This is a genomic window from Pseudoalteromonas rubra (assembly GCF_000238295.3).
GTDB classification, from domain to species: domain Bacteria; phylum Pseudomonadota; class Gammaproteobacteria; order Enterobacterales; family Alteromonadaceae; genus Pseudoalteromonas; species Pseudoalteromonas rubra.
The window spans coordinates 1-57,671 of the sequence record NZ_AHCD03000036.1; the positions used below are offsets into that span (position 1 = coordinate 1).

The 57,671-nt window shown below is 49.6% G+C and carries 51 protein-coding genes and 3 pseudogenes (1 of these 54 running past the window's edge); 25 read left to right on the forward strand and 29 right to left on the reverse strand.

Features of this window, described 5'->3' with window-relative positions:
* The first annotated feature begins 203 nt into the window (after positions 1 to 203).
* Entirely contained in the window at positions 204 to 752 is a 549-nt protein-coding gene (locus PRUB_RS17000; RefSeq protein WP_010384815.1) for a gamma carbonic anhydrase family protein, read from the forward strand.
* Here the strand turns inward: PRUB_RS17000 and PRUB_RS17005 are convergent.
* Positions 738 to 977: a DUF1488 family protein gene (locus tag PRUB_RS17005; protein WP_010384816.1), complete on the reverse strand. Its 240-nt coding sequence runs from the start codon at positions 975 to 977 to the stop codon at positions 738 to 740. The genes PRUB_RS17000 and PRUB_RS17005 overlap by 15 nt on opposite strands.
* Positions 974 to 1,795 carry a shikimate dehydrogenase gene (aroE, locus tag PRUB_RS17010; RefSeq protein ID WP_010384817.1) on the reverse strand — a complete coding sequence of 274 codons (822 nt, stop codon included), beginning with the start codon at positions 1,793 to 1,795 and terminating at the stop codon, positions 974 to 976. The genes PRUB_RS17005 and aroE overlap by 4 nt, the downstream gene beginning before the upstream one ends.
* 29 nt (positions 1,796 to 1,824) lie before the next feature.
* On the opposite strand from aroE, the gene PRUB_RS17015 reads away from it, so the two are divergent.
* The gene (locus PRUB_RS17015) at positions 1,825 to 2,286 is read left to right on the forward strand and encodes a group II truncated hemoglobin (RefSeq protein ID WP_010384818.1); all 462 of its coding nucleotides are present in this window, start codon (positions 1,825 to 1,827) and stop codon (positions 2,284 to 2,286) included.
* Positions 2,287 to 2,389: 103 nt separating this feature from the next.
* Positions 2,390 to 3,997 carry a methyl-accepting chemotaxis protein gene (locus PRUB_RS17020; RefSeq protein WP_010384819.1) on the forward strand — a complete coding sequence of 536 codons (1,608 nt, stop codon included), beginning with the start codon at positions 2,390 to 2,392 and terminating at the stop codon, positions 3,995 to 3,997.
* Positions 3,998 to 4,052: 55 nt separating this feature from the next.
* Here the strand turns inward: PRUB_RS17020 and hemF are convergent, their stop codons facing one another.
* The 6 genes from hemF to PRUB_RS17050 form a co-directional block, all read right to left on the reverse strand.
* Complete coding sequence (gene hemF / locus PRUB_RS17025) at positions 4,053 to 4,988, reverse strand: oxygen-dependent coproporphyrinogen oxidase (protein ID WP_010384820.1); 936 nt, start codon at positions 4,986 to 4,988, stop codon at positions 4,053 to 4,055.
* Positions 4,988 to 5,563 carry an L-threonylcarbamoyladenylate synthase type 1 TsaC gene (gene tsaC / locus PRUB_RS17030; RefSeq protein WP_010384821.1) on the reverse strand — a complete coding sequence of 192 codons (576 nt, stop codon included), beginning with the start codon at positions 5,561 to 5,563 and terminating at the stop codon, positions 4,988 to 4,990. The genes hemF and tsaC overlap by 1 nt, the downstream gene beginning before the upstream one ends.
* Positions 5,560 to 6,129 carry a DNA topoisomerase family protein gene (locus PRUB_RS17035; protein WP_010384822.1) on the reverse strand — a complete coding sequence of 190 codons (570 nt, stop codon included), beginning with the start codon at positions 6,127 to 6,129 and terminating at the stop codon, positions 5,560 to 5,562. The genes tsaC and PRUB_RS17035 overlap by 4 nt, the downstream gene beginning before the upstream one ends.
* Positions 6,130 to 6,269: 140 nt before the next feature.
* Positions 6,270 to 6,743: a DUF494 family protein gene (locus PRUB_RS17040; RefSeq protein ID WP_010384823.1), complete on the reverse strand. Its 474-nt coding sequence runs from the start codon at positions 6,741 to 6,743 to the stop codon at positions 6,270 to 6,272.
* A gap of 2 nt (positions 6,744 to 6,745) precedes the next feature.
* Entirely contained in the window at positions 6,746 to 7,825 is a 1,080-nt protein-coding gene (gene dprA / locus PRUB_RS17045) for a DNA-processing protein DprA (RefSeq protein WP_010384824.1), read from the reverse strand.
* Positions 7,826 to 7,890: 65 nt separating this feature from the next.
* A complete protein-coding gene (locus PRUB_RS17050) occupies positions 7,891 to 9,012 on the reverse strand; it encodes a LysM peptidoglycan-binding domain-containing protein (protein ID WP_010384825.1) in 1,122 nt (373 codons plus the stop codon).
* A 116-nt stretch (positions 9,013 to 9,128) separates the two neighbouring features.
* Between PRUB_RS17050 and def the strand changes: the two genes are divergently transcribed.
* The 4 genes from def to trkA are packed head-to-tail and all read left to right on the forward strand — an operon-like array spanning position 9,129 to position 13,306.
* Positions 9,129 to 9,638: a peptide deformylase gene (gene def, locus PRUB_RS17055; protein ID WP_010384826.1), complete on the forward strand. Its 510-nt coding sequence runs from the start codon at positions 9,129 to 9,131 to the stop codon at positions 9,636 to 9,638.
* 46 nt (positions 9,639 to 9,684) lie between these two features.
* A complete protein-coding gene (gene fmt / locus PRUB_RS17060; protein WP_010384827.1) occupies positions 9,685 to 10,629 on the forward strand; it encodes a methionyl-tRNA formyltransferase in 945 nt (314 codons plus the stop codon).
* Positions 10,629 to 11,912 carry a 16S rRNA (cytosine(967)-C(5))-methyltransferase RsmB gene (rsmB, locus tag PRUB_RS17065; RefSeq protein ID WP_010384828.1) on the forward strand — a complete coding sequence of 428 codons (1,284 nt, stop codon included), beginning with the start codon at positions 10,629 to 10,631 and terminating at the stop codon, positions 11,910 to 11,912. Before fmt ends, rsmB begins: the two co-directional genes overlap by 1 nt.
* 17 nt (positions 11,913 to 11,929) lie before the next feature.
* Positions 11,930 to 13,306, forward strand: a complete 1,377-nt coding sequence (gene trkA / locus PRUB_RS17070; protein WP_010384830.1) for a Trk system potassium transporter TrkA — start codon at positions 11,930 to 11,932, stop codon at positions 13,304 to 13,306.
* Between the two features lie 35 nt (positions 13,307 to 13,341).
* On the opposite strand, the gene PRUB_RS17075 is transcribed toward trkA, so the two are convergent.
* The 9 genes and pseudogenes from PRUB_RS17075 to PRUB_RS17115 form a co-directional block, all read right to left on the reverse strand.
* Positions 13,342 to 14,028, reverse strand: coding sequence for a flagellar brake domain-containing protein (locus PRUB_RS17075; RefSeq protein WP_010384831.1), 687 nt, complete (start codon positions 14,026 to 14,028; stop codon positions 13,342 to 13,344).
* A gap of 95 nt (positions 14,029 to 14,123) precedes the next feature.
* Complete coding sequence (locus tag PRUB_RS17080) at positions 14,124 to 14,594, reverse strand: hypothetical protein (RefSeq protein ID WP_198452368.1); 471 nt, start codon at positions 14,592 to 14,594, stop codon at positions 14,124 to 14,126.
* Between the two features lie 861 nt (positions 14,595 to 15,455).
* Positions 15,456 to 16,430 (reverse strand): annotated as a pseudogene (locus PRUB_RS17085) (potassium transporter TrkG); the annotation flags it as partial.
* 163 nt (positions 16,431 to 16,593) lie between these two features.
* Positions 16,594 to 18,045 (reverse strand): TrkH family potassium uptake protein, encoded by a 1,452-nt coding sequence (locus PRUB_RS17090; RefSeq protein WP_010384834.1) that lies wholly within the window; start codon positions 18,043 to 18,045, stop codon positions 16,594 to 16,596.
* A gap of 76 nt (positions 18,046 to 18,121) precedes the next feature.
* Entirely contained in the window at positions 18,122 to 18,739 is a 618-nt protein-coding gene (locus PRUB_RS17095; protein WP_010384837.1) for a YigZ family protein, read from the reverse strand.
* A 68-nt stretch (positions 18,740 to 18,807) separates the two neighbouring features.
* A complete protein-coding gene (gene pepQ, locus PRUB_RS17100) occupies positions 18,808 to 20,133 on the reverse strand; it encodes a Xaa-Pro dipeptidase (RefSeq protein WP_010384838.1) in 1,326 nt (441 codons plus the stop codon).
* A 197-nt stretch (positions 20,134 to 20,330) separates the two neighbouring features.
* Positions 20,331 to 20,672, reverse strand: a pseudogene (locus tag PRUB_RS17105) (YigZ family protein); the annotation flags it as partial.
* A gap of 68 nt (positions 20,673 to 20,740) precedes the next feature.
* The gene (gene pepQ / locus PRUB_RS17110) at positions 20,741 to 22,066 is read right to left on the reverse strand and encodes a Xaa-Pro dipeptidase (protein WP_010384838.1); all 1,326 of its coding nucleotides are present in this window, start codon (positions 22,064 to 22,066) and stop codon (positions 20,741 to 20,743) included.
* Between the two features lie 130 nt (positions 22,067 to 22,196).
* Positions 22,197 to 24,098 carry a transglycosylase SLT domain-containing protein gene (locus tag PRUB_RS17115; RefSeq protein ID WP_010384839.1) on the reverse strand — a complete coding sequence of 634 codons (1,902 nt, stop codon included), beginning with the start codon at positions 24,096 to 24,098 and terminating at the stop codon, positions 22,197 to 22,199.
* A gap of 356 nt (positions 24,099 to 24,454) precedes the next feature.
* On the opposite strand from PRUB_RS17115, the gene fadB reads away from it, so the two are divergent.
* The 3 genes from fadB to tusA all read left to right on the forward strand — a co-directional run bounded on the left by fadB (position 24,455) and on the right by tusA (position 28,185).
* Positions 24,455 to 26,617, forward strand: coding sequence for a fatty acid oxidation complex subunit alpha FadB (gene fadB / locus PRUB_RS17120; RefSeq protein WP_010384840.1), 2,163 nt, complete (start codon positions 24,455 to 24,457; stop codon positions 26,615 to 26,617).
* A 1-nt stretch (position 26,618) separates the two neighbouring features.
* Entirely contained in the window at positions 26,619 to 27,788 is a 1,170-nt protein-coding gene (gene fadA, locus PRUB_RS17125; protein ID WP_010384841.1) for an acetyl-CoA C-acyltransferase FadA, read from the forward strand.
* A 157-nt stretch (positions 27,789 to 27,945) separates the two neighbouring features.
* Entirely contained in the window at positions 27,946 to 28,185 is a 240-nt protein-coding gene (tusA, locus tag PRUB_RS17130) for a sulfurtransferase TusA (RefSeq protein WP_010384842.1), read from the forward strand.
* 46 nt (positions 28,186 to 28,231) lie between these two features.
* Here the strand turns inward: tusA and PRUB_RS17135 are convergent, their stop codons facing one another.
* The 10 genes and pseudogenes from PRUB_RS17135 to dnaA all read right to left on the reverse strand — a co-directional run bounded on the left by PRUB_RS17135 (position 28,232) and on the right by dnaA (position 39,999).
* Positions 28,232 to 28,396, reverse strand: a complete 165-nt coding sequence (locus tag PRUB_RS17135) for a hypothetical protein (protein WP_155946288.1) — start codon at positions 28,394 to 28,396, stop codon at positions 28,232 to 28,234.
* Positions 28,397 to 28,670: 274 nt separating this feature from the next.
* Entirely contained in the window at positions 28,671 to 29,126 is a 456-nt protein-coding gene (locus PRUB_RS17140) for an early set domain-containing protein (protein WP_010384843.1), read from the reverse strand.
* Between the two features lie 64 nt (positions 29,127 to 29,190).
* Positions 29,191 to 30,162, reverse strand: a pseudogene (glyS, locus tag PRUB_RS17145) (glycine--tRNA ligase subunit beta); the annotation flags it as partial.
* Positions 30,134 to 30,613: an early set domain-containing protein gene (locus tag PRUB_RS17150; RefSeq protein ID WP_198452369.1), complete on the reverse strand. Its 480-nt coding sequence runs from the start codon at positions 30,611 to 30,613 to the stop codon at positions 30,134 to 30,136. The pseudogene glyS (PRUB_RS17145) and the gene PRUB_RS17150, both read right to left, overlap by 29 nt.
* Positions 30,614 to 30,677: 64 nt before the next feature.
* The gene (gene glyS, locus PRUB_RS17155) at positions 30,678 to 32,747 is read right to left on the reverse strand and encodes a glycine--tRNA ligase subunit beta (protein ID WP_010384844.1); all 2,070 of its coding nucleotides are present in this window, start codon (positions 32,745 to 32,747) and stop codon (positions 30,678 to 30,680) included.
* A gap of 2 nt (positions 32,748 to 32,749) precedes the next feature.
* On the reverse strand, positions 32,750 to 33,649 hold the full coding sequence (gene glyQ / locus PRUB_RS17160; RefSeq protein ID WP_010384845.1) for a glycine--tRNA ligase subunit alpha: 900 nt from the start codon (positions 33,647 to 33,649) through the stop codon (positions 32,750 to 32,752).
* A gap of 288 nt (positions 33,650 to 33,937) precedes the next feature.
* A complete protein-coding gene (gyrB, locus tag PRUB_RS17165) occupies positions 33,938 to 36,361 on the reverse strand; it encodes a DNA topoisomerase (ATP-hydrolyzing) subunit B (RefSeq protein ID WP_010384847.1) in 2,424 nt (807 codons plus the stop codon).
* Positions 36,362 to 36,373: 12 nt separating this feature from the next.
* Positions 36,374 to 37,462 carry a DNA replication/repair protein RecF gene (gene recF / locus PRUB_RS17170; protein ID WP_010384848.1) on the reverse strand — a complete coding sequence of 363 codons (1,089 nt, stop codon included), beginning with the start codon at positions 37,460 to 37,462 and terminating at the stop codon, positions 36,374 to 36,376.
* 20 nt (positions 37,463 to 37,482) lie between these two features.
* On the reverse strand, positions 37,483 to 38,586 hold the full coding sequence (gene dnaN, locus PRUB_RS17175) for a DNA polymerase III subunit beta (RefSeq protein WP_010384850.1): 1,104 nt from the start codon (positions 38,584 to 38,586) through the stop codon (positions 37,483 to 37,485).
* Between the two features lie 9 nt (positions 38,587 to 38,595).
* Positions 38,596 to 39,999, reverse strand: coding sequence for a chromosomal replication initiator protein DnaA (gene dnaA, locus PRUB_RS17180; RefSeq protein ID WP_010384851.1), 1,404 nt, complete (start codon positions 39,997 to 39,999; stop codon positions 38,596 to 38,598).
* A gap of 681 nt (positions 40,000 to 40,680) precedes the next feature.
* On the opposite strand from dnaA, the gene rpmH reads away from it, so the two are divergent.
* The 9 genes from rpmH (at position 40,681) to PRUB_RS17220 (ending at position 47,068) form a co-directional block, all read left to right on the forward strand.
* Positions 40,681 to 40,815 (forward strand): 50S ribosomal protein L34, encoded by a 135-nt coding sequence (rpmH, locus tag PRUB_RS17185; RefSeq protein ID WP_010384852.1) that lies wholly within the window; start codon positions 40,681 to 40,683, stop codon positions 40,813 to 40,815.
* Between the two features lie 7 nt (positions 40,816 to 40,822).
* A complete protein-coding gene (gene rnpA / locus PRUB_RS17190; protein ID WP_010384853.1) occupies positions 40,823 to 41,272 on the forward strand; it encodes a ribonuclease P protein component in 450 nt (149 codons plus the stop codon).
* Positions 41,273 to 41,542: 270 nt separating this feature from the next.
* Complete coding sequence (gene yidD / locus PRUB_RS17195; RefSeq protein WP_081694294.1) at positions 41,543 to 41,875, forward strand: membrane protein insertion efficiency factor YidD; 333 nt, start codon at positions 41,543 to 41,545, stop codon at positions 41,873 to 41,875.
* Between the two features lie 8 nt (positions 41,876 to 41,883).
* Positions 41,884 to 43,557, forward strand: a complete 1,674-nt coding sequence (gene yidC, locus PRUB_RS17200) for a membrane protein insertase YidC (protein ID WP_010384855.1) — start codon at positions 41,884 to 41,886, stop codon at positions 43,555 to 43,557.
* 65 nt (positions 43,558 to 43,622) lie between these two features.
* Positions 43,623 to 44,306: a bacteriophage T4 gp5 trimerisation domain-containing protein gene (locus PRUB_RS26810; protein WP_479687550.1), complete on the forward strand. Its 684-nt coding sequence runs from the start codon at positions 43,623 to 43,625 to the stop codon at positions 44,304 to 44,306.
* Positions 44,307 to 44,435: 129 nt separating this feature from the next.
* Positions 44,436 to 45,020: a cytochrome c biogenesis protein CcdA gene (locus PRUB_RS17205; RefSeq protein WP_198452370.1), complete on the forward strand. Its 585-nt coding sequence runs from the start codon at positions 44,436 to 44,438 to the stop codon at positions 45,018 to 45,020.
* Between the two features lie 129 nt (positions 45,021 to 45,149).
* On the forward strand, positions 45,150 to 45,821 hold the full coding sequence (locus tag PRUB_RS17210) for a cytochrome c biogenesis protein CcdA (protein ID WP_040644637.1): 672 nt from the start codon (positions 45,150 to 45,152) through the stop codon (positions 45,819 to 45,821).
* Between the two features lie 15 nt (positions 45,822 to 45,836).
* The gene (locus PRUB_RS17215) at positions 45,837 to 46,310 is read left to right on the forward strand and encodes a TlpA family protein disulfide reductase (RefSeq protein ID WP_010384858.1); all 474 of its coding nucleotides are present in this window, start codon (positions 45,837 to 45,839) and stop codon (positions 46,308 to 46,310) included.
* Complete coding sequence (locus tag PRUB_RS17220) at positions 46,307 to 47,068, forward strand: TlpA family protein disulfide reductase (RefSeq protein WP_010384859.1); 762 nt, start codon at positions 46,307 to 46,309, stop codon at positions 47,066 to 47,068. Before PRUB_RS17215 ends, PRUB_RS17220 begins: the two co-directional genes overlap by 4 nt.
* On the opposite strand, the gene PRUB_RS17225 is transcribed toward PRUB_RS17220, so the two are convergent.
* Positions 47,063 to 49,213: a winged helix-turn-helix domain-containing protein gene (locus PRUB_RS17225; protein WP_010384860.1), complete on the reverse strand. Its 2,151-nt coding sequence runs from the start codon at positions 49,211 to 49,213 to the stop codon at positions 47,063 to 47,065. The genes PRUB_RS17220 and PRUB_RS17225 overlap by 6 nt on opposite strands.
* A 97-nt stretch (positions 49,214 to 49,310) precedes the next feature.
* Here PRUB_RS17225 and mnmE point away from each other — a divergent pair, with 97 nt between their 5' ends.
* Positions 49,311 to 50,675 carry a tRNA uridine-5-carboxymethylaminomethyl(34) synthesis GTPase MnmE gene (mnmE, locus tag PRUB_RS17230; protein ID WP_010384861.1) on the forward strand — a complete coding sequence of 455 codons (1,365 nt, stop codon included), beginning with the start codon at positions 49,311 to 49,313 and terminating at the stop codon, positions 50,673 to 50,675.
* A 38-nt stretch (positions 50,676 to 50,713) separates the two neighbouring features.
* On the opposite strand, the gene PRUB_RS17235 is transcribed toward mnmE, so the two are convergent.
* Positions 50,714 to 52,276, reverse strand: a complete 1,563-nt coding sequence (locus tag PRUB_RS17235; protein WP_010384862.1) for a serine hydrolase domain-containing protein — start codon at positions 52,274 to 52,276, stop codon at positions 50,714 to 50,716.
* A gap of 630 nt (positions 52,277 to 52,906) precedes the next feature.
* Here PRUB_RS17235 and mioC point away from each other — a divergent pair.
* From mioC to PRUB_RS17260, 5 genes are all read left to right on the forward strand, one after another.
* Entirely contained in the window at positions 52,907 to 53,353 is a 447-nt protein-coding gene (mioC, locus tag PRUB_RS17240; RefSeq protein WP_010384863.1) for an FMN-binding protein MioC, read from the forward strand.
* 436 nt (positions 53,354 to 53,789) lie between these two features.
* Positions 53,790 to 55,679 (forward strand): tRNA uridine-5-carboxymethylaminomethyl(34) synthesis enzyme MnmG, encoded by a 1,890-nt coding sequence (gene mnmG / locus PRUB_RS17245; RefSeq protein ID WP_010384864.1) that lies wholly within the window; start codon positions 53,790 to 53,792, stop codon positions 55,677 to 55,679.
* Between the two features lie 16 nt (positions 55,680 to 55,695).
* Entirely contained in the window at positions 55,696 to 56,316 is a 621-nt protein-coding gene (gene rsmG / locus PRUB_RS17250) for a 16S rRNA (guanine(527)-N(7))-methyltransferase RsmG (protein ID WP_010384866.1), read from the forward strand.
* 14 nt (positions 56,317 to 56,330) lie between these two features.
* A complete protein-coding gene (locus PRUB_RS17255) occupies positions 56,331 to 57,116 on the forward strand; it encodes a ParA family protein (RefSeq protein WP_010384867.1) in 786 nt (261 codons plus the stop codon).
* 15 nt (positions 57,117 to 57,131) lie between these two features.
* Positions 57,132 to 57,671 carry the 5' portion of a ParB/RepB/Spo0J family partition protein gene (locus PRUB_RS17260; RefSeq protein WP_010384868.1) on the forward strand. 414 nt of this gene lie beyond the right edge of the window, so 540 of the gene's 954 nt are visible here — the first part of the coding sequence; its start codon is at positions 57,132 to 57,134; the stop codon falls past the right edge of the window.

Below are 57,671 nucleotides of genomic sequence, written 5' to 3' on the forward strand. Positions count from 1 at the left end.
ATCGAAACCCAGCGCAACCCCTTTTTTGAAGAAAAGTGCGAAAAACAGCGCGTTCGGACAAAAATCACACCAAACCTAGTAAAAGTGAATGTAAAACATGCAATATTGCACTTTTTTGAGGCTGGAGTTCTACAATGCAAAGCTCTACACTGGAACTAATCACTGAGACTATCGGTAATAGCAGGTAAAAAAGGGATACTAAAATGACAAACAAGTACAAAGGCAGAAGTTATAAAGGCAAAACCCCAAAACTAGCCACCGGCGTGTATGTAGATGAAAGCGCCGTCCTGGTTGGCGATATCGAAGTGGGTGAACACAGCAGTATCTGGCCTCTAGTCGCTGCACGAGGCGATGTCAATTATATCAGGATTGGTCAACGCACCAATATTCAGGATGGCAGTGTATTGCACCTTACGCGAGCAAGCGCTGGAAACCCGGATGGTTATCCTTTGATCATTGGAGATGATGTTACCGTTGGTCACAAAGTGATGTTACATGGCTGCCAGCTGGGTAATCGTATTCTGGTCGGTATGGGCGCGATAGTTATGGACAATGTTGTAGTAGAGGACGATGTGATCATCGGTGGTGGCGCTTTAGTCCCCCCTAATAAACGTCTTGAGTCGGGCTACCTGTATGTAGGCAGCCCGGTTAAGCAAGCTCGTCCACTCAACGAGCAGGAGATTGCCTTTCTAAAGACATCGGCGCAGAACTATGTCGAGCTAAAGGATGACTACCTCTCAGAGCTGGACTAACTCGATTTCTCCTTGTGCCGAGTACGCCTCATCTTCTATTCGCTGCTCGGCTTGCATTTCATAATCAAACTGATGTGCTTTAAAGTGCGTAAGGGCCTGTTCTTTGGTTAAGGAGGTCGCAATCACACAAGAAACCAGCATCCCCGACACCATGGCCGTAAAGATCAGACATTGGCGCGTCTCGTTGTAGTGAATATCATCATTGATTAAGATTTGCTGATTCACAGGCTACCCTCTTTCATTGCATTAAGCACCGGGGTTACTTCTGGCGTTTGCCCTCGCCACAAGGCAAACGCTTCGGCCGCCTGCCCCACCAGCATTCCCATGCCATCTACACACTGAGCTGCTGCATTATGAGTAGCAACCCAGGCCAAGAAGGCGGTTTGCTGATCGCTGTAGAACATGTCGTACGCCAACGTACAGGTACTCACATGCTGTGGGTCGATATCAGGCACCAGCCCTGTCACACTCGACGACGTTGAATTAATCACCAGATCATAGTTCTGCACAGGCACCTCATTCAGTGCCACCCCCTGCACATTGCCATAATCAGAAAACAACTGCGCAAGTTGCTGCGCTTTTTCTGCGGTGCGATTGGCAATCACAACACTCGCCGCCCCGGCCTGCAAAAGCGGATACACACAACCGCGAGCAGCACCTCCCGCACCAATCAACAGAATGCTTGCACCTGATAAAGTCGCGGTATGGCGCAATAAGTCAGCAACGAGTCCTGCACCATCTGTATTATCACCCAGTAATGACCCATCTGGTTGCGGCATCAAAGTATTGACCGCCCCGGCTAATCGAGCCCGCTCTGTCAACTGTCCGGCCAATTGATATGCTCGCTCTTTAAAAGGCAGCGTGACGTTAGCACCCAAACCACCTTCGGCAAAAAAAGTCGTAACGGTCGCTTCAAACTCAGGGAGCTCGGCCAGTATAGCCCGGTACTCAATAACCGAATTAAACTGACCAGCAAATTGCGTATGAATGGCAGGAGATTTAGAATGCTTAATCGGGTTTCCAAAAACCGCGTATTTATCCATTGAACAGCCTAACTATATAGTGATGTTATATGAAGCAGTTAATTAAACGCATCTTTAACCAAGATGCAAGTGACAATCAATCCTCAGGTACAACACACCAGGCGCCAACGCCCGAGAAAACGCCTTACGAGATCATCGGCGGTGAATCTGGAACCCGAGCACTGGCTAACCGTTTCTATGACATTATGGAAAGTGACCCTTACGCAAAACCTTTATACGATATGCATCCTTTACCCCTGGATCGCATTCGGCAGGTGTTCTTTGAGTTCCTGTCCGGCTGGCTGGGTGGCCCGGACTTGTTTGCGGAGCAATATGGCCACCCCAGACTTAGAATGCGTCATATGCCGTTTACGATAAATAAAGACCTGCGCGATCAGTGGATGTATTGCATGAACAAGGCCCTGGATCTTGAAGTGGACAACCCTTTGTTACGAGAAGGGTTGCGAAAATCGCTGGCTCAATTAGCCACCCACATGATAAATCACGACTAAAGTATTAATTTTATATTAAATTAGCGCAATAATTTTTTGCGCTAAGTCAAACTGGTCTGGTTACTAAACACGCATAATAGCAGCTCAGCTTTTTTAAGGTGCGATGCGTGTGAAATCCATTCAACATAAAATTTATGCGTTACTTGCCATTACAGGCGTTCTGGTGCTCATCGCCAGTATATTAAGTAACTCCAGCCAACAAAAACAACTGGCCGAAGAAACCGTCGAGACCAATATTCGCTTATTGGCAGACAATTATTTCGATTCGATCAACACCATGATGCTCACGGGCACCATGGCAAACCGTGAGATCCTCAGCGATAAGATGCGCAATCACGATAATATTGAAGATGCGCATATCATTCGGGGCGATAAAATCAACAAGCTATATGGCATGGGTAATCCTAACCAGCAACCCACCAGCGACGTGGAGCGGGCGGCATTACAAGGTGAGGAGACCCTGGTTATTGAACAGCGTGACGGCAAGCGTATCATGACCTACCTTAAGCCAATGGTGGCAAGAGAAAACTATAAAGGGACTAACTGCTTAGGGTGTCATCAGGCACAAGAAGGTGACGTGCTGGGTGCGGTGCGAATTAGTTACTCACTCGAAGACATTGACGATACCGTACATAATAACACCTGGATCAGCACAGGCTTGCTGACCGGCATCTTTGCCACCACCTTTGTCATTCTGGGTATCATCTTCCGTAAACTCTTTATTGTCCGACTGAAAACACTGGGTCGTACGATGCGCCTGGCCACCCAGAATAAGGACCTGTCATTGCGTATCGACGATACCATAGATGATGAACTGGGCCGGCTGGCTATTAACTTTAATAAGATGATGGCCTCATTTAAAGATAATATCGCCCAGGTATCAGCCTCATCCCATGTCCTGATCCAATCAGCTGAGCAAATCTACAACGCAGCTGACACCACAGAGCAGGCCATTCAGGAACAGAAACAGGGCACGGATTCAGTCGCTGCCGCAATCAATGAACTGGAAAGCTCGTCCAGCGAGGTAAAGAATACCACCCACTTTGCTTCTGAAAAGTCCGATAGCAGTAATCACCTGGCAGAGCAAAGCATGGCCGTTGCGGAACACACGGAGCAGAGCATCAATCAGCTAGCGCGTGATGTGCGCCAGGCAGCCGATCAGGTCAGTCAGCTGCAGACTCAGACCTTAGAGGTGGGTAAAGTCCTGGAAGTGATCAGCAGTATTGCCGAACAAACCAACTTGCTGGCACTGAATGCGGCAATCGAAGCGGCGCGTGCCGGGGAAGCAGGCCGAGGATTTGCAGTGGTTGCCGACGAAGTCCGTACCCTGGCGACCCGCACCCATGATTCTACAGACGAAATCAAACGCACCATCGACAAGCTGCAAAACGAAGCGGCGCAGACTGTGAGCGCCATGAGTGCGTCTTGTGAGGAAGCCGATGACCGCGCCATGCAAGTAAAACAGGTGGCACAGGCACTCAAGGATATTTCTAATCAGATGCATGAGATTAACGCACTGAATGTGCAAATTGCCGATGCGACGGAACAGCAGAACCTGGCCGCAGAGGAAATTAATCAAAGTGTGGTGGCTATCCGGGACAATGCTGAGCAGTCTTTAATTGATGCCCATGGTAGCAAGCAGATCAGTGAAAACCTGCTTGAGCTGGCTCGCTCTTTGGACGAGCAAGTACGTAGTTTCCGTCTTGAATAACCCTGCCCTGAAAGAAAAAAGGCGCCATCAGCGCCTTTTTTATTGACTCATTGAGCTAGTCCTCTAACGAGGTCATTGCCAACCAGTCTCGCGGACGCAGGAAATGCTTATACAGCATAGCCTCTGGCGCATCATCGGCTGGCGTAAAGTCATATTCCCAGCGTGCTAACGGTGGCATGGACATCAGGATTGACTCTGTTCGCCCACCCGTTTGCAGACCAAACAACGTACCCCGGTCCCAGACCAGGTTAAACTCCACATAGCGACCACGACGATATAACTGGAACTGACGTTGCGCTTCACTGAATGGCGTTGCTTTGCGTTTCTCCATGATTGGCACATACGCTTCCAGGAAGCCTTTGCCAACTGCCTGCATATATTCAAAGCTGGTATCAAAACCCCACTGGTTAAGATCATCAAAGAACAAGCCACCCACACCCCGGGTTTCTTTGCGGTGTTTAAGATAGAAATAATCATCACACCACTTTTTATGGTCAGCATAGACCTGCTCACCAAACGGCTCACACAGCGATTTAGCCACACTGTGCCAGTGCTTCACATCCTCCAGTACAGGATAGAAAGGCGTCAGGTCAAACCCACCACCAAACCACCAGATAGGCTCTTCACCTTCTTTTTCTGCAATGAAGAAACGCACATTCGCATGACTGGTTGGGATGTGGGGGTTTTTGGGGTGGATCACCAAAGACACACCACAGGCATGGAAGCTGCGTCCCGCCAGTTCAGGCCGATGTGCGGTTGCGGATGCAGGCATTGACGCACCATAAACGTGAGAGAAGTTTACTCCCCCCTGCTCGATTACCGCACCGTCACGCATCACACGAGTACGACCACCACCACCCTCTTCGCGCTGCCACGCATCTTCTATAAACTTACCACTACCATCTGCTTGCTCAAGGCCCTGGCATATTTCATCCTGCAGAGCGAGTAAGAACGCTTTAACGGACTCTAAGTTCACCTGACTCAAGGTCATTAACTCCTTATGATTTTGCCACTCAGGGCATCACGGATCTGGCTTGGGCTGGTTTGCTTACCCAATTCGCCCGCCTGATAAAATGCCACTCGACCACCAAAAGCCGCCTCAGCCTCAGCCAGCGTCTTGGCGGGCTCTTCGCCGCTAAAATTCGCACTGGTAGACACAATCGGTTTACCAAATGTCTGACACAGTTGTTTAACGACAGGGTGATCGGTCACTCTAATTGCAATGCTAGGGTTGCCACCGGTCACCCACTGTGGGGCAGTCGCCTTGACTGGCAACAACCAGGTCACTGGGCCAGGCCAGGAGGAAAATATTTCTGCACGTTTATCCTGCGGAATTTTACTGTCATCAACGTACGGCAGGCACTGTGCAAAATTATCGGCGATCAGGATCAGTCCTTTTTCTACCGGACGGTCTTTCAGTGCCAACAGCGCATGGACGGCTTGTTCGTTATCGGGATCACAGCCCAGACCAAAAATTGCTTCGGTCGGGTAACAGATCAGCCCCCCTTGCTGTAGTGCTTCGACGGCATTTTGGGGTAACTGGCGTTGCGTGTCTTGTTCGCTCACTGAGGCTCCTCAATTGTATGCTGACAAACTTTCTGCGGGCATTGTAGCACAGCTTTTCCACCCCGGTGTTTTTGCACCATGACCGGCCAACCACAGGCCTCACAAGCATGCGCTATTGGTGGGTGGTTAACGCTGTACTTGCATTGTGGATAGGTATCGCAGGCATAGAAAAACTTGCCGTACTTATTCTTACGTTTATGTAATGTGCCTTTATGACATTTAGGACAAGGCGGGCCTGGCGCTTCTTCCGGCTCTTCATCATGGGCAATATAATGACACTGAGGATAGCCGGTACAGCCAATAAACATCCCATAACGACCATTGCGCACCACTAAAGGTTCGCTACATAAAGGACAGGCACTGTCTTCGAGCACCTTAATGTCGTGGTTATCATGATGGGCGATGGCACGAATATAGTCGCATGCAGGATAGCTGGCACAACCAAGAAAAGGGCCTGACTTGCTGTGTTTGATCACCAATTCGGAGCCACATTTAGGACACACTTCATATTCCCGCTCCAGGGCATGCTGGTCCGCATTAAACAATGAATGATCTATTTTACTCATAACAAGTCCCCGTCCACTTCACCCCTATGGTTTGCGCCCATAATAGTATCAAGGGAACGTGATATAAGGAACACAGTTACGTCAGTCAGGCAATCTGCCTGACCTAACGAAGTCGCCTCCCGAAATAGAATAGGAGGAACTTAATGCAACGGACCGGTTGGCTCTTCAAAGATCAGGTCTTCCATCTGTGCATAGGCATGCTCTTTACCGGGAACATTAAATAGTACCATCAGGATCACCCACTTCAGATCGTCCAGACAGATGGCCTTCTTATCCAAAGCGCATAAACGGTCAATGACCATTTCACGCGTGGTGCTGTCTATCACCCCGATTTGCTCGACAAACATCAGAAAGCCCCGACATTCGATGTCCAGCATGGCACATTCTTGCTCAGTGTAGATCCGGATCGCGCTATCCGGGCGGGCGTTTAAATAGGGAATTTCATCAGATTGTTGTAAATCGGCCAGTTGTTCAAGCCAGTCCAGTGCTTTGTAAATCTCGTCTTGATTAAAACCGGCCCCGACCAGTTCATCTGTGAGTTCGTTTTGTTCGACGAAGATATCCGCTTCGCTGTGAATATAGTTTTCGAATAAATACATTAGGATATCAAACATAATTAACCCCTCGCTAATTTGATGTAGCCGTCTAATACGCGTTCTACTTTGTCTTCAAGCTCAAGGTCCAGCAGTCTGGCAAGCACCCTTTCTACTGGCCACTGGGTCCTCTGCGATAAGGTATCTACACTGGTTACCTCAAAGCCGAGATGTTGCAATACGGGGCAGTGCTCCTGTTTTTTGTTACTTTCTACTATATATAGACCGTTTTCGGAGAAAAATCTTACCTCTTCGAGAATATCCTCGACTCGCTCGGTGAGTTTTGCGCCCTCTTTCAACAGATAATGGCACCCCTGAGATAAGGGGTTTCTGATCGACCCGGGCACAGCAAATACCTCTTTGTTCTGCTCCAGGGCATAACGCGCGGTAATCAAAGAGCCACTTTTAATTTCAGCTTCAACAACAAGCACCCCCAACGACAGTCCGGAAATAATGCGATTGCGACGTGGAAAGTGCTCGGCTCTGGGCTGACTACCAGGCAAAAACTCGCTGATCAACAGGCCCTGTTCAGCCACCTGCTGATATAAGCTGTGATGTCGTCGCGGATAAATCACATCGACTCCGGTGCCAAGCACTGCCAGAGTCGCCCCACCCTGACTTAACGCTCCCTGATGGGCCGCGCCATCTATGCCTCTTGCCAGACCTGAGGTCACCGCCATACCCACATCACTGAGCGACCGACCAAACTCCCTGGCAATATCTAGTCCGGTGGCCGTGGCGTTTCGACTGCCGACGATGGCAATTTGCGGCTGAGACAGCAAAGACAATCGCCCTTTGCAAAATAACATCAAAGGGGCACTGCTGATCTGTTTTAATAACGGGGGATACGCAGTATCAAAATAACCAACTAGCTGAATATGCTGCGCAATACATTGTTGGATGAGAGTATCTATCGTATGCCAGTCTGGCGCTTGCAGGTAATGGATGGCAGCCTGAGATAATCCAAACTCGCGCAATGTGGTGGCGGTGGCTGTAAAGAGTTCGGCAGGTGAGATGTGTTGGGTCGCGCGCTCCAGTGTACGACTCCCCAATCCCGGGCATAGCCTCAGTGCCAGACTGTGCCGTAAATCCAGTGTTGTCATGCTCCCTCCCTGAGCCTGTCCAGCTACTGTGCTTAATTCAATCAGCTTTATCTAGGCGTGGAAGATTAACGACTGCTAACCGAATCTCCCACTCTTACGGGCTGTCGAGTCTTGGTGACCATGGCATAACTGATGTTGTCATATACTTTAAACAGCATCAGCTCACCCACCTTTTCCTTTGGCATGTGCCAGACGACACTGTCTTCGTCATTCTCTTCGCCAAACCATTCGCTGACTTCGGTGATCACCTTATCCAAGCTGCCGGCATCCTCGACATAACTCGGGCCCGCTTCACTTTCAATCACTGTAGGAGACTGACGATGAATTGCAAGCACATTCCCCTCTTGCAGGTCATCTTTACGACCTAAGTCGATAACCACCACCGCCATGGTGCTGAATTCGCGCAGTTTATTACTGCTGGCAATGATGTTGCCAGAAATGGCCTGAACAGGTTGAGTCATTTTAAAGTTAGCTGAATAGCTTTGCCCGCTGGAGATCGGCATCAACACATCACTGGGTTTCACTTCCCGGCGCACGGATTCTATTTTAACTGTACTTGGCTGACCTGCTTCAATGTTACCCGTCCTTACCACCCGGCCAGTCCCCACCAGCACCGACTCATAGGCTAGTATCGCGCCGTTATCCGGATCCCGGTAAGCATCTCCTTTGCGGTAGATGCCGTAGTTGCCACCCCGAGGCAGATCCCCTTTTACATACAAAAGGTGACCTTCAATGTTCATTCTATAATTAAAGTTTGAGCCCAGCACCATAGGCAATTGCGCAAAATCGCCCTCAGCCATTGCTTGCTCAAAACGCATAAACGGTTCCATAACCGCCAATGGTAAGGTGGGTATTGCCTGATTTTTATCGCTGACAACACGAACCTGGGGTGATAACCGACGTACCCCTTTGGCCAGGCTCAGACGCGGGTTGCCCTCGCTGTCGTAATGAAGCGATAACACATCCCCCGGATAAATCAGATGCGGGTTATTGATCTGGGGATTCCACTGCCATAGTGCAGGCCACTTCCAGGGACTGTTCAGATACAGACTAGAAATATCCCACAGGGTATCCCCTTTCTTAACAACATAACGCTCGGGCGCACTGGTTTTTACCGCCAGCGTTTGCGCTAGGGCAGGAAAAACAGCACTCGTTGCCAGCAAAAGGGCGGCAATATGAGATTTCATGCAGGCTTCCTTGAGTTATTTTTCGATATTATCCACCAAAACCTGTTAAAGGGGAACGTGAATGGCTAAAATAAGAGCATACATTACCCCATTTAATTCAAGTGTAAAAGGTATCTATGGCTAAGTTAGCAGTACTGAGTTTTCCAGATGAACGTTTGCGCACGGTTGCAAAACCAGTTGCCGAAGTAAATGACGAGATCCGTCAGATCGTCGCAGACATGTTGGAAACTATGTATGAAGAAAATGGTATTGGCCTTGCTGCTACGCAGGTAGACATTCATCAGCGTATTGTGGTGATCGATGTCTCAGAAGAACGCGACGAACCGCGCGTGTTGATCAACCCGGAAATCATCGCAAAAGATGGCTCTACCATCAGTGAAGAAGGCTGTTTATCAGTGCCTTACTCCTACGCCAAAGTGGATCGCGCAGAAACGGTGACGGTTAAAGCACTCAACGAGCATGGCGAAAGCTACGAGTTTGACGCCGATGGCTTACTGGCCGTGTGTGTGCAACACGAGCTGGACCACCTGCAGGGCAAGTTGTTCATCGATTACTTGTCGCCGCTGAAGCGTCAGCGGATCCGCAAAAAAATCGAAAAAGAAGCCAAACTAGCGGCACGCGCTTAAGCGTGTCGTTACCGACTATCAATATACTACCTAACTGGAACCTCAAGTGAGCAAATCTCTGCGTATTGTCTTTGCGGGCACCCCGGATTTTGCTGCCAAGCATTTGGCAGCGCTGATCGCATCACATCATGACGTTGTCGCTGTATACAGCCAACCAGACCGCCCAGCCGGCCGCGGTAAAAAACTTAAAGCCAGCGAAGTGAAAACCCTGGCACTGGAACACGATCTGCCCGTTTACCAACCCCACTCACTCAAGTCTGACGATGCACAAGCTGAACTTGCTGCACTAAATGCCGACGTGATGGTGGTGGTGGCGTATGGTCTGCTGTTGCCTAAAGCCATTCTGGACACACCCCGTCTGGGTTGTCTGAATGTCCATGGTTCAATTCTGCCGCGCTGGCGCGGTGCAGCCCCAATCCAACGTGCTATCTGGGCAGGCGATAAAGAAACCGGCGTGACCATTATGCAAATGGATGAAGGTCTGGATACCGGCGACATGCTGCATATTGCTACCTGCCCAATTGATGAAGACGAAACCAGTGCCAGCCTGTATAACAAACTGGCCGAGCTCGGACCGGATGCGCTGGTTGCCACATTAGATAAACTGGCAGCTGGCGCGCTTAACGCCGAGCCACAGGATGATGCCCAGGCCAACTACGCCAAAAAGCTCTCGAAAGAAGAAGCCAATATTGACTGGCAACAAGATGCGCAGCAAATTGAGCGTAACATTCGCGCCTTTAATCCCTGGCCAGTATGCTACACCCAGATGCAAGGCCAGACAGTTAAAATTTGGCAAGCCAAAGTTGTCTCTCAGCAAGGCACACCCGGACAAGTACTCAGCGCAGACAAAGGCGGGATCACCATCGCCTGTGGTGAACAAGCACTGACCATCACTCAGCTCCAGCCGCAAGGTAAAAAGCCCATGTCGGCGCAAGACTTCCTGAATGGTCGCAGCGACTGGGTCACGCCTGGTAGCCAGGTGGGTGCCTGATGGCCAATGTACGCGCGCTCGCCGCGCAAACTCTGTTTCAGGTCGTTGATAAAGGCCAGTCCCTCACAGCCCAACTGCCTTATGCCAGCCGTCAGCTACCAGTGAAAGATCGTGCCCTGTTACAACAGATCTGCTACGGCGTATTACGCCACCTGCCCAGTCTGGAGCACTATTGTCAGCAATTGCTGGAACAGCCACTCAAGGGCAAAAACCGGGTATTTCAGTTTTTGTTGTATGTCGGAATCTACCAACTGCAACATATGCGCGTGCCTGCTCACGCCGCAGTGGCCGAAACCGTCAATGCAGCTAACAAGCTGCAAGCGCCTGGCTTGAAAGGGCTGATCAACGCGGTATTACGTAACTTTCAGCGAGCTCAGGACACCTTAGAAGCCAGTGCCAATGCAATTCCTGTCTGTAAGTACAATCACCCAGGCTGGTTCATCAAAAAGCTGCAAGCCGCTTACCCAGAGCAGTGGGAAGCAATTTTAACGGCCAATCAGCAACAAGCACCTATGTGGCTACGCGTTAACCAACGTCAATCAACCACAGCGGACTATGCTGAGCGCCTTGATGCACAAGGCATTGCCCATACCCTGGATGCGGACTTTGCAGATGGCATTTTGCTGACCAAGCCTGTTGATGTTCAACAATTGCCCGCGTTTGCTCAGGGTGCCAGCTCAGTGCAAGATGCCGCAGCACAAATGGCCGCTCGCTTGCTCGCGCCACAAGACGGCGAGCATATCCTGGACGCCTGTGCCGCACCAGGTGGTAAAACCTGTCATATTCTCGAATTAGCCGATGCCAATGTGATTGCTCTGGATGCGGATGGTGAGCGCCTGAAACGCGTTGACGAGAACCTGCAGCGCCTGCATCTCAGTGCGCAGTGCCTTGAAGCCGATGCGGCCACACCAGATGCCTGGTGGCAAGGTGAACAGTTCGATCGCATTTTATTAGATGTGCCCTGCTCGGCAACCGGCGTGATCCGTCGACACCCGGACATCAAATGGTTGCGTCGCGCCACCGACATTGATGAGCTAGCCACTTTACAAGCCCGTATTCTGGATGCAATCTGGCCATTACTTAAGCCCGGCGGTACCTTAGTGTATGCCACGTGCTCCGTTTTGCCTCAGGAAAATGCTGAACAAGTAGCCGCGTTTTTATCACGCACTGCGGATGCTCAACTCACGCCATTGCATGAACGGGACACGCCAGATGCTCCTGGCTTGCAACTGCTGCCAGGTCATACTGATGGCTTTTATTACGCACGGCTGGAAAAACAATAATAGCGCTTAACTAACGTATGAAAATCATAATCTTAGGTGCCGGACAAGTCGGCGGTACACTGGCCGAAAACCTGGTCGGCGAACAGAATGAAATTACCGTTGTCGACATTGACGGAGAACGATTAAGGGAATTGCAGGACAAGTATGATCTGCAAGGCGTAACTGGGCACAGTGCCCACCCAGATGTGCTCAGACAAGCCGGTGCCGAAGATGCCGATATGGTCATTGCGGTGACCAGTTCGGATGAGGTGAATATGATCGCCTGTCAGGTGGCTTATAGTATTTTTAATACGCCTACTAAAATTGCCCGGATCCGCTCTGAGCAATATCTAAAATATCGGGAAAAGTTATTTCATAACGATGACTTGCCGGTTGATCACTATATAGCGCCGGAGCAACTGGTTACCCGTTATATTCGCCGCCTGATCGATTACCCTGGCGCATTGCAGGTGCTGCAATTTGCCGAAGGGATGTTATCTCTGGTGGCCGTTAAAGCTTACTATGGTGGTCTGCTGGTTGGCTATGCGCTGTCTGCACTGAAGGAGCATATCCCCAATGTAGATACCCGAGTCGCAGCCATCTACCGCCAGGGCAAAGCCATTAAGCCACTGGGCACCACTGTCATAGAAGCTGACGACGAAGTGTTCTTCATTGCGGCGACTAAACATATCCGTGCGGTCATGAACGAGCTGCAAAAGCTCGAACGGTCTTATCGTAAAATAATGATCGCCGGTGGCGGTAATATCGGTGCTGGCCTGGCCAGATCACTCGAAAAAAATCACAGTGTTAAACTCATCGAGCGTAATCATGACCGGGCATCGTCCTTGTCTGAAATGCTCGACAACACCGTGGTCTTTTGTGGCGATGCATCTGATCAGGAACTGCTGTCCGAAGAACATATTGAACAGGTTGATGTGTTCATTGCGGTCACCAACGACGATGAAGCCAACATCATGGCTGCCATGCTCGCCAAACGCATGGGCGCGCAGAAAACCATGGTGCTTATCCAGCGAGGCGCGTACGTTGACCTGGTACAGGGGGGAGAAATCGACATTGCGATTTCACCTCAACAAGCGACCATTTCAGCTCTGCTTACCCACGTTAGACGTGGTGATATAGTAAACGTTTACTCACTTCGTAAGGGCGCTGCAGAAGCCATTGAAGCCGTTGCACACGGCGACGAGAACACCTCAAAAGTGGTTGGCCGCGCCATTCGGGACATCAAGTTACCAGCAGGCACCACCATTGGTGCCATAGTTCGTGACGACGAAGTACTGATAGCCCACGATGACACCATCATCCTCTCAGGAGACCATGTCATCATGTTCCTGATCGACAAAAAACAAATTGGTGTGGTTGAAAAGCTCTTCCAGGTCAGTGCACTGTTTGTGTAATGCTCAGGCCCTGGCTGACCAACTGGTTTGGTCAGCTAGTGCTCGTCTTCTTCAGAGAGAATAGACAAATCTATCAGGTAGTCTTTTAATACCGCTTTGATGGTCGTATCCGGGCCCACGACCTGGATCCCCAAAGACACATTGCCCTCTGCACTTTCGATAATACGGCACACTTTGCCTTTAATAGCAGACGCATTGTCGTCTTTACCTTCAATCAATACTTCACAGTTTTCTGATTCCAGATCATCAGGCAGGTGTTCTTTTTGAATATCAAACATCATACCCGACAACGAAATGTCTTTGATCACGCCCACTTCATTGTAATCGGGCAACTGCAAAATGGCAGGGATTAACGCTGGTACGCGGGTTTGAGCGCGTAGCTGATAGGTTTGTACTTCATGGGGATAGTAAAGAAAAATAAGCCGCGCGGGGTGATTACTAATGGCTTTAATGGTCTCTTTGAAAGCAATGATCTGCCCATTGCTATCTTCAGGCAGGGCCCGGACAATGATCTCCGTCCCCGTCTTCACATAATCAGCCGCCGCGCCGAGTCGCTTAGGGTTGGGATAATTTAAAATAATATACTGATCTTCAAGCACCCCGATAAACTCAGTACGGACGCGTTTCCGGCTGGCTGGCATGACAATTTCGATATCAATCAAGCTGCCTGCGGGGATCTGCGTTAAGTGCTTCCTGCTCCGTTGCGTTTTACGCTTTAACATCTTGTAACCCTGCTAACTACTCTGCTGATAGTGTAGCAGCAAAATACAATTATTATAATGGTGAAAAACCCATTACAGGAACAGGGTTACCCTTGTTATAAATATCCTTTCAGCAAAATTGCTGCATCTCTGAGCGTCATCATACGGCTTTGTACTTCGAGCGTACTCAGAGCCAGGTGTTGTTCATAATGCTCGGTAAAGAACAGCATAGGTTCACCATTACGTTTTGTAATAAAGGTAATACCCAGCATGTGCTCATGATCCGTGTGTGTTAGCCGTCCAGTGTGTTCTTTAAGCACCAGAGGAGGCAAAGTACGTGTTTGCCACAATGCATTTTCTGAAATAATACCGATCACGCACTCACCGGCTTCGACGCCATCGTCACGCTGTAGTGGGACACTTCCGTGAGAAGATGGCAGGCAACTATCATACTGTAAGCACCCGGTTCCACTCATATACTGGTTAAGCTGAGCCACACATTCAGTTAAGTCACTGGCGCCGTCAGACAGGTTTACCTGGCTGATCATCCCTGCTTGAATTGCTTTATGTTTATTTTGATGTGACATGGCAAACATCTCGGCCATTCCTCATAGTTTTGTTTTCTGGCAACACCCACTGTCCGGTGTGGGTAACTTAAAAAAAGTAGGGAGTTAACCCTGACGATACAAATATGACACCGCCGCTAATGAAAAAATGCATTTTTTGCGTTTTTTGATATATTTTTTTAACCAGCGTTAATTTGACTAACACACAACTTTTCAAAAACCACACTATCCACATGATTTAAATAGAATTGTAATTATTTCGAAATGTAAAGGTCAGAAAAATAAATATTAAAAAATTTACAAACATACCTTTATTAGGTCATTTAGATTTGCTTTGGGAGCATGCTGAGCAACAGACTGGTCTTACTCTGTGACAGCAACGAAAGAGTCAGACCGGTCTTTTTGGATAGGTGATGAAACAAGCTGACTCGTCGACACTTTGGGCCCTTCGCCTCGCGTTCGGCCAGCCAACTGAGATTAGTACAGAAAGCCTTCCATGGCGGTGTATTCAAGCTCGACTATCCAAGGCTCGGCGCCCCCGGCCTCGCGTTCTGCCAGCCAGTTTAGATTGGTGCAGAAAGCCATCCATGGCGGTATATTCCGGCTCGGCCATCCAACTGAGATTCGTGCAGAAAGCCCTCCATGGCGGTGTATTCCGGCTCGACCATCCAAGGCTCGGTGCCCCCGGACTCGCGTTCGGCCAGCCAGTTTAGATTGGTGCAGAAAGCCATCCATGGCGGTATATTCCGGCTCGGCCATCCAACTGAGATTCGTGCAGAAAGCCCTCCATGGCGGTGTATTCCGGCTCGACCATCCAAGGCTCGGCGCCCCCGGACTCGCGTTCGGCCAGCTGCGATATGCCACTGGCATATCGGTCTGGCCTCACCCACGCCAGAACGTGGGGGTGAACAGTACTAACAGGGTGAAAATTTCGAGACGGCCGAATACCATGGCCAAGGTTAAAATCCATTTCGCTGAGTCGGGGATATCCCCATAATGAGCCGCAACATCACCCAATCCCGGGCCAAGGTTATTTAAACATGCCGCGGTTGCTGAGAACGCCGTGATGTTGTCCAGTCCGGTACCCAGCAAGGCAATCATGATGATCACAAAGACCAGGGCATAGGCCGAGAAAAATCCCCATACGGCTTCGACTACTTTATCAGGTAGTGCCTTACGCCCCAGCTTAATGGAATATATGGCACGAGGGTGCACCAGACGATTTAGCTCCCGGATCCCCTGTAAATAAAGCAGGAAAACTCGCACCACTTTCATGCCGCCACCGGTTGACCCTGCACATCCCCCAATGAAACTGGAAAAGATCAGCAAAATAGGCAGGAATAAAGGCCAGGCCGCAAAGCTGTCTGTGGCAAAGCCCGCGGTGGTACTGATAGAGACCGCCTGAAACAGTGCATGATCCAGCGTTTCGTCACCATTACTGTATACCTGCTTAGACGACAGCACCGCAAAACATAACACCACCAGCGCAAGCTGAATAAACAGAAAGACCTTGAGCTCAGGGTCTCTGAAGTAAACTTTAATGTTACGGCCCGCCACGGCGGCATAATGCAGTGAAAAGTTGGCGGCGGCAATGAGCAGGAAGAACACACAAATGGCATTGATCATCGGGCTGTCAAAGTGACCGATTGAGGCGTCATAGGTCGAGAACCCGCCAATGGCAATCGTCGCAAACGCATGACAGATAGCATCGAACCAGCTCATCCCGGCCCAGGCATAAGCCAGCGTACAGGCCAGTGTCAAAGTCACATAGATATACCATAAATGCTTGGCGGTATCGGCTATCCGGGGGGTCATTTTCGAGTCCTTAACCGGGCCAGGTGTCTCGGCCCGGTATAGCCATCCACAGCTCGGCGCCCCCGACCTCGCGTTCGGCCAACCAGTTTAGATTGGTGCAGAAAGCCATCCATGGCGGTGTATTCCGGCTCGACCATCCAAGGCTCGGCGCCCCCGGACTCGCGTTCGGCCAGCTGCGATATGCCACTGGCATATCGGTCTGGCCTCACCCACGCCAGAACGTGGGGGTGAACAGTACTAACAGGGTGAAAATTTCGAGACGGCCGAATACCATGGCCAAGGTTAAAATCCATTTCGCTGAGTCGGGGATATCCCCATAATGAGCCGCAACATCACCCAATCCCGGGCCAAGGTTATTTAAACATGCCGCGGTTGCTGAGAACGCCGTGATGTTGTCCAGTCCGGTACCCAGCAAGGCAATCATGATGATCACAAAGACCAGGGCATAGGCCGAGAAAAATCCCCATACGGCTTCGACTACTTTATCAGGTAGTGCCTTACGCCCCAGCTTAATGGAATATATGGCACGAGGGTGCACCAGACGATTTAGCTCCCGGATCCCCTGTAAATAAAGCAGGAAAACTCGCACCACTTTCATGCCGCCACCGGTTGACCCTGCACATCCCCCAATGAAACTGGAAAAGATCAGCAAAATAGGCAGGAATAAAGGCCAGGCCGCAAAGCTGTCTGTGGCAAAGCCCGCGGTGGTACTGATAGAGACCGCCTGAAACAGTGCATGATCCAGCGTTTCGTCACCATTACTGTATACCTGCTTAGACGACAGCACCGCAAAACATAACACCACCAGCGCAAGCTGAATAAACAGAAAGACCTTGAGCTCAGGGTCTCTGAAGTAAACTTTAATGTTACGGCCCGCCACGGCGGCATAATGCAGTGAAAAGTTGGCGGCGGCAATGAGCAGGAAGAACACACAAATGGCATTGATCATCGGGCTGTCAAAGTGACCGATTGAGGCGTCATAGGTCGAGAACCCGCCAATGGCAATCGTCGCAAACGCATGACAGATAGCATCGAACCAGCTCATCCCGGCCCAGGCATAAGCCAGCGTACAGGCCAGTGTCAAAGTCACATAGATATACCATAAATGCTTGGCGGTATCGGCTATCCGGGGGGTCATTTTCGAGTCCTTAACCGGGCCAGGTGTCTCGGCCCGGTATAGCTGCATGCCACCAACGCCTAGCATTGGCAATACCGCAACGGCCAAAACAATGATCCCCATACCACCAAGCCATTGCAATTGCTGACGATAAAAAAGGACAGATTTGGGCAAGTATTCAATGCCCGTCAATACCGTTGCCCCTGTGGTTGTCAGGCCAGAAAAGGCCTCAAAAACCGCATCGGCAAACGACAGATTGGGTTCACTTAAGAAGATCAGCGGCACAGCCGCAAAAGCCCCCAGTACCAGCCAGAACAAGACCACGATCAGGAAGCCCTCTCTGGCTTTCAGATCGCCCTGCTCTTTGCGGTTTGGGTAGTAGGCCATCAGGCCAATCAGCACGCTAAAGATAAATGCCAGGACAAACGGCACACCACCGCCGTCCTTATAGATTAAAGACACCAGAGCCGGTGGCACCATAGTCAGACTAAAGAGCGCTACAAGCTGTCCGAGTATCTTTATAATGGTACGAAATTGCATGGCGCGATTCGCGAGTTATTGTAATTACACCTGATTGTCTAATACATCACTCAGTTAGTAAACCGCGAAACCCGTCTCAGGACGCTTTGAGTCTCAGTGACACGGCACCATGCGTCAGATCATGCACCGACGCAATCGCTGTTTTTGCTTCACGACTATCCAGTTCAATCTCCCAGGAGATAGATGCGCCATACTGCTTATCTATGTTGAGTACGGTGTACTGGCTATTAAGGTGCTGCTCTATACTTCCCTGCAGGCCATAGTCAGAGTCACCCACTAAGGTCGTGGCGGGGATCTTAATTTGAGTCGGCAGTGTGTCCAGCGCATTGTTAAGTGTCCCGCCATAAGCGCGTACCAGTCCACCCGTACCAAGCTTGATACCCCCGAAATAACGCGTAGTCACGGCGGTGATCTCTCCGAGTCCGGAGCCCAGCAACACATTTAACATTGGTTTACCGGCCGTGCCATTGGGCTCCCCATCATCTGAAAAGCCCAGCACATGGCTGCCACCCGGTGCACCGGCAATATGAGCCCAGCAATTATGCCGGGCATCCGGATATTGCTCGTTAATCGCGCGGATAAATGCCTTGGCATCCTCTAGAGTGGGCGTATGGGCAATGTGCACGATAAACGTGCTTTTCTTAATTTCTTCGTGATGTGAAATGGTACTGCTTGGAATGGCGTATTCAGACATGGGAATTCAACAAAACAACACGGGGAGCACAAGGCTCCCAGTTTAACACAGTTAACCCGGACGCTGGGTTAATCCAGCGCCAGATCCCGGGTCATATTCTCCAGGCGGTCATCATGGACAATGATATTATCTTCAATGCGGATCCCGCCGTATGGCTTGAATGCGTCCACTTTATCCCAGTTAATGTACTGTTTGTTGTCCGTTTGCGCCAGATCACCCAAAAGAGAATCAATAAAATACAAACCAGGTTCAATGGTAAATACCTGACCAGCTTCAATCTTACGCGTACAGCGCAAGAACGGATGGCCTTCAGGTGGTGCCTGATGCGTCCCCAGCTCATCCGCCATAAAACCGCCCATGTCATGGACCTGCAAGCCCAGGTGGTGGCCCAGACCATGCGGGAAGAACGTCGATGTAATGCCCTGCGCCAGGATCCCATCAACGCTCAGACCACGCACCAGATCAAAATCCACCAGCACCTGAGCAATGCGCTTGTGGCAGTCCAGGTGCAACTCGCCGTATAGCTTACCCGGTTGTAATCCCTGACCTAATTCAATCTGATGAGTATTCATCACCTGGATAAGATCAGAAAATTCTCCCTGACGCGCAAAATCATAAGTACGCGTAATATCGGATGCGTAACCATTGAAGTTAGCCCCAGCATCAATCAGGAAGGATAAGTGCTGCTGCGGCGCACGACGCTCAAAATGCGTGTAATGCAGGATCGCACAATTTTCGTTTAACGCCACAATATTGCCATACGGCGTGTCATTTTCCATGTGCTCAGTGGCTTGCAAATAGGCCTGCTGAATACCGTACTCCGACTCTTTGGCATAAAAGGCATCGCGCGCGGCTTTGTGGCCCAGCACTGCCAGGCGATTTGCTTCGCGTAAACAAGTAAGTTCATAGTGGGTCTTGTAAGCGCGGTGGAAGTGCAAATAGTTCATCACCGGCTCCGGGTTCACCTGCGTAAATCCAAGTGCCTGTGCCACCTCAAGATACTCACCAATATAAGCCAGGTTTGCTTTGTCGTACGGTAAGTATTGTTCAACCTGATCGGGCTGAATCAGCAGTTGAATGTCAAAATAGTCAGCCCAATAGTCATTGGGCTCATCCGGTACTTTGTGCCAGAAATCCACTGGGCGATAGAAAATCAATTTAGGCTTATCAGTGCCATTCACGACCAGCCAACAGTGCGGATTATCGATGACCGGTAACCACGCCTTGAATTGCGGGTTCACCTTGAACGGATAATACATGTCATCCAGAAACTGACGCTTGGCCTGTCCGGAGTGGATAACGAGCCCATCCAGATTCTCACGTTCAATTATGGTCTTCGTACGCTGTTGCAGCGTTGCGATATGCTCGGCATACAAATTTGCTAATTGTTCCATTGGTGTACCCATTTTATTTAATTCGCTTGTCACTGAGTCTAACATAGCGCCACAGGTTTAAAGAAGTAAAGCCGGCCGCGGTCAGCCTCGCTATCGCGAGACAAACCGACAACTGAATAGGTTATACGCTTTACTTACCGCCAATCTGCATATCGAGAATGCCAGCCAGAATGTTCCCCTCACGACCTAACTTGGTGTACCAGTCCACCCGTACCAAGCTTGATACCCCCGAAATAACGCGTAGTCACGGCGGTGATCTCTCCGAGTCCGGAGCCCAGCAACACATTTAACATTGGTTTACCGGCCGTGCCATTGGGCTCCCCATCATCTGAAAAGCCCAGCACATGGCTGCCACCCGGTGCACCGGCAATATGAGCCCAGCAATTATGCCGGGCATCCGGATATTGCTCGTTAATCGCGCGGATAAATGCCTTGGCATCCTCTAGAGTGGGCGTATGGGCAATGTGCACGATAAACGTGCTTTTCTTAATTTCTTCGTGATGTGAAATGGTACTGCTTGGAATGGCGTATTCAGACATGGGAATTCAACAAAACAACACGGGGAGCACAAGGCTCCCAGTTTAACACAGTTAACCCGGACGCTGGGTTAATCCAGCGCCAGATCCCGGGTCATATTCTCCAGGCGGTCATCATGGACAATGATATTATCTTCAATGCGGATCCCGCCGTATGGCTTGAATGCGTCCACTTTATCCCAGTTAATGTACTGTTTGTTGTCCGTTTGCGCCAGATCACCCAAAAGAGAATCAATAAAATACAAACCAGGTTCAATGGTAAATACCTGACCAGCTTCAATCTTACGCGTACAGCGCAAGAACGGATGGCCTTCAGGTGGTGCCTGATGCGTCCCCAGCTCATCCGCCATAAAACCGCCCATGTCATGGACCTGCAAGCCCAGGTGGTGGCCCAGACCATGCGGGAAGAACGTCGATGTAATGCCCTGCGCCAGGATCCCATCAACGCTCAGACCACGCACCAGATCAAAATCCACCAGCACCTGAGCAATGCGCTTGTGGCAGTCCAGGTGCAACTCGCCGTATAGCTTACCCGGTTGTAATCCCTGACCTAATTCAATCTGATGAGTATTCATCACCTGGATAAGATCAGAAAATTCTCCCTGACGCGCAAAATCATAAGTACGCGTAATATCGGATGCGTAACCATTGAAGTTAGCCCCAGCATCAATCAGGAAGGATAAGTGCTGCTGCGGCGCACGACGCTCAAAATGCGTGTAATGCAGGATCGCACAATTTTCGTTTAACGCCACAATATTGCCATACGGCGTGTCATTTTCCATGTGCTCAGTGGCTTGCAAATAGGCCTGCTGAATACCGTACTCCGACTCTTTGGCATAAAAGGCATCGCGCGCGGCTTTGTGGCCCAGCACTGCCAGGCGATTTGCTTCGCGTAAACAAGTAAGTTCATAGTGGGTCTTGTAAGCGCGGTGGAAGTGCAAATAGTTCATCACCGGCTCCGGGTTCACCTGCGTAAATCCAAGTGCCTGTGCCACCTCAAGATACTCACCAATATAAGCCAGGTTTGCTTTGTCGTACGGTAAGTATTGTTCAACCTGATCGGGCTGAATCAGCAGTTGAATGTCAAAATAGTCAGCCCAATAGTCATTGGGCTCATCCGGTACTTTGTGCCAGAAATCCACTGGGCGATAGAAAATCAATTTAGGCTTATCAGTGCCATTCACGACCAGCCAACAGTGCGGATTATCGATGACCGGTAACCACGCCTTGAATTGCGGGTTCACCTTGAACGGATAATACATGTCATCCAGAAACTGACGCTTGGCCTGTCCGGAGTGGATAACGAGCCCATCCAGATTCTCACGTTCAATTATGGTCTTCGTACGCTGTTGCAGCGTTGCGATATGCTCGGCATACAAATTTGCTAATTGTTCCATTGGTGTACCCATTTTATTTAATTCGCTTGTCACTGAGTCTAACATAGCGCCACAGGTTTAAAGAAGTAAAGCCGGCCGCGGTCAGCCTCGCTATCGCGAGACAAACCGACAACTGAATAGGTTATACGCTTTACTTACCGCCAATCTGCATATCGAGAATGCCAGCCAGAATGTTCCCCTCACGACCTAACTTGGTGTGATAAACCTGGCGATACGCCATGACATTTTTGACATAGTCACGGGTTTCCCGATAAGGGATCAATTCGATCCATAACTCCGCAGGCATGGCCTCTCGCGGGATCCAGCGCTTCACACGATGAAAGCCGGCATTGTAAGAGGCTGTGGCCAGGATCTCATTGCCTTTATTCTTGCCTTTTAGGTAATCGAGATAATCGGTACCCAGACGAATGTTGGTCGCCGGTTTCATTAATTGACGTGTCGATACCCGTGACTTAGCCACATACTTCGCGGTGCTGGGCAGTAGCTGCATCAAACCGTATGCATCTGCATGGGAGCGAGCATCGGGCGCGAATGAACTTTCTCTACGTGCGATGGCAAAGCTCCACGCCAAATCAACCTTATTGCGTTCGCTATAGCGAACAAACAGATCATCAAATGCCATTGGAAAACGTAAGTCTACATAGTTCCAGGCTTTGATCTGTGCCAGCGTATAAATGGTGCTGTCATACCAATCGAGTTCAGCCGCCAGTACCGACGCCGCCAGTTTTTCTGCGGTGCTGGAGGTATTGGTTAAATAGTTCCACTCGCGCCGCGCTGCGGTAAAACGCTCCAGCTCATAGAGTGCTTTCGCCCTTTTAAAGCCGGGCGCTTGTGATACCTTGGCCACAATGCTCGGCGGCACATTCAGCGGCTCAGCATTGAGTTGCGCAGGCAGATCCAAGCGCGCAGCAGCAAGAAAGCCATAATAATCACGCTTCGATGCAATTTGTCGCCACAAGGCTTGCGCTTTCTCCATCTGATTGCGTTTGGCATAGCTATAGCCCAGCCAATATGTCTGACCATGACTGAGATTTTCCATGCCCGTAAACAGCACGGCTATCCCTTCCCAATCCTGCTCTTTAAGCATATTACTCATCATCCACTGACGCAGTTTCTTATCCTGTAACTCCTGAGGCACTTTGTTGAGCCAGAACTTAGCCTGCTCATGACCTTTGGACGCCAGCGCCAAGGCAAACCGATATGCCACACTGTCCTGTTGTGCCTGCGTAAAGGTAAACATGCCCTGCAATTTATCCCAGGCGCGTAATGCCAACTTAGGATCGCGCCAGATCAAACGTCGGACACCATAAACGGCTATCTCTGCTTCTTTGGCAGAGCGCTGCTTATATCGGTAAAGACCAGCAGATGCGCTGGGATCGCGCCGTACGCTAAGATAGAGATCTGCCAAGTAGGCTTCTTTGCGGGGCAACAAGGTTTTTAAATACTTGAGTAGCGACGCCTGACCGCCCTGCGCGGCGTGCGTGATCCTTTGCCACACCAGCGCTTGTGTCCGATACCCGGCTTTTTGCCAGCGGCTAAACAATTTGTCGCAAGCTTTAGGTTGAGACTTACCGACAACCCACAATGGCTCCACCTGATCCAAAATGGCTTTTTCTGGCGCGCCCAGGTCCAGCTGGAACTGTAAGTAGGTACATTTCAGCTCCGCATTGGTGGTGTCCTGATAATGTTCTATAAAGAGGGCTTTTTTATTGCGACGCTTGAGATAATTCAACCAGCTCTTTCGTACCATCCAGTCCAGTGGCGTATGATCATAAATTGACAAAAAGCGCCCTATCTCGTCCTGATATTTGAGTTTTGGATGGCGTTTATAGAAGGTTGCCTCAACATATGGCTTAAGGGGATGATCGAGCTCGGCAAGCGACTTTTTAAAGGCCCGATAATTGCCACTCCACGCCACCCGCTCTGCGTCTTTGAACGCCTGATGCGGATCCGCAGCTTGTCCCAGGTGGCTCCAGGCCCCGCTGCACACTGCAAGGCACGTGACAGCAAAACGACTAAACCATAATTTCATAGGCTTAACTTTCATTCTCTTGATTGGCAGTCAATGTTCTGGGGTGTCTAAAATGCAACTAAAAAAGGCCCACACCAAAACACCTTCCTTTCTGTGAGTTCCCTGCCCGGGCGCACTGTGTGCACACCAAACAGTCGTGTGTTTGACACCAGACTATTGTGTGACAACTTGCCCAAGGCTTAACGTCCGGACAAACCTTGTCATCCGGAAAATAATCAGCCAAACCACCTTAGCATTGTGCCTAACCCTTTGCAGTAAACCTGCGGTAAATTTTTCATTGCAATTTTCTTTTAAAGACGCCACACTGAATGAAATGACAACTCATCGTACCAGTGTAAAAACACGGGAGAACATGTATGTTAATGAAACGCGAGTCCTTTGTTGTGGATTTCTACAAAGGCAAAATCGCTGAGTTTAAGTTTTGTTTGCCAGGTTCGGTCAACAAATTATCTCAGCAAACCCTGCAAGATTGTCATGCGGCGCTCAAAGAGCTGGCACAACGTGATGACATCGATGGCCTGATTTTTAGCTCCGACAAAGACCACTTTATTGTTGGTGCCGACATTTTCGAATTCCTGCCCACCTTTGACCGCCCGGAAGCCGAGCTGGTTGAATGGATCAAAGCAGCCACCGACGTATTTGATGCCCTAGAAGATTTACCTTTCCCAACCTTGTCTGCGGTCAATGGTCTGGCACTGGGCGGTGGTTGCGAGTGGGTACTTGCTACCGATTATCGTATTGCTTCTGATAGCGTAAAAATTGGCCTGCCAGAAGTGAAGCTGGGCATTATGCCAGGCTTTGGTGGTACCGTACGTCTGCCACGCCTTATTGGTGCGGACAACGCGATGACCTGGATCACCACAGGTAAAGAAAACCGCGCAGCTGACGCGCTAAAAGTCGGTGCAGTGGATGCCGTCGTCGCTCAGGATAAGCTGATGGACGCCGCACTGCGTACCATGGAGCAAGCCGTTGCCGGTAAGCTGGACTGGCGCGCTAAACGCCAAATCAAGCTCGACCCGCTGAAAATGAACCGCGTTGAGCAAGGCATGAGCTTTGCGATGGCCGAAGGCATGGTCATGGCCAAAACCAAAGGCCACTACCCGGCACCTGTAATGGCGGTTAAAACCATCAAAGCTGCAGCCAATATGGGTCGCGATGAAGCGATGGCAGTCGAAAATGCAAGCTTCGCCAAACTGGCTAAAACCGCAGAAGCCGCGGCACAAACCGGGATCTTCCTGGCCGATCAGTACATCAAAAGCGTTGCCAAGAAACAGGCGAAACAAAGCCAGACTGACATCAAGCAAGCAGCCGTTCTGGGCGCTGGCATCATGGGTGGCGGTATCGCTTACCAGTCGGCGTATAAAGGCACACCGATTGTCATGAAAGACATCAGTCAGGGCGCGCTGGACCTGGGCATGGGCGAAGCGGCTAAGTTGCTGGGCAAAAAAGTCGAGCGTGGTCACATGAAGCTGGACAAAATGGTTGGCACGCTGGCACAGATCAAGCCGACGCTGAATGACCGTGACCTGGAAGGCAGTGACATCATCGTTGAAGCGGTTGTCGAAAACCCACAAGTCAAGAAAACCGTACTGGCGGGCCTTGAACAGCAACTACCCGCTGGCACTATCCTGACCTCGAACACTTCAACCATTCGCATCGATGAACTGGCAGAAGGACTGGCGCGTCCTGAGCACTTCTGTGGTATGCACTTCTTTAACCCGGTGCCAAAAATGCCGCTGGTTGAGATTATTCGCGGCGCGAAAACCTCAGATGACACCGTTGCGGCTGTTGTCGACTATGCACTGAAGCTGGGCAAGTCGCCAATCGTTGTGAACGACTGTCCGGGCTTCTTCGTGAATCGCGTCTTGTTCCCTTATTTTGCCGGTTTCAGCCAGCTCGTCGTGGAAGGTGCTGACTTCACACAAGTCGACAAAGTCATGGAAAATGTCTTTGGCTGGCCGATGGGTCCGGCTTACCTGCTGGACGTTGTTGGGATCGACACAGCCAATCACTGTACCGGCGTGATGGCGGATGGTTTCCCAACCCGCATGGCACGTCAGGACAAAGATCCGGTTGCCCACCTGGCCAACGCAAATCGCTTTGGACAGAAAAACCAGAAAGGTTTCTACCAGTATGCACCGGATCGCAAAGGTCGCCTGAAGAAGAGCAAAGATGCCGACGCCGTTGCCCTGCTGAGCGAAATTTGTGATGCACCTGCACAATTTGACAAACAAACCATCATCGAGCGCTGTATGGTACCGATGATCAACGAAGTGTTGCTGTGTCTGCAAGAAGGCATCGTTGCCTCACCACAAGAAGCCGATATGGCACTGATCTACGGTATTGGCTTCCCACCATTCCGGGGTGGCGCATTCCGTTATCTGGATCAACTGGGTCTGGCGGAGTTCGTGAAAATCGCCGACAAATACGCACAGTTAGGCGAAATCTATCAGGTGTCGGAGCAAACCCGTGAGTGGGCAGCTGCCGGTAAAGTATTCTACAAAGTGGAGGGTCAGTAACATGGAACAGGCTGTAATCGTAGATTGTATTCGTACGCCAATGGGCCGCTCCAAAGCTGGCGTGTTCAAACACAAACGCGCTGAAGATCTGAGTGCCCACCTGATGAAAGGCTTGCTGGATCGCAACCCGGCTGTGGCACCGGACTCTATCGATGACATTTACTGGGGTTGTGTACAACAAACCCTGGAGCAAGGCTTCAACGTGGGCCGCAATGCCGCCCTGCTGGCCGGCATTCCACATACCGTACCTGCGGTCACGGTAAATCGCTTATGTGGCTCTTCCATGCAGGCACTGCATGATGCTGCACGCGCGATCATGACTGGCGCTGGCGATACTTACCTGATCGGTGGTGTGGAGCACATGGGCCATGTCCCGATGACGCACGGTAATGACTTCCACCCGGGCCTGTCGACTTCGGTTGCACAAGCCGCAGGCGTCATGGGTCTGACTGCGGAATACCTGGCTACCCTGCACGGTATTAACCGTGAGCAACAAGATGCCTTTGCGGTTCGCTCACATCAGCGCGCTCACGCAGCCACGGTCGAAGGCCGTTTCGCTCGTGAAATTTTACCGATGGAAGGTCACGATGCCGATGGTGCACCGGTACTGGTTGAACACGACGAAGTGATCCGCCCGGAAACCACCATGGAAGGCCTGAGCCAGTTACGTCCGGTATTCAACCCGGCTTCGGGCACAGTCACAGCAGGTACGTCATCTGCTTTGTCGGATGGTGCTTCAGCCATGCTGGTTATGAGTGAGTCAAAAGCCAAAGAACTGGGGCTGCCGATCCGCGCACGCATCAAGTCAATGGCGGTTGCAGGCTGCGATCCATCCATCATGGGTTATGGTCCGGTTCCTGCCAGTCAGAAAGCCCTGAAGCAGGCAGGCCTGAGCATTGAAGACATTGATGTGGCAGAGCTGAATGAAGCGTTTGCTGCACAATCATTGCCGGTTCTGAAGGACCTTGGTTTACTGGATGTGGCTGACGAGAAAGTAAACCTCAATGGCGGCGCGATTGCACTGGGCCACCCACTGGGCTGTTCAGGCTCACGGATCAGCACATCCTTAATCCATATTATGGAAGACAAAGGTGCGAAGTATGGCCTGGCAACCATGTGTATCGGTCTGGGCCAGGGTATCGCCACCGTGTTTGAACGCGTTGACGACTAGCCAAAACGCGATTCCCTAACCATTTTAACTTGGTGACCAAGGCAAGCTGCATACTGTAGCTTGCCTTTTTTATGTCCAGACCGCGACCTTTCACACGAGTATTTATTTGTTATACAAGGCGCGCTAGAATAGGCGTTTTATTTTCCGGGGACACGCCATGAACTTTGACAACACTGACCATACTCTCGATGCGATTGGCTTGCGTTGTCCCGAGCCTGTAATGATGATCCGTGGCAAAGTGAGGAAGATGCGTGAAGGGGAAACTTTGCTTATCCTGGCCGACGACCCATCCACCACCCGGGATATACCCAGTTTTTGTGAGTTTATGGATCACACTTTGGTAGCCAAAGAAGTGGATGACCTCCCTTACCGCTACCTGGTAAAGAAAGGGAAATGATTTTTAAGCTGGTGAGATAATCCCACCAGCTATACCAATGCCTGTACTACACGAGGATTGGACATTCAATGCAAGAGATCCAACCACGGTGCCAGGTCGCTAATTCTTGCTGTGGACCCCCACCCCCATTGATCGCAGGAGTCGCCTGCTGCCCAATAACTTGCTTATCAGACAGATTTTTAACTGCTTTTTTATTTAGTTTTATTTTCATTGTTTTTCCTTGTTTATTTTATTTAACTCAAGGTTCACAATATCAAAACAATCAAAAAAGTACAATATTCAAGCAAAAAAACTGACACACTTCGTTTTGTGTCGTCCTGGGTTATACCAATTTGCTTAATTAAGTGATCTATTTTGAGGCGAGAAAATAGGGTCGATAACAAGGCAAAAATTTTGCTATTTAGTTGTTCTAAATGAGAAATTTTTAACGCTGTTAGCGTCCTATTTGCTCCTTCAAATAGACCAGGTATTAAGTGAAATTGGTATTAATCACGCTGAACTATGATTTGTGGAACGGCGCCTCTCAAATCCAGTGAAATACGGTACCAACCTTTTCTGTCTGGCATAAAACCAAAGTAGTTGTACACAGTGTCACAGTCTGCGACCACCGGCTTGCCCAGGCTTACTTTGCCATCATAACGAAAGCCGCAGTTATAACCAGGCGTCCATTTCGCATCGGCAATTTTAAATTCGTACAGTTTTCCCGGACTCATAAAACGGACTCGAACGCTGTACAGTCCCGTCTGGGTCTGCGTCAATCGGTAGACTTCGTCGGCATCCCACAAAGTAAAGTCGCCGCGTAAATACATAGGTCTGTCCATCGCTGGAGACGCATTGCTTGTGACTTGCTGCTCACTTGAACTGTTCGTTGACTGATGAGGTGCCGTCGTACAGGCACTCAACCCCAATGCCATTATCAAGGCAATGATGTGCTGTTTCATTGTTAATCCCGATCACAAAAATAAAAGCCAGCACGAAGGCTGGCTTGTTTTAAGCGTGGCTGTCTTAGTTTTGCAAGACAGAGATGTCCGCCGTATTGAGGAACAAACGGCTCAGCTGGCTGAGTAACGCCAGACGGTTTTGCTTAACCGCTTCGTCATCAGCCATCACCATGACATTATCAAAGAAGTTATCGACCGCTTCGCGCAGGCTTGCCAGTCGGGTCAGTGCTTGCTGATAATCACCTTGCGCATAAACCGGTGCCAGCTCGGCAGTCAATGCCGCGACTTCCCGGGCCAGCTGCTGCTCTGCCGCTTCAGACAACAAAGCAGTATTCACCTCAGCGTCGCTGGTGACATTATTCTTCGCCAGAATATTGTTAACGCGCTTATTGGCTGCGGCTAGTGCTTCTGCTTGCTCCAGTGTTCTGAAGTGGCTCACCGCTTTAACACGACGATCAAAGTCAACCGGCTGAGAAGGACGACGTGCCAATACCGCCTGGATCACATCGACCGCAATGCCTTCATCCTGATACCAGGCACGGAAGCGGCCCAGCATGAACTCAAAGACCTCTTCGCCAACATTGTCGTTGGTCAGCTTGTCGCCGAACAAAGCGCGAGACTTTTCGACCAGCGCATGAATGTCCAGCTCCAGCTCTTTCTCAACCATGATGCGTAATGCACCAATGGCAGCACGGCGCAGGGCAAACGGGTCTTTGTCACCTTTTGGCGTCTGACCAATACCAAAGATCCCCACCAGGGTATCGAACTTATCAGCCAGTGCGACTGCGCAGCTGATTGGGTTTGAAGGCAAAGCATCGCCAGCAAAGCGCGGCATATACTGCTCATTCTGCGCCACAGCCACCTCTTCTGCTTCACCGTCAATACGTGCGTAATGCATACCCATTACACCCTGTACATCGGTAAACTCCATGACCATTTCAGTCATCAGATCTGTTTTACTCAACAGGCCTGCGCGTTCTGCTAACGCTTTATCTGAGCCCAATTGCTCAGCAATAAAACCAGCCAACGCGGCAATCACGCTGAACTATGATTTGTGGAACGGCGCCTCTCAAATCCAGTGAAATACGGTACCAACCTTTTCTGTCTGGCATAAAACCAAAGTAGTTGTACACAGTGTCACAGTCTGCGACCACCGGCTTGCCCAGGCTTACTTTGCCATCATAACGAAAGCCGCAGTTATAACCAGGCGTCCATTTCGCATCGGCAATTTTAAATTCGTACAGTTTTCCCGGACTCATAAAACGGACTCGAACGCTGTACAGTCCCGTCTGGGTCTGCGTCAATCGGTAGACTTCGTCGGCATCCCACAAAGTAAAGTCGCCGCGTAAATACATAGGTCTGTCCATCGCTGGAGACGCATTGCTTGTGACTTGCTGCTCACTTGAACTGTTCGTTGACTGATGAGGTGCCGTCGTACAGGCACTCAACCCCAATGCCATTATCAAGGCAATGATGTGCTGTTTCATTGTTAATCCCGATCACAAAAATAAAAGCCAGCACGAAGGCTGGCTTGTTTTAAGCGTGGCTGTCTTAGTTTTGCAAGACAGAGATGTCCGCCGTATTGAGGAACAAACGGCTCAGCTGGCTGAGTAACGCCAGACGGTTTTGCTTAACCGCTTCGTCATCAGCCATCACCATGACATTATCAAAGAAGTTATCGACCGCTTCGCGCAGGCTTGCCAGTCGGGTCAGTGCTTGCTGATAATCACCTTGCGCATAAACCGGTGCCAGCTCGGCAGTCAATGCCGCGACTTCCCGGGCCAGCTGCTGCTCTGCCGCTTCAGACAACAAAGCAGTATTCACCTCAGCGTCGCTGGTGACATTATTCTTCGCCAGAATATTGTTAACGCGCTTATTGGCTGCGGCTAGTGCTTCTGCTTGCTCCAGTGTTCTGAAGTGGCTCACCGCTTTAACACGACGATCAAAGTCAACCGGCTGAGAAGGACGACGTGCCAATACCGCCTGGATCACATCGACCGCAATGCCTTCATCCTGATACCAGGCACGGAAGCGGCCCAGCATGAACTCAAAGACCTCTTCGCCAACATTGTCGTTGGTCAGCTTGTCGCCGAACAAAGCGCGAGACTTTTCGACCAGCGCATGAATGTCCAGCTCCAGCTCTTTCTCAACCATGATGCGTAATGCACCAATGGCAGCACGGCGCAGGGCAAACGGGTCTTTGTCACCTTTTGGCGTCTGACCAATACCAAAGATCCCCACCAGGGTATCGAACTTATCAGCCAGTGCGACTGCGCAGCTGATTGGGTTTGAAGGCAAAGCATCGCCAGCAAAGCGCGGCATATACTGCTCATTCTGCGCCACAGCCACCTCTTCTGCTTCACCGTCAATACGTGCGTAATGCATACCCATTACACCCTGTACATCGGTAAACTCCATGACCATTTCAGTCATCAGATCTGTTTTACTCAACAGGCCTGCGCGTTCTGCTAACGCTTTATCTGAGCCCAATTGCTCAGCAATAAAACCAGCCAACGCGGCAATGCGCTCTGACTTGTCTTTCAATGTGCCCAACTGTTTCTGGAACAACACAGTGCCCAATGATTCCAGACGGCTTTCCAGTGTTTTCTTCTTATCCGTTTCAAAGAAGAACTGTGCATCCGCCAGACGAGGACGAACCACTTTCTCATTACCTGAGATGACCACACTTGGATCTTTACTTTCAATGTTTGATACAAACAGGAACTTGTTGATTAGCTGACCTGACTTATCCAGTAGCGGGAAGTACTTCTGGTCGTCTTTCATGGTGTAGATCAGCGCTTCAGCAGGGACTGACAGAAACTCTTCCTCAAATGAAGCCACCAGAGTAACCGGCCATTCTACCAGGGCAGTCACTTCTTCCAGCAGATCTTCATCTATCGCGACAACCGCACCCAGCTTGTCTGCTTCTGCATTGATCTGTTCACGGATGAGTGTTTTACGTGCTTCATAGTCAGCGATGACATAGGCCCCTTTCAGCGTATCAAATGCATCATCGGCATGATTGATGCTCACACGTTCCGGGTGGTGAAAACGGTGGCCCTGTAGCTGATTTGAAATGGCTTTGCCCAGGACTTCGCCCTGCACAATTTCACCGCCCAGTAAGGCAGCGACAGTGTGAACCGGACGAATAAATTGTGTTTTGTTAGCACCCCAACGCATAGGTTTTGGGATCGGCAACTTGGCCAGAGACTTAGCAATGGCATCAGATAACAACGCGCTGGCCTGCTGGCCCGCGACAGTGGCGCGGTGCAACAACCAGGCACCCTTGTCGGTTTCCAGTGTTTCAGCTTCCGATACCTCGATCCCACAGCCACGTGCCCAGCCCATAGCTGCTTTAGTCGGATTGCCGTCTGCATCGAAGGCGGCTTTGGTTGCCGGGCCACGCTTCTCAACCACTTTGTCCTGCTGCTGGGTTTGCAAGTTGGCTACTTTTAAACCCAAGCGACGCGGTGACGCGTACCAGCTAATGTCTTCAAATGCCAGCTCAAGGCCGGTCAGCTCAGCCTGCATATTGTCAGCAAAGGATTCTGCCAGCTTACGTAAGGCTTTTGGCGGTAACTCTTCAGTACCAATTTCAACAAGTAGATTTTCTGTGGTCATGATTAATCCTTACAAAGCGGGAATCCGAGTGCCTCACGGGCCTCATAATAAGCCTGAGCACAGGCCTTAGACAGCGCACGCACGCGTAGAATATAACGCTGACGTTCTGTTACAGAAATCGCATGACGGGCATCCAACAGATTGAATGCATGCGATGCCTTCATTACCTGCTCATAGGCTGGTAAAGGCAGTCCCGCTTCGATCAGCTTCTGGCTTTCCAGTTCACACTGATCGAATTGCTTGAACAAGGCGTCAACATCCGCATGTTCAAAGTTGTAAGTCGACTGTTCAACTTCGTTCTGATGGAACACATCGCCATAAGTCACTCGGCCCATAGGACCATCGGTCCAGACCAGATCATAAATGCTGTCCACACCTTGTATATACATTGCCAGACGTTCCAAGCCATAGGTGATTTCACCAGTAACCGGCGCGCATTCCAGACCACCCACCTGTTGGAAGTAAGTGAACTGAGTCACTTCCATGCCATTCAACCAGACTTCCCAGCCAAGGCCCCAGGCACCCAGCGTCGGTGATTCCCAGTTATCTTCTACGAAACGCACTTCATGAGTCAGGGTATCAATACCAAGTGCTTCCAGTGAGCCCAGATAGAGCTCCTGAATATTTTCAGGCGATGGCTTCAAGACCACCTGAAATTGATAATAGTGCTGCAGGCGGTTTGGGTTTTCACCGTAACGACCGTCAGTCGGACGACGACAAGGTTGTACATATGCGCTCGACATTGGCTCCGGGCCAATCGACTTAAGGAAAGTCAGCGGATGAAACGTGCCCGCACCCACTTCCATATCCAGTGGTTGCGCAATAACACAGCCTTGCTGTGCCCAATAGTCCTGTAAAGCCAGGATCAACCCTTGGAAGGTTTTGATATCGTATTTTTGCATAGTTGGCTTATTTTTGTATGGTACATGGAACCCAGTGTGGCGTGCTCAAAACAGTGGCCAGTCTGGGCTAATAATGTCTGAAAATTATGCTCAGTATACCGCGAGCGTCACGCCGTTTTAAGCGTTATCACTAAAAAAGCACGTAAAAAACCGCGCTTCTCCCCCTCTGTTTGCTGGCTAAGGCTGGGCTTCAAATATCAAACAAAAGGTCAAAGTGTGCGTATGAAACGGAAAAAGCCACTCGCTGTGGAGTGGCTTTTTGGAAGTTATCGACAAGCAGTAACTTGTTTATACATCCAGGTTCACAACGCGCAATGCGTTTTGTTCGATGAAATCGCGGCGTGGTTCTACCTGATCACCCATCAGGGTTGCAAACAACTGGTCAGCTGCAATGGCATCTTCGATGGTCACGCGTAACATACGGCGTGCCGCCGGATCCATTGTGGTTTCCCAAAGCTGGTCTGGGTTCATCTCACCCAGTCCTTTATAACGTTGTGTATACAAGCCACGTTTAGACTCTGAGATCAGCCAATCCAGTGATTCAGCAAATGTATCAACCGGCTGTGTTTTTTCACCGCGCTGTACATAACCCGTTTCACTGATCAAGTGTGCAACCGACTTACCTGTATTCACAATGCGAACATAGTCTTTCGAGGTAATGAAGTCGTAGTTCAGTGTATAGGCTTTATCCACACCGTGCTGACGAATATTAACTACCGGATAGTACATATGACGTTCATCATCATAGCTTACTTCAGCATTGTAGATAGTGGCATCTTCATCATGTTTGTCCAGGTCAGCAACGAACGCTTGAACCCAGCTTGAAACTTTCGCTTCATCACTCAGGTCTGCTTCACTAAGCTCATTCTGGTATAACAGACGAGACATCATGGCACGCGGGTACTTACGTGTCAGACGTTCAATCACGTCAATGGTTTTCTGATAATCATGAACCATATTTTCAAGACGATTACCGGAAATGGCCTCAGCGCCCTCGCTCGAGTAGATACTGGCACCATCCAAGGCTAACGTTGTCAGGTAGTCTGTCAGACCGTGGTCGTCTTTAATATAGCGCTCTTGTTTGCCTTTTTTCACTTTATACAGTGGCGGCTGAGCAATATATACATAACCACGCTCGATGATCTCTGGCATTTGACGATAGAAGAAGGTCAACAGCAGTGTGCGAATGTGCGAGCCGTCGACGTCCGCATCGGTCATGATAATAATGCGGTGATAACGCAGTTTTTCCGGATCGTATTCGTCACGGCCAATACCACAACCCAATGCAGTGATCAGTGTGGCAACTTCCTGCGAAGACAGCATCTTATCGAAACGTGCCTTTTCAACATTCAGAATTTTACCTTTCAGTGGCAAAATAGCCTGGTTCTTACGGTTACGGCCCTGCTTGGCCGATCCACCTGCTGAGTCACCCTCCACGATGTAGAGTTCAGATTCTGCCGGGTCACGTTCCTGACAGTCAGCAAGTTTGCCAGGTAGACCAGCTAAGTCCATAGCGCCTTTACGACGAGTCATTTCACGGGCTTTACGTGCCGCTTCACGAGCACGTGCTGCATCAATAATTTTGCTTACAACTGTTTTAGCATCACCCGGGTTTTCTAGTAGATACTCAGTTAGCTTTTCAGCCATTGCTTGTTCAACCGCACCTTTCACCTCACTTGAAACAAGCTTGTCTTTAGTCTGAGACGAAAACTTTGGATCCGGCACTTTAACACTTACGACAGCCGTTAAGCCTTCACGCGCATCATCACCTGTCGCGTTGCTTGCGGTTTTAGCTTTCTTGTTAAAGCCTTCTTTTTCCATGTAGTTGTTTAGCGTACGAGTCAAGGCACTACGGAAACCCGCTAAGTGTGTACCGCCATCACGCTGAGGAATGTTGTTAGTAAAACAGTAGATATTTTCCTGGAATCCATCATTCCACTGCATGGATACTTCAACACTGATGCCGTCTTCACGTTCTGAAGTGAAGTTGAATACATTTTGATGAACAGGCGTTTTTTTACGGTTCAGGTATTCTACGAATGCCTGAATACCACCTTCGTACTTAAAGTGGTCTTGCTTGTTCTCTTCACGCTCATCACTCAGGATAATACTGACCCCTGAGTTCAGGAAAGATAGTTCGCGCAGTCGTTTTGCCAAAATATCATAATGGAAGTTGGTATCAGAGAAAGTCTCTGCACTCGGCCAAAATCTCAGCTCAGTTCCTGTACTCTCAGCTTCGCCAATCACACCCAGTGGCGCATCTGGCACACCCATAGTGTATTTCTGCTGATGCACTTTGCCATCACGGCGAATTGTTAGTTGTAGTTTTTCTGATAGTGCATTTACAACAGAAACACCTACGCCGTGTAGGCCACCTGATACTTTATAAGAGTTGTCATCGAATTTACCACCAGCATGTAGCACGGTCATGATGACTTCTGCCGCTGACACCCCTTCTTCAGGGTGCAGTTCCGTTGGGATACCACGGCCATTGTCTCGAACTGACACAGAGCCATCAGTATGGATAGTAACGAAGATATCGTCACAGTGTCCTGCCAACGCCTCATCAATAGAGTTGTCGACGACTTCGAAGACCATGTGATGTAGTCCAGTACCATCATCAGTGTCCCCGATATACATTCCCGGACGCTTCCTTACTGCATCCAATCCCTTCAGTACTTTAATACTCGATGAATCGTAATTATCAGACATGGTGTATTCCAATTATTTTGTTATTAAGCGGCCATGTTCCACGTGGAACATCTCAACATTTCGTTTCATGGGTTCCACAATGGCCTGGATACTTTCGGAGTTTATCGCAGTGATAAATAGCTGCGACTGACATTCTGCAAGTAAATGCGCGATGCTCAGCATCGTCTCCTGGCTCAACTCCGAAGGTAAATCGTCGATCAGCAATATGGATTGCTTCTCGGTCTCGGCCTCAATTAAGTTATTCTGTGCGATTTTTAGCGCATAGAGGGTTAACTTTAACTGACCCCGAGACAGTATATTTTCAACGCCGTGACCATTAGCATAGAAGTTAAAATCGGCTTTATGCGGCCCTTTAGTTGTATAGCCAAGCTTGCTATCCCGCTCCAGTTGGGCGTTTAGCACCTCAGCCAGTTCCCCTTTCCAGCCTGCGTCATAGCGCATTTCAAGGCCTTTAAAGATGGGGCTTATCACCCCTATCTTATCAAAAAAATGGCGCTCAAACCTACTTATATACGCCTTTCTGAACATATTTATTTGCTCAGCCAAACGAACAAATTCTCGGTCCCAAGTGCGTATCTGAAGCTGGTACTGAGCAGGTTTAGTTTTCAGCAAAGCATTTCGTTGTTTAAGCACTTTGTTGAAGTCTTTCCAGACGCTATAAAACTGATGTTCCACGTGGAACACGCCAAGGTCGAGAAATTTTCGACGTTCTTTTGGTCCCCCAAAAAACAATTCATAGCTCTCTGGTGTGATCACCTGAGTGGGCAGAATCTGCGCCAACTCAGCGATTTTCCGACTCGATTGCCCCTGGATCCTGAGCTGTGTTTCGCCCTGTAAATTTTTGCTTATACCTATGGGGATAGACAAACTATGAAGTTGCTTTTTACCATGAACAATACATTTATCCTGCTCATGACGGATCATCAATTTATGTTTGTTCGTTCTAAATGAACGCCCATTAGAAAGGAAGTAAATGGCTTCAAGCAGACTGGTTTTTCCACTGCCGTTCTCGCCTAAAATGATATTGATTTGTTCGCTTGGTGAAAAAGAAAGGGCCTCAATATTGCGAAAATTATTGAGGCTAATTTGATTCAAACTCATTTAAGAGTACACACCAATTTCTACAGGCGCATAGGCATAACGACATACATTGCAGCGTCGTCGCTCGCCCCTTCGATCAGAGCACTGCTATTGGTATCTGCTAATGTAAACTGCACATCTTCTGTTTTTAGTGTGTTGAGTACATCCAACAAGTAGGAGACGTTAAAGCCAATTTCCAGGTCATCGCCCTGATATTCAACCTCAACGGTTTCCTCTGCCTGCTCCTGTTCGGGGTTATTCGCACTGATCTTTAACATGCCATTCGACAGGTTCAGACGGACTCCACGGAACTTTTCATTCGACAGAATAGAGACGCGCTGGAAAGCACTGCGTAACCATTCTCGGTTCGCATTCACCAGCTTATCACCACCACGTGGTAACACTCGGCGATAATCCGGGAACCGTCCATCCACCAGCTTACTCGTTAAAGTAAACTCAGGATCCAAAATACGAATATGGTTACTGCCAAATTGAATGGTCAGCGGCTCATCATCTGCTGGCAACAAACGCATGATCTCCTGCACACCCTTACGCGGAATGATCAACTGACGTTGTGTATTCAATGACGCACCAAGCTGATGCTGAGCAATCGCAAGTCTGTGCCCATCGGTTGCAACCGTTTTAATCTCACTATTATCCACCTCAAAGGACATCCCATTGAGATAATAACGGACGTCCTGATTGGCCATCGAAAAGTGAGTCGCTTCTAACAGCTGACGCAATTCCAGGCGGGTAATTTGAAACTCAACTTCGCCATCCCACTGTTCAAGGTTTGGAAAATCTTCGGCCGCTAAGGTCGTCAAAGAAAAGCGACTTTGGCCACTCGTCAGTAATAACTGATGCTCCTGACTACTCAGTTGCAACAAAGACCCATCCGGCAGACTCTTACATATATCGAGTAACTTTTTTGCTGGCAACGTGATACTAGCATCTGCAACTTGTTCTTCCAGTGTCACATTCGCAACCAGCTCAATCTCTAAGTCTGTGCCCGTCATCGATAACACGCCGTTTTTCACTTCGACCAGAACATTGGACAAAATCGGTAGTGTGTGTTTTCGCTCAATGGCACCCGAGACCTGCATCAAGGGTTTTAAAAACTGTTCTCTTGAAATCGTAATTTGCATACTAGGCCCTTAAGACGACAATGTTCGGATCAGGTTTTGATAATCTTCTTTTACTTCGTGACTTTCGTCACGCAGTGCTTTCACTTTACGACACGCATGCAACACAGTGGTGTGATCACGCCCGCCGAAAGCATCACCAATCTCAGGCAAACTGTGGTTAGTCAGTTCTTTAGACAACGCCATAGCAACTTGCCTGGGTCGGGCAACCGAGCGACTACGACGTTTCGATAGCAAATCTGAAACACGAATACGATAATACTCGGCAACGGTACGCTGAATATTGTCGATGGTCACCAGCTTATCTTGTAATGCCAGCAGGTCACGAAGTGCTTCTTTTACAAACTCGATGGAAATCGGCCGGCCTGTGAAGTTGGCATTGGCAATCACCCGGTTTAAAGCCCCTTCTAATTCACGGACGTTAGAGCGCAATTTCTTAGCAATGAAAAATGCCACTTCGTGAGGCAAATTGATATTACTCTGCTGCGCTTTCTTCATCAGGATGGCAACCCGCGTTTCCAGCTCTGGTGGCTCAATCGCAATCGTCAGGCCCCAGCCAAATCGAGACTTAAGACGATCTTCAACGCCCTCAATTTCTTTCGGATATCTGTCCGACGTCAAAATGATCTGCTGATTGCCTTCCAGTAATGCATTGAAGGTATGAAAGAACTCTTCCTGTGAACGTTCTTTATTGGCAAAAAACTGAATGTCATCGATCATCAGCGCATCAACACTGCGGTAATAACGCTTAAACTCTTCAATCGCATTGTTCTGCAATGCCTTAACCATGTCCTGAACGAAACGCTCAGAATGCATGTAGACAATCTTGGCATCTGGTTTTTTATCAATAATGCCGTTGCCCACTGCATGTAACAGGTGGGTTTTACCTAAACCTGTTCCACCATAAATAAACACAGGGTTAAACGCAGAACCAGGGTTGTCGGCAACCTGAGTTGCAGCTGCCTTCGCAAGCTGATTCGACTTACCTTCAACAAAGTTATCGAAGGTATAGTTTTCTTTAATATTGGACTTCACCCCAGACTTAGGGGCCGGTTCTACTTTAGCCGAGCTGGGCGCGCCCGCCGATGAGGCAGCCGGCTTAGTCACAGCACCAGTTTGCGTACTCTGACTACTCTCGCTTGAGGTTGGTGCACTGTTCACTGCGCCAATCGGTTTACTACCTACATCAAATCGCAGCTCAGGCGCTTCATCGCCACAGATCTCAGTCAGTAACTCACTGATGCGATTTAAATACTTTTCTCTCACCCAGTCCAAAACAAATCGATTTGGCGCATAGATGGTCAAGGTATCTTCGGTACTTTCTGCTTGTAGTGGTCGCACCCACATATTGAACTGCTGAGAAGGCAGCTCATCCTGCAAAACATATAAACAACTTTGCCAAACCGACAGATACACGTCGCACTCCGAAATAGTTAATATTCCCGTACATAAAAACCAAGGATATTGCCAGATTTACCAACAAGGTTATACACAGCTAATCCAAAGGATCGACGGAAATGCTTGTTTGTTATCATAAATACATAGGTGGAAGCCGGGTATTATGAGGGGATCTTATCCACAACATCAATATTGACTTTTTTAAAAATCAGGATCTTTCCTAGAAACAAATGCATCCAATTGTTTTTGTTGGGATTTTATTTTTCACCCTGTTTACTGATCTTAGCAAAAATACACCAAGATCTCATCTAAAAAACACGATCATTTTAAGTTTTCCAGAGGATGTTGCCACTTTTCACCCAAGCTGTGTGGAAAACCTCATTTTGATCCGATCTAAGTTGATCACACCTGCATGCACAGATCGGATCCGATCTGAACGAGCGAAATGGATCGCTAAATCTACGGATTTTGATCCCACTCTATATAGTATAAAGGTATAATGCGGGGCGTTTACCTCAGGGGATAACCGCCAGAATGACCGTTTTTTGTTATTTATGGCTAAAATCTATGCTTGATGGCGCGATTATGATTGACTTTCCTACGCCGCGGCATTAATATCTCGCGCTCGCAATGGCACCTGTGCCAGGATCGCGACCTGCATAGGATGTTTTAAACTTTAACCGATCGGATGGATTAGTTATGAAAAGAACTTTTCAACCTAGCGTTCTAAAACGCAAGCGTACTCACGGTTTCCGTGCACGCATGGCAACGAAGAATGGCCGTAAAGTACTAGCGCGTCGTCGTGCTAGAGGCCGTAAAGTACTTTCTGCTTAATATATAAGTGGAAGACTTTAGCTTCAGCAGGGAGTTACGTCTGTTAACTCCCTCGCATTACTCCCGAGTTTTTAACGACCCCGCTCGCGCAGCAACCCCTTATTTTACACTCTTAGCAAAACCCAATGATGCCGGACATCCACGTCTGGGACTCACTGTGGCTAAAAAGCGCTGTAAAAAAGCTTGCCAACGCAATCGCATTAAACGTCTTGCCCGTGAAAGCTTTCGCTTAAACCGCCATAAGCTGGACAATATTGATATTGTTCTGATGGTAAAAACAGGCGTTGACGATCAGTCAAATGAAGAGCTCAGTAAACAACTGGCAAAATTATGGCGTAAAGTAAATGAACGCTGTAAACCCGGTGCGCCTAAGCCGCCACCTCGTAAACGTCCAGGTAAAAAGCGCCCAGCATCTAAGCAGCACCACCCGAAACAATCTAAACAGAACGACAAATAGGCACTGACGGGATTATTCTGTCTTCACATACCAGTCCATTGCGTTTTTACCAGATTGCTCTGCTCGCTCAGTTTGCACAATAACTGCGATTCGTTTTCATTATAAGCCAATATAGCCTGCAATTAATCGAGTTCAACTTACTGTGAATTCGCTAAAATCGCATTGGGCTCAATGGCTATTTTGACCCCGATAAGGTAAAGTTAGCTCACCTTTTAATCGCCAATTACCCGCTACTTTTTCGGGATTGGTTATCAGTCTGACGGCATCATCATGAATCACACCTCCCCCACAGCCTCATCGCGCATAGTGCAGCAATGTAAAGTGTGGATCCGGTGGCCATTCAGAGTATGCCAGACACTGATCAAAACACTGCTGTTAGGTGTGATCCGTTTTTATCAGCGCTTTATCAGTCCGCTATTGGGACCACACTGTCGTTTTACTCCGACCTGCTCTCATTATGCAATCCAGGCAATTAATTTACATGGAATTGCAAAAGGGAGTTGGTTAGCGCTTAAACGCATATTAAAATGTCACCCTTTAAGTGCAGGTGGGTCTGATCCCGTGCCTGCTAAATCAACGCAAGATAAACAACACGAGAAATAAGAGCTGTTATGGAATCGCAACGCACGTTTTTATTTATCGGCTTGCTGCTGGTTTCCTTTTTACTCTTTACTGAGTGGTCAAAGGAACAAACCGCAGCCAATGCTGATACCAGTGCCGTCACACAACAAGTGGCCGGCCCCGCAAACAATGACCAGGCCGACGTACCGGCTTCCAGTCAGGCTGATGTGCCAATGCAGGCCACTGTGGCTACTCGCTCAGTCATTTCGGTAACCACCGATGTACTGGCAGTGAAAATTGACACCCGTGGTGGTGACATCGTCGAGGCGAAATTACTACAGCACGCTGAAACCCATGGCAGCGATCAACCTTACCTGCTATTGGGTGAGTTCGAAGGCAAAGAATACTTCGCACAAAGCGGCCTGATCGGTCTGAATGGTCCGGATGCATCAAGTCAGGGTCGCCCGGTCTATCAAAGCGAACAAACCAGCTACACACTGAACGGTGATGAACTGCGTGTGCCGCTGACCTTTGTCGACAGCAAAGGTGTTCAGTTCAATAAGACCTATGTTTTCAAACCAGGTCAGTATGATGTGGCATTGGAATACGATGTGACCAACTCAACTGCCGACCCGGTTCAAGTGCAACTGTATACGCAAATCAAGCGCACAGTGCAGGAAAAAGGCAGCATGGTTGACCAGACTTACCTGGGCGCAGCTTATGGCACCAGTGATGAGCCTTACGAGAAATACTCCTTCTCTGATATGGCCGAAGCGAACCTGAACAAAAACACCCAGGGTGGTTACATCGCCTTTATCCAACACTACTTTGTCAGTGCCTGGGTACCTGGTCAGACAACAAACAACACCATTTACAGCTCGTTGCGCAATAACAACAGCATCATAGGTGTGAAAGGCGAAGCGACAAACATTCAGGGCAATGGTACCGCGCAGCTCACCGCGACTTATTACATGGGTCCAAAAGACATGGATGCGCTGGAAGCTTTACAAAAAGATCTGGATCTGACGGTCGACTATGGTTGGTTATGGTTTATTTCTCAGCCTCTGCTTGAACTATTGAAGTTCTTATATTCTGGCGAAGGGTCATTCTTTGGTCTGTTTGATATTAACATCGGTGGATTAGGCAACTGGGGTTTGGCCATCATTGCGATCACCATTATTGTTAAGTCATTCCTTTACCCGCTCACTAAAGCGCAATATACCTCAATGGCTAAAATGCGTATGCTGCAACCAAAAATGCAGGCACTGAAAGAGCGTTATGGCGATGACCGTCAGAAATTTGGTCAGGCAATGATGGAGATGTACCGCAAGGAAAAAGTAAACCCTATGGGTGGCTGCTTCCCGCTGTTGCTACAAATGCCTATCTTCCTGGCGCTGTTTTATGTATTCCTGGAGTCAACAGAGCTGCGTCATGCCGAGTTTATGCTGTGGCTGACTGACCTGTCTTCAAAAGACCCATACTATGTACTGCCTATCCTGTTTGGTGCCAGTATGTTCCTGACTCAGAAGCTGCAACCTATGACGGTCACAGACCCGATGCAACAGAAGATGATGACCTGGATGCCGGTTATCTTCTCAGTGTTCTTCATCTGGTTCCCGTCTGGTCTGGTACTGTACTGGCTGGTCTCTAACCTGATCTCAATTGCCCAGATGCTATATATCTATCGTGGCATGGAGAAAAAGGGCATGAAGGTCCGCGGTTAATTACCAATTGCACATACGATAAAAACGGTCCACCACGGGCCGTTTTTTTATGCCTGTGATAATGCCTGCTTAGTCTCACAGTCTCACAGTCTCACAGTCTCACAGTCTCACAGTCTCACAGTCTCACAGTCTCACAGTCTCACAGTCTCACAGTCTCACAGTCTCACAGTCTCACAGTCTCACAGTCTCACAGTCTCACAGTCTCACAGTCTCACAGTCTCACAGTCTCACAGTCTCACAGTCTCACAGTCTCACAGTCTCACAGTCTCACAGTCTCACAGTCTCACAGTCTCACAGTCTCACAGTCTCACAGTCTCACAGTCTCACAGTCTCACAGTCTCACAGTCTCACAGTCTCACAGTCTCACAGTCTCACAGTCTCACAGTCTCACAGTCTCACAGTCTCACAGTCTCACAGTCTCACAGTCTCACAGTCTCACAGTCTCACAGTCTCACAGTCTCACAGTCTCACAGTCTCACAGTCTCACAGTCTCACAGTCTCACAGTCTCACAGTCTCACAGTCTCACAGTCTCACAGTCTCACAGTCTCACAGTCTCACAGTCTCACAGTCTCACAGTCTCACAGTCTCACAGTCTCACAGTCTCACAGTCTCACAGTCTCACAGTCTCACAGTCTCACAGTCTCACAGTCTCACAGTCTCACAGTCTCACAGTCTCACAGTCTCACAGTCTCACAGTCTCACAGTCTCACAGTCTCACAGTCTCACAGTCTCACAGTCTCACAACTAAGTTCTTTCAGCTTAATCATTAGAATCAAGATGTTGATAAATTTTGAGGATGATTTTAGGTCACTTTGATAGGGGGATCGACGTCAGCATTGCAAGCTGTGCGCACACTTTACAACTTAACGAGCACACTATGTTTGACCTCCCTCTGTTAGACGCATTACACACCGCACACCTCAGCTGGTGGCTGCTGCCTCTGGCTTTGTTCAGTGGCGTTCTGACCAGCTTTACACCCTGTGTCTATCCTCTATTGCCCATTACGCTGGCCACCCTCACCCGATATCGCACCCAAACACTGGCACCGCTTCAGTATTGTCTCGGCTTTGCTGCAATCTACGCACTGCTGGGTGGCATCGCAGCCTGGAGTGGCGGCTTGTTTGGTGTGGTTGCATCCAACCCCTGGGTACAGGTTGGCTTTGCCAATGTGCTCATTTATCTGGCGCTGGTGAATAAAGGGTGGCTGACTTTCCCGCAGATACCAGGTCTGAGGTTTCAGGGCACGCAGGGTCCATTGCTGATGGGCATGACCAGTGCGCTGGTCGCAGCGCCGTGCACCTCTCCGGTGCTAGGGGGCTTATTGCTGTTTGTTGCCACCAGCGGGCAGCTGCTTTTTGGTGCCCTGCTGCTATTTAGTTTCGCCCTGGGTATGAGCAGCCTGTTGCTGCTGGCCGGCTTGAGCAGTCAGTTTCTGGCTCGTTTGCCCCGCGCGGGTGACTAAGTTCTTTCAGCTTAATCATTAGAATCAAGATGTTGATAAATTTTGAGGATGATTTTAGGTCACTTTGATAGGGGGATCGACGTCAGCATTGCAAGCTGTGCGCACACTTTACAACTTAACGAGCACACTATGTTTGACCTCCCTCTGTTAGACGCATTACACACCGCACACCTCAGCTGGTGGCTGCTGCCTCTGGCTTTGTTCAGTGGCGTTCTGACCAGCTTTACACCCTGTGTCTATCCTCTATTGCCCATTACGCTGGCCACCCTCACCCGATATCGCACCCAAACACTGGCACCGCTTCAGTATTGTCTCGGCTTTGCTGCAATCTACGCACTGCTGGGTGGCATCGCAGCCTGGAGTGGCGGCTTGTTTGGTGTGGTTGCATCCAACCCCTGGGTACAGGTTGGCTTTGCCAATGTGCTCATTTATCTGGCGCTGGTGAATAAAGGGTGGCTGACTTTCCCGCAGATACCAGGTCTGAGGTTTCAGGGCACGCAGGGTCCATTGCTGATGGGCATGACCAGTGCGCTGGTCGCAGCGCCGTGCACCTCTCCGGTGCTAGGGGGCTTATTGCTGTTTGTTGCCACCAGCGGGCAGCTGCTTTTTGGTGCCCTGCTGCTATTTAGTTTCGCCCTGGGTATGAGCAGCCTGTTGCTGCTGGCCGGCTTGAGCAGTCAGTTTCTGGCTCGTTTGCCCCGCGCGGGTGCCTGGCTCACGCATATCCCCACCACCAGCGCACTGCTTCTGCTGCTCATGGCGCAGTATTTTCTTATTCAGGCTGGCAAGAGCTGGCTATAACGCAAGGAAACCATTATGGAGAACATCATGACGACAACCCTCACAGGCATCATGCTGCTGGCACTCTCAGTCACGGCCACCGCCAAATCGTATCCCCCTTTACAGGCTGATACATTGCAAGGCCAGCCGATATCAAGTAAAGGGAAGATGACTTATCTGAAGTTTTGGGCTACCTGGTGCGCTTACTGCGTTGAAGAAATGCCTCACCTTCAACAAGCCTATGAACAAAGTCAGGGCCGCTACCAGGTCATAGCCGTGAATGTGGGCTTTAACCAGACCATTCAGGGTATCAAATCCTATATAAAGCGCCATGACTACCCATTTCCTGTGGTGTTCGATGCCACTGGTGACATGACACGTCAGTATCGGGTCACGGGTACGCCTCAACACATTTTACTCGATGCCAATGGCACAGAGATTTATCGCAGCGCCCTGCTGACCGATGAGCTTAAACAACATCTGGCAACATTATCAGGAGTACAGCCATGAAATTGCTAAACCCGATCACCCTATTGCTGAGCCTGGCCATGCTCATACTCAGCCAGCCAACAACCGCTGCACCCATTGAATATATATTTATTACCATCTGGGATGAGTATATACAGCAAACCGCCTTACCCCCTCAACAGTCGGGTATAGAGCGCCGCTTCATTCACCCGGACATCAACATAGATCAAGCCAGTGTGGAGCAGTTTACCGCCCTGTTTCCGGGCTATGCCAGGCTGCAAATCGATACCCATAATCAACTGGCGATCCGCTATGGCGTCAGGCAGACCCCTTATCGGCTGGTGGTTGAACAGGATCAAGTGCAACAACGAGAAGCACTGGGTACACTGCCAGCAACGGCCCTCATGGACACAACTCCACGACAAGAGCCACTCCATACCTTGTCCGGGCAGCGCTTTGATCCCACCAAGCCCGGTGCTGGTTTTCGGGTATTGTTCTTCAGTGACAGCCTGTGCCCATTTCAGCATATACCGGATTGTGAGCGCAGGATCGCACAAAATAACCGCCTGTCAGAGCAGATTAATTACCCGGTGGTAAGCGTGATCAAGCCGTTTTATGTCGATCAAGCTCAGGTCAGCGCCTACCAACAGCGCTTCAAAGTGAATCATGAGGTACTCTTCGACAGTCACAATCAGCTGTTTCGCTACTTTGCGGTGACCGAGTTGCCCTACTGGGTGGTGCAAAACAAACAAGGTAAAGTGATTTACCGGGCTAACCGGGTACCGTCTTTTCCCTTATAGTGCCCAGCTGCTCTGACAATAAACGCTATAAGGCTTATCCAGGATTGTACTGACTAACTGGAAAGTATGCTCTGAGCCTGCCCTGATCTGACTCAGCTGCTCCATCAGGGCATCGCTGTGCTCACGCGCAGCAAGCAACTCACTCAACTGGTATGACAAAGTGTTGTCCTGAACGAACCAGGCCGCCGCCGCGCCATACAAGAGCTCAAGATGACTGGCATTGTGTGGATCGGCTATCACGGCCAGTGCAGCCTCAGCATCACCGCGCAATAAACGGATATACATCTGGGTATAACGGGTATAACTCAGCGTATCAGCCAGATTCAGCCGCTGATACACTGCCTGTGCCTGCATGACATGTGCTTCAGCCTGTGCCAGCTCCCCTTGCCTTATCAGACTCCATCCCAGCATCAACTGAGCATGTGCTGCGGTCATTACAGAGACCTTATCCCAGGCCAGCAGCTGTTCAAATGTCTCAATGGCACTGGCCAGCTCCGGCGCGCCACTTTGGGTGAGCGCCCCATCCATGATCGCCATACCGCGTAGTAACCAGTGTAATTCATATTGAGGAAGCCACTGTGGTTCAGGCTCAACCTGCGCCAGATATGCCAGGGCCTCATCCCCTCGGTGAAGCTGAATATAATAGAACCCAAGGTAAGTAAGTATTTGCTTTCTTAGATAGTCTTCACCCAGACTAGATGCAATCTCCAGCGCTTCCAATAAGCTGGGCTCACTTTCAGAGACTGGCACCAGATAGTTCTGGCCATAAGCAAACAAAGCGCGTGCCAGCAACAAACGTTGCGGCGACTGGCGATAGTAGGTGATTGTATTGTGTAACACCTCTCGGCTGCTTTGAAGGTCCAGTAAGCGCTTTTCTTCAGGCCCGGCAACAGGCGGGTTAGCCAGATAAAATGCGCGCTGCGCATCCTGATAAGCCAGTGCGCGGCTGCCAATCAGGGCATATGCCGAGTTCAGCGCCTTACTGTGTGCATCCCACTGTTGATCTAACCACAGCAGATCGGCCTGCAACTGATATGCCGTAGCCAGCTGCTCCAATAGTTGATGACGCTGTGCAAGGTCCAGCCCCAGCTGCACATCAGCCAGTGCCTGAGCATAATGACCTTGTGCCTTGCTGAATTCTGCCTGATACAGATAATAACGCACCTTGATTGCAGGCGCCGCGTTACTCAGGTCCATGCCGCTAAACACTGCTCTGGCCTCTGCCAGCTCTCCCTGTTGCCAGGTGATGCGGGCCAATTCAAGCTGCGCAGCCTGGTGCTGCGGATGTTGAGTCAGGGCGGCTTCAAAATAAGACTTTGCCAGTCTGCTGCCTTGTTCGTCCAGGGCCTGCAAGCCACGGTAATAGTCCTGGGATGCAGTCTCACTTAGACGGGTCTGGCTGGCGTGGCCATCAGGTAATAAGTTCAGTGCAGCAATGACCTGATCCGCCACGCTGTCAAACGCCATATCCAGCTGCTCAACCACTATCTTATGCTGTTGCCGTGCGGTGTGGATGGTCAGTACATAGCGCTGTTGTTGACGGGACAAGGTGAGCGCTATCTGTCTGTTATTATTCGCCTCTGTCTGCTGCGCCGGCGGGACAAGCTGATAGTCAGATTGCAAGCGTGCCGTCAGTGCTCCATGCAATGCATACCCCCACCAGGCATTGGCGGCCACCTCGGTATCATTGTTCAGCGGCAAAATGGTCAAAGCAGGTCGCGCCTCCTGCGCCATAACAAGCTTGGGCGCTGACTGACTGACATAACCAATAACTCCCCCGGTAATCAACAGCGCGATACTCAGAAAAGTCGCCCATATCATGCAGCGCTTGTTGCGGTTCACTTGAGTAAGTGGGCAGATCCACTGATAGCCCCGCTGCGGTACGGTGCGGATAAACCTCGGCTGCTGTGCATCATCTCCCAGTGCCTGGCGCAGCTCAGCCATACTTTGCGTCAGTGCTGCATCACGATACTCACCATGTTGCCACAAAGCATCCAGTAACGTTTCACGCGCGATCACTTGCTGTGGCCGGGCCAATAGAAACTGCAGTAATTGAGCAACTTTAGGCCGTAATGACACAACTTGTTGCCCATGACTTAATATCTGTTTATCTGCATCAAAGTGAAACTGAGCGAAAGCAACCACAGTGGATATCCTTATATCTGAACCGCCTCTACTATACCTCACAGCGCGCGTTTGCTGTACACTTAGCGATAATTAGAGTTTGCTTTCAAGGGTCATAATGATCGCACAAGACACCATCGCAGCGCAGGCAACCGCACCGGGTCGGGGCGGCGTCGGCATAATTCGTATTTCAGGTACTCTGGCTGAGCAGGTTGCACACAAAATACTCGGAAAATGCCCAAAAACCCGCTATGCGGAATACCTGCCATTCCAGACGCTTCAGGGAGAGCAACTAGATCAGGGCATTGCACTGTTCTTTAAAGGCCCGAACTCCTTTACTGGCGAAGATGTGCTTGAGCTTCAGGGCCATGGCGGTCCGGTGGTGCTGGACATGCTGCTTAAAGAGATCAGCCAGGTCGAGGGCGTACGACTCGCCAAACCCGGTGAATTCTCTGAACGCGCATTTATGAATGATAAGCTGGATCTGACTCAGGCCGAGGCCATTGCCGATCTGATCAATGCAACCAGCGAGCAAGCAGCGAAAAGTGCCCTGCATTCATTGCAAGGTGACTTTTCAAAACATATCAACGCGCTGGTGGAGCAAGTGATCCATTTACGCATGTATGTGGAAGCGGCCATTGACTTTCCGGATGAAGAAATCGACTTTCTCTCTGATGGCAAAGTGGCTGGTGACCTGAAAGCCATCATCGCGCAGCTCAGTGTGGTGCGCCAACAGGCCAAGCAAGGCAGTATCATGCGTGAAGGCATGAAAGTGGTGATTGCAGGTCGCCCAAACGCAGGTAAATCCTCGCTGCTCAATGCGCTGGCAGGCCGTGAAGCTGCTATTGTCACCGATATTGCTGGTACCACCCGCGATGTACTGAGAGAACATATCCATATTGATGGCATGCCGCTGCACATCATTGACACCGCTGGCCTACGCGACAGTCCGGATAAAGTAGAACAAATCGGTATTGAGCGTGCCTGGGATGAGATCCGCGCCGCCGATCACGTGCTATTTATGGTTGACGGCACCGAAACCAATGAAACCGATCCTGCCCGGATCTGGCCGGAGTTTATTGAGCAACTGCCTGCGGGCATGGACATCACAGTGATCCGCAATAAAGTTGACCTCAGTGGTGAACAAACCGGTACCAGTCACGATCATGGTCATGCCCTGATCCGCCTCAGTGCCAAAGACAGTACAGGGATCGACCTGTTGCGTGAACACCTCAAAGCCTGTATCGGCTTTACCGGCGCAACCGAAGGTGGCTTTATGGCGCGCCGTCGTCACCTCGATGCGCTGGAACGTGCCGCAGAGCACCTGGAGATTGGCCAGACTCAGTTGGAAATGCACATAGCCGGCGAGATCCTGGCTGAAGAACTGCGTCTGACCCAGCAGCATCTCAATGAGATCACGGGTGAATTCACCTCCGACGACCTGCTGGGTAAGATCTTCAGCTCTTTCTGTATCGGCAAATAATACTAAGACGCACCGCTGAGGTGCGTCTCACTCTGCCGTCACTGAGTATCTTTGGTGAGCGGCGCCACGCCTTTTATGCCCAGTTCGTGAAATAACGCAATGGCTGCTTGCTCGAATTCATAAAAACTCTCAGCAGATACCTGATGACTTGCTGTGACCATACGGATCGCCAGCGGCTCAACAAATGTTGCGTTAGTGCCCCAGAACCCGGAATGTCCGGTTGTGGAATAGCCCTCAAAATCAAACCGCTCCTGCGCCAGGCCATAATGCTCCTGAACGCCCTCTTCAGGCACTTCACTCAGCCAGTGCTCGGCAATTTCCGATTGTAACTGAGGATCCTCAACCAAATGCCCCTGATGAAGCGCTGTCATAAACACATTGAGATCATCCAGTGTGGACACCATTCCGCCGCCAGCCCAGGCAAAAGAGGTATTCACCCCCAGTGCAACTACATTATGATTGCCACTCAATTCAGGGGGGATCTCCTCGTGTTCAGGAATATAAAAGTAATGGTGCGCCATCTGCTCAGAACCTCGCATCGGTTCATGCCGGTCCATATAGGTGTTGTCCATACCGAGCGGCTGCAATACACGCTCATATAACAGCTGCTCAAAGCGCTTTTTGGTGTGCTTTTCCAGTGCCCAGGCGAGTAAATCGGTATTACTGTTGCCATACAGGTGCTTTTCTCCCGGCATAGCCTCCAGGTTTTGTGTTAAACCACGACCAAGCAGATCGGCAATGAGCAGATCCGAATGCCATAGCGCCGGAATATCGTCTTCACCGCCTTGCAATGCCGCAATAAATGAACGTGTATCAGGCGCTAACGGGTCATGCAAATAAGAAATAAAATCACGGATCCCGGTACTTTGATCTAATAGTTGCCGGATCGTGAGTGATCCCCCGCGTTTAACACCCTGCGCAACATGCAAGTCCTCGATGCCATAACCCGGTGGCATATCCTCTGGCGAGATCAGCGCCGTGATTGGCGTATCCAGCGTAAATTGTCCATCGTCAATCATGGAAAAGGTCACTGCTGCACTTAATAACTTCGAAATACTGGCAATGCGAAACGGCGTATCCGTCTTTAACACCTGAGTCTGCTGTGCATCCCGAAAGCCTGCTGCACCTCGCCAGACAATCCCATCCTGATTGAAATCTATCAGGGCCTGGATGCCTGGGATCAGGGCCTTATCCGCTTCATAAACCTGCAATAACAAATCATCAAGTTGCACAAAAACAGTTTCCTGCAGCGACTTTACGACCACAGTGAAACGTTTGCTCTGATAGACATCAAGCTCATCCTTGGCAGTGATCTCAAAAGTATATTCGCCGGCGGCTGTGGGAAGGTGTACATCGATACTTTGTGCCTGATCACCCGCTACATGCAGCACGGCATCATCCGGCCCGGAGACCTGACGCCAGGCGATTGATTTCAGGTTATCATCCTTATCAGTGACTCTGGCTGCCAGCGTCACCTGAGTCATCGCGATGGCCGTCAGTGCTGGTTGCTCAATGGTAATAGTCGGTCGTTCATTGTGGCTAACACATGCGCTCAGCACGCCAATACAGATCAGCGCAGCGCCCAAGTTGAGTGATTTCATCCGTTTGCTCCTTTGAAAACTGCGCCTAGGTTATGCTCAGCGCACACTGCAAACTGTGAGAAATTGATGAAAAACCGCACATTTCTGTCAATATATGTATTTCATAAAGGAACATTGGTGTGGCAACCAGGACTCTGGCGCGCCAAATTACTCGCAACACACCGACATTTAAAGCGGCTGCACAACACAAACAGACGTGCCAATCACCCGATCCTTGCTGTTATGTGAAAAAGATCGCCATTTTTTAGATTATTTCATTATATAGATCAAACTTTATAGATCCTCTTTCTTATCATGAAAAGACGCTCAGATCGTCTTATCCACCAGAATCTATCCACAAGCTAAAAACTGTGCTGATTTATACCCCTTTACAGCCGTTTCTATAAGGCCTGATAACCCCAAAAAGCATCAGGATACTCGCGGTTTATCCACAACAAGCACACCGAGTTAGCATTTGGAATAATTTATTAAGCTACTGATTATTATAACATTATTATAGATCGTGGCATTTTGACTACTTATTGTGCTAGATTTTTTTATCCCAAACTTAGATCAAGACTTTACTTCTCTGTGAAGGTCATTAAGATGTCGCGGATACGCTCAGAGTCAGTAATCAGGATCTAACGCCGCATGCGCAATATTGAGATCATCATAGGTAGCCAAATGGGCTCCGCAGAGTACGTTGCAGAACAGCTTGCCGAGCAGCTTGATGCCAGTGAATTCAACACACAACTGCATGAACAACCGGACCTGAGTGCCTGTCAGCATTCAGTGTGGCTGGTGGTCACATCGACTTATGGCGCCGGCGACTATCCGGATAACCTGCTGCCTTTTATAGAGCAACTGACTGATCATGAAGATCTGAGCCATGTGCAATTTGCCGTAGTGGGTATCGGCGACTCAAGCTATGACACCTTTAATCTGGCCGCCAGTAACTGTGCGCAGCTACTATCAGATAAAGGCGCACAGCAGCTTTTACCGGTATTAAAGATCGATGTACAAGATGAAGCACTGCCGGAAGATGCCGCCATCGCCTGGTTGCCCACATTAAAACAGCAACTGGATCAGGCGTGTTAATCTGATATACGGATCAGCGATAAGATCTTTTACACAGAAGTTATTCACAAAATGGCTCTTTCATAGATCGCATTGTGGATAACCTTTGATCTAACTGCGGATCTACGCATACTTATCCATTGGATAGTTTTCATCGGATCTTGGGTTGTGAATAAATAGCCACTTTGATCAAAGCTTTTCATCGTGATGATCCGATCTAATTCACACCATATGATCTGAACTAACTCTTTGGATCAAATAAGGAATACATCGTTATTCACAGATCCGGGCTGATCTAATAGTAAGATCTAATAAAGATCTTTAAAAAGATCCTTATATATATTTAAGTGATCCTTTTAACCCTGATTAAAATTTAAACGTTTCACTTCTGCGTTTTTCTGGGTAGAATACGCACCCTTTCGAAATTTGCTGGTTGTTTTTAAGTAGGATCCCGTAAATGATTTATCACGAACATTTTGACGTTATCGTTGTTGGTGGTGGTCATGCAGGTACTGAGGCAGCATTAGCTGCAGCACGTATGGGCATGAATACCTTATTGTTAACACACAATATGGACACCCTGGGACAGATGTCCTGTAACCCAGCGATCGGCGGGATCGGAAAAGGTCATCTGGTTAAAGAGATCGATGCTTTAGGTGGTGCAATGGCCAAAGCGATCGACAAAGGCGGGATCCAGTTCCGTACTCTAAACTCTTCTAAAGGCCCTGCTGTGCGAGCTACTCGTGCTCAGGCAGATCGCATTCTGTATAAAGCGGCAATCCAGGATACCTTACAAAATCAGGAAAACCTGAAGATCTTTCAGCAATCGTGTGATGATCTGATCGTTGAACAGGATCGGGTGAAAGGCGTAGTTACCCAAATGGGACTGCGCTTCAGTGCTGAAACGGTAGTATTGACCGTCGGTACTTTCCTCGGTGGTCAAATCCACATTGGTCTGGAAAACTTTAAAGGCGGCCGTGCAGGCGATCCACCGTCAATTGCACTGGCACAGCGTTTACGTGAACTGCCCTTCCGTGTTGATCGACTGAAAACAGGCACACCACCTCGTATTGATGCACGCACTGTTGATTTTTCAGTGATGCAGGCACAACCAGGTGATACGCCAACGCCGGTATTCTCATTTATGGGTAAAGCGTCGGATCATCCACAACAGATCCCTTGCTATATCACGTATACCAACGAGAAAACCCATGACGTGATCCGTGAAAATCTGCATCGCTCACCTATGTATGCCGGTGTGATCGAAGGAATTGGGCCTCGTTATTGTCCGTCTATTGAAGATAAGATCGTTCGTTTCGCTGATAAAGAGAAGCATCAGATCTTTGTTGAACCAGAAGGGCTGACTTCTTACGAACTGTATCCAAATGGGATCTCCACCAGCTTGCCGTTTGATATTCAGCTGGAGATCGTGCGTTCAATTCAGGGGTTTGAAAACGCGCACATCTGTCGTCCGGGCTATGCCATCGAGTATGACTTCTTTGATCCTCGGGATCTGAAGCAGTCGCTGGAAACCAAATTCATCAATGGTCTGTTCTTCGCGGGCCAGATAAATGGCACCACCGGATACGAAGAAGCCGGCGCACAAGGCTTAATCGCCGGTATGAACGCTGCCTTACAAGTTAAGGGTCTGGATGCCTGGACACCACGTCGCGATCAGGCATACACCGGTGTCTTGATTGACGATCTGGCAACCTTAGGGACCAAAGAACCGTATCGCATGTTTACCAGCCGTGCAGAATACCGTTTGCTGTTGCGTGAAGACAACGCCGATCTGCGTCTGACCGAACAAGGTCGCAAACTGGGTTTAGTGGATGATGAGCGCTGGGCAGCTTACAACAACAAATTAGAAGTGATGGAGCAGGAAACGCAGCGACTGCGTAATACCTGGATCCACAAAGATCACCCGGCACTGGCGCAGGTGAATGAATTGCTGAAGTCGCCATTGACCCGTGAAGCCAGTTTAGAAGATCTGATCCGTCGTCCGGAAGTCAGTTATAACACACTGATGCAGATTGAAGGGTTGGCCAGCGAACAGGATAATATTCAGGCGCTGGAGCAAGTTGAGATCCAGACTAAGTACGCCGGCTATATTGCGCGTCAACAGGATGAGATCAATAAACAACTGCGTCACGAAGAAACGCTGTTACCGGCTGAGTTCGATTACGCTCAGGTCAGCGGTCTGTCTAACGAGGTGGTGGCTAAGCTGTCAGAAGCCAGACCACAAACAATCGGCCAGGCGTCTCGCATTTCTGGTATCACCCCTGCTGCTATTTCGCTATTATTAGTGTATCTGAAGAAGCAAGGGTTGTTACGCAAGTCAGCGTAACAACAAACGGAAGACTGTGTTATTAGAACAACTTACAGCCCTGTTAGCCCGTACGGACATCACGCTAACTGAACAACAAAAGCAGCAGCTCGTCGATTATGTCGGGCTGCTCGATAAATGGAACAAAGCCTACAACCTGACCTCAGTGCGCGATCCGCAAGAAATGATGATTAAACACATCATGGACTCGTTAGTCGTTGCGCCTCACCTGAACGGCAAAAATTACATCGATGTGGGCACCGGACCGGGATTACCCGGGATCGTACTGGCCATCGCCCTGCCCGATACACAATTTGTGTTGCTCGACAGCCTTGGTAAGCGTGTACGTTTTTTAACCCAGGTAAAACATGCGCTTGGACTGGAAAACGTCACACCGGTTCAGTCTCGTGTTGAAGAATATCAGCCAAGTGTTAAATTAGACGGTGTGCTGAGCCGTGCATTTGCCTCTTTGCAGGATATGGTTCAGTGGTGTGGACATCTGGTCAATGACGAAAGCCGCTTTCTGGCATTAAAAGGTCAGTTTCCGCAGCAGGAACTGGATAGCCTGCCTGCCGGTGTGACTCTGGAACGTGATATTAGTTTACAGGTCCCCGAGCTGGATGGTGAACGTCATTTAATCATTCTGAAAAAAGACTAGTATTCGAGGACATAGTGGCTAGAGTCATTGCGATCGCAAACCAAAAAGGCGGTGTGGGAAAAACCACCACTGCAGTTAACCTGGCAGCTTCCATGGCTGCGACCAAACGCAAGGTCCTGCTGATTGACCTGGATCCACAAGGCAATGCGACCATGGGCAGCGGTGTTGACAAATATGGCGAAGTAGCAACCATTTACGATCTTTTGATCGAAGAGACCCCCATTCAGGACGTGATCAGTAAAGAAACGTCCGGCGAATACCACTTAATTGCTGCCAACGGTGATGTGACCGCGGCTGAAGTTAAGTTGATGGAATTGTTCGCTCGCGAAGTGCGCTTGCGTAATGCACTGGAATCGGTGCTGGATCAGTACGATTTTATTTTTATTGATTGCCCGCCTTCGTTGAATATGTTGACGGTTAATGCAATGGCGGCGGCTGACTCTGTTATGGTGCCTATGCAGTGTGAGTATTATGCACTGGAAGGACTAACGGCGCTGATGGATACCATCACGCAGCTTTCTAAGCTGGTCAATCCACATTTACAGATTGAGGGGATCTTGCGTACTATGTACGATCCACGTAACCGCCTGGCGAATGATGTATCTGAACAGCTGAAACAGCACTTTGGTGAAAAAGTATACCGCACGGTGATCCCACGCAATGTGCGTCTGGCAGAAGCGCCGAGTTTTGGTGCGCCAGCGATGTACTATGACAGAGCATCCAGTGGTGCCAAAGCCTATCTGGCACTGGCCGGAGAAATGCTCCGCCGTCAGGAAAAACAAGCAGCAGCTGTTGCCTAAGAGGAAGAAAAAATAATGTCGGTGAAAAAACGCGGTTTGGGTCGAGGTCTGGATGCCCTGTTGAGTTCAGCAAAACCTGCTGCGCCTCAACCTGCTCAGCCTGAAGTCACACAAACCCAGGGCACCGAGCGTGCCGTTGAACCCGAGCAGACGACGCAAAGTCATGAGGTGACCGATCAGGAATTACAACGGTTGCCCATCGAGTATTTGCAACGTGGTAAGTATCAGCCGCGCAAGGACATGTCTGAGCAGGCGCTTGAAGAACTTGCCAGTTCGATCCGGGCACAAGGTGTATTGCAACCGATAGTGGTGCGCCCGGTCGCTGAAAACCAATTCGAAATCATTGCCGGTGAACGACGCTGGCGCGCTGCGCAGCTTGCTGAGCTGGATGTGGTGCCTTGTATCATCAAAGATGTTGCAGATGAAGCCGCAGTGGCCATTGCGTTGATTGAGAACATTCAGCGTGAAGATCTTAATGCCATGGAAGAAGCGGTTGCTCTCGACCGATTACTGAACGAGTTTGAACTGACGCATCAACAAGTTGCTGACGCCGTA

Coding starts and splice junctions, on each gene's coding strand:
- tusA (WP_010384842.1), top strand. CDS start 27,946: ATGAACTTTGACAACACTGACCATACTCTCGATGCGATTGGCTTGCGT.
- PRUB_RS17205 (WP_198452370.1), top strand. CDS start 44,436: ATGTTTGACCTCCCTCTGTTAGACGCATTACACACCGCACACCTCAGC.
- mnmG (WP_010384864.1), top strand. CDS start 53,790: ATGATTTATCACGAACATTTTGACGTTATCGTTGTTGGTGGTGGTCAT.
- glyS (WP_010384844.1), bottom strand. CDS start 32,747: ATGACCACAGAAAATCTACTTGTTGAAATTGGTACTGAAGAGTTACCG.
- PRUB_RS17135 (WP_155946288.1), bottom strand. CDS start 28,396: ATGAAAATAAAACTAAATAAAAAAGCAGTTAAAAATCTGTCTGATAAG.
- dnaN (WP_010384850.1), bottom strand. CDS start 38,586: ATGCAAATTACGATTTCAAGAGAACAGTTTTTAAAACCCTTGATGCAG.
- hemF (WP_010384820.1), bottom strand. CDS start 4,988: ATGACCTTGAGTCAGGTGAACTTAGAGTCCGTTAAAGCGTTCTTACTC.
- aroE (WP_010384817.1), bottom strand. CDS start 1,795: ATGGATAAATACGCGGTTTTTGGAAACCCGATTAAGCATTCTAAATCT.
- yidD (WP_081694294.1), top strand. CDS start 41,543: ATGAATCACACCTCCCCCACAGCCTCATCGCGCATAGTGCAGCAATGT.
- PRUB_RS17035 (WP_010384822.1), bottom strand. CDS start 6,129: ATGAGTAAAATAGATCATTCATTGTTTAATGCGGACCAGCATGCCCTG.
- pepQ (WP_010384838.1), bottom strand. CDS start 20,133: ATGGAACAATTAGCAAATTTGTATGCCGAGCATATCGCAACGCTGCAA.
- pepQ (WP_010384838.1), bottom strand. CDS start 22,066: ATGGAACAATTAGCAAATTTGTATGCCGAGCATATCGCAACGCTGCAA.
- dprA (WP_010384824.1), bottom strand. CDS start 7,825: ATGACAACACTGGATTTACGGCACAGTCTGGCACTGAGGCTATGCCCG.
- PRUB_RS17050 (WP_010384825.1), bottom strand. CDS start 9,012: ATGAAATCTCATATTGCCGCCCTTTTGCTGGCAACGAGTGCTGTTTTT.
- rsmB (WP_010384828.1), top strand. CDS start 10,629: ATGGCCAATGTACGCGCGCTCGCCGCGCAAACTCTGTTTCAGGTCGTT.
- PRUB_RS17115 (WP_010384839.1), bottom strand. CDS start 24,098: ATGAAATTATGGTTTAGTCGTTTTGCTGTCACGTGCCTTGCAGTGTGC.
- mioC (WP_010384863.1), top strand. CDS start 52,907: ATGCGCAATATTGAGATCATCATAGGTAGCCAAATGGGCTCCGCAGAG.
- PRUB_RS17220 (WP_010384859.1), top strand. CDS start 46,307: ATGAAATTGCTAAACCCGATCACCCTATTGCTGAGCCTGGCCATGCTC.
- PRUB_RS17090 (WP_010384834.1), bottom strand. CDS start 18,045: ATGCAATTTCGTACCATTATAAAGATACTCGGACAGCTTGTAGCGCTC.
- PRUB_RS17235 (WP_010384862.1), bottom strand. CDS start 52,276: ATGAAATCACTCAACTTGGGCGCTGCGCTGATCTGTATTGGCGTGCTG.
- PRUB_RS17020 (WP_010384819.1), top strand. CDS start 2,390: ATGCGTGTGAAATCCATTCAACATAAAATTTATGCGTTACTTGCCATT.
- PRUB_RS17040 (WP_010384823.1), bottom strand. CDS start 6,743: ATGTTTGATATCCTAATGTATTTATTCGAAAACTATATTCACAGCGAA.
- mnmE (WP_010384861.1), top strand. CDS start 49,311: ATGATCGCACAAGACACCATCGCAGCGCAGGCAACCGCACCGGGTCGG.
- PRUB_RS17095 (WP_010384837.1), bottom strand. CDS start 18,739: ATGTCTGAATACGCCATTCCAAGCAGTACCATTTCACATCACGAAGAA.
- PRUB_RS17150 (WP_198452369.1), bottom strand. CDS start 30,613: ATGAAACAGCACATCATTGCCTTGATAATGGCATTGGGGTTGAGTGCC.
- gyrB (WP_010384847.1), bottom strand. CDS start 36,361: ATGTCTGATAATTACGATTCATCGAGTATTAAAGTACTGAAGGGATTG.
- fadB (WP_010384840.1), top strand. CDS start 24,455: ATGTTAATGAAACGCGAGTCCTTTGTTGTGGATTTCTACAAAGGCAAA.
- yidC (WP_010384855.1), top strand. CDS start 41,884: ATGGAATCGCAACGCACGTTTTTATTTATCGGCTTGCTGCTGGTTTCC.
- rpmH (WP_010384852.1), top strand. CDS start 40,681: ATGAAAAGAACTTTTCAACCTAGCGTTCTAAAACGCAAGCGTACTCAC.
- glyQ (WP_010384845.1), bottom strand. CDS start 33,649: ATGCAAAAATACGATATCAAAACCTTCCAAGGGTTGATCCTGGCTTTA.
- PRUB_RS17080 (WP_198452368.1), bottom strand. CDS start 14,594: ATGTCACATCAAAATAAACATAAAGCAATTCAAGCAGGGATGATCAGC.
- trkA (WP_010384830.1), top strand. CDS start 11,930: ATGAAAATCATAATCTTAGGTGCCGGACAAGTCGGCGGTACACTGGCC.
- PRUB_RS17075 (WP_010384831.1), bottom strand. CDS start 14,028: ATGTTAAAGCGTAAAACGCAACGGAGCAGGAAGCACTTAACGCAGATC.
- PRUB_RS17015 (WP_010384818.1), top strand. CDS start 1,825: ATGAAGCAGTTAATTAAACGCATCTTTAACCAAGATGCAAGTGACAAT.
- recF (WP_010384848.1), bottom strand. CDS start 37,462: ATGAGTTTGAATCAAATTAGCCTCAATAATTTTCGCAATATTGAGGCC.
- def (WP_010384826.1), top strand. CDS start 9,129: ATGGCTAAGTTAGCAGTACTGAGTTTTCCAGATGAACGTTTGCGCACG.
- PRUB_RS17000 (WP_010384815.1), top strand. CDS start 204: ATGACAAACAAGTACAAAGGCAGAAGTTATAAAGGCAAAACCCCAAAA.
- PRUB_RS17140 (WP_010384843.1), bottom strand. CDS start 29,126: ATGAAACAGCACATCATTGCCTTGATAATGGCATTGGGGTTGAGTGCC.
- fadA (WP_010384841.1), top strand. CDS start 26,619: ATGGAACAGGCTGTAATCGTAGATTGTATTCGTACGCCAATGGGCCGC.
- PRUB_RS17215 (WP_010384858.1), top strand. CDS start 45,837: ATGGAGAACATCATGACGACAACCCTCACAGGCATCATGCTGCTGGCA.
- PRUB_RS17210 (WP_040644637.1), top strand. CDS start 45,150: ATGTTTGACCTCCCTCTGTTAGACGCATTACACACCGCACACCTCAGC.